Origin of the sequence: Massilia horti, assembly GCF_004614195.1 — a bacterium.
In the GTDB taxonomy this organism is placed as follows: domain Bacteria; phylum Pseudomonadota; class Gammaproteobacteria; order Burkholderiales; family Burkholderiaceae_D; genus Telluria; species Telluria horti.
In genome coordinates this window covers 56,796-112,505 of sequence record NZ_SPUM01000123.1, presented here as the reverse complement: position 1 = coordinate 112,505, position 55,710 = coordinate 56,796, and the positions used below count along the sequence as shown (strand labels likewise).

At 62.7% G+C, this 55,710-nt stretch carries 55 protein-coding genes (1 of these 55 cut by a window edge); 17 read left to right on the top strand and 38 right to left on the bottom strand.

What is annotated here, in order from left to right; translation table 11 throughout:
* Positions 1-44 carry the 3' portion of a hypothetical protein gene (locus E4O92_RS18835; protein WP_135191184.1) on the top strand. The gene continues 1,069 nt to the left of window position 1, outside the view, so 44 of the gene's 1,113 nt are visible here — the last part of the coding sequence; its start codon lies beyond the left edge, outside the window; its stop codon occupies positions 42-44.
* A 69-nt stretch (positions 45-113) separates the two neighbouring features.
* Here E4O92_RS18835 and E4O92_RS18830 read toward each other — a convergent pair whose 3' ends face one another.
* Positions 114-2,171 carry a M13 family metallopeptidase gene (locus tag E4O92_RS18830; RefSeq protein WP_135191183.1) on the bottom strand — a complete coding sequence of 686 codons (2,058 nt, stop codon included), beginning with the start codon at positions 2,169-2,171 and terminating at the stop codon, positions 114-116.
* A gap of 73 nt (positions 2,172-2,244) precedes the next feature.
* Positions 2,245-4,869: a M1 family metallopeptidase gene (locus E4O92_RS18825; protein WP_135191182.1), complete on the bottom strand. Its 2,625-nt coding sequence runs from the start codon at positions 4,867-4,869 to the stop codon at positions 2,245-2,247.
* Between the two features lie 308 nt (positions 4,870-5,177).
* On the opposite strand from E4O92_RS18825, the gene E4O92_RS18820 reads away from it, so the two are divergent.
* Positions 5,178-5,459: a flagellar protein FliT gene (locus E4O92_RS18820; protein WP_135191181.1), complete on the top strand. Its 282-nt coding sequence runs from the start codon at positions 5,178-5,180 to the stop codon at positions 5,457-5,459.
* Positions 5,460-5,814: 355 nt separating this feature from the next.
* Here E4O92_RS18820 and E4O92_RS18815 read toward each other — a convergent pair whose 3' ends face one another.
* On the bottom strand, positions 5,815-6,732 hold the full coding sequence (locus E4O92_RS18815; RefSeq protein ID WP_135191180.1) for a type IV pilus assembly protein FimV: 918 nt from the start codon (positions 6,730-6,732) through the stop codon (positions 5,815-5,817).
* Positions 6,733-6,821: 89 nt separating this feature from the next.
* Here E4O92_RS18815 and fumC point away from each other — a divergent pair, with 89 nt between their 5' ends.
* From fumC to E4O92_RS18795, 3 genes are all read left to right on the top strand, one after another.
* Positions 6,822-8,216, top strand: coding sequence for a class II fumarate hydratase (gene fumC, locus E4O92_RS18810; protein WP_135191179.1), 1,395 nt, complete (start codon positions 6,822-6,824; stop codon positions 8,214-8,216).
* 54 nt (positions 8,217-8,270) lie between these two features.
* Complete coding sequence (locus tag E4O92_RS18800) at positions 8,271-8,483, top strand: RNA-binding S4 domain-containing protein (RefSeq protein ID WP_135191178.1); 213 nt, start codon at positions 8,271-8,273, stop codon at positions 8,481-8,483.
* A gap of 101 nt (positions 8,484-8,584) precedes the next feature.
* A complete protein-coding gene (locus E4O92_RS18795) occupies positions 8,585-8,878 on the top strand; it encodes a DUF883 domain-containing protein (RefSeq protein ID WP_135191177.1) in 294 nt (97 codons plus the stop codon).
* Here E4O92_RS18795 and bufB read toward each other — a convergent pair.
* From bufB to E4O92_RS18745, 10 genes are all read right to left on the bottom strand, one after another.
* The gene (gene bufB, locus E4O92_RS18790; RefSeq protein WP_135191176.1) at positions 8,872-10,560 is read right to left on the bottom strand and encodes an MNIO family bufferin maturase; all 1,689 of its coding nucleotides are present in this window, start codon (positions 10,558-10,560) and stop codon (positions 8,872-8,874) included. The genes E4O92_RS18795 and bufB overlap by 7 nt on opposite strands.
* Complete coding sequence (locus E4O92_RS18785; RefSeq protein WP_135191175.1) at positions 10,557-10,823, bottom strand: BufA1 family periplasmic bufferin-type metallophore; 267 nt, start codon at positions 10,821-10,823, stop codon at positions 10,557-10,559. Before E4O92_RS18785 ends, bufB begins: the two co-directional genes overlap by 4 nt.
* A 76-nt stretch (positions 10,824-10,899) precedes the next feature.
* A complete protein-coding gene (locus E4O92_RS18780; protein ID WP_135191174.1) occupies positions 10,900-11,100 on the bottom strand; it encodes a YjfB family protein in 201 nt (66 codons plus the stop codon).
* Positions 11,101-11,119: 19 nt separating this feature from the next.
* Entirely contained in the window at positions 11,120-11,692 is a 573-nt protein-coding gene (mobB, locus tag E4O92_RS18775) for a molybdopterin-guanine dinucleotide biosynthesis protein B (protein WP_229483514.1), read from the bottom strand.
* Positions 11,679-12,416, bottom strand: coding sequence for a general secretion pathway protein GspB (locus E4O92_RS18770; RefSeq protein WP_135191173.1), 738 nt, complete (start codon positions 12,414-12,416; stop codon positions 11,679-11,681). The genes mobB and E4O92_RS18770 overlap by 14 nt, the downstream gene beginning before the upstream one ends.
* A gap of 1 nt (position 12,417) precedes the next feature.
* The gene (locus tag E4O92_RS18765) at positions 12,418-14,022 is read right to left on the bottom strand and encodes an AAA family ATPase (protein WP_135191172.1); all 1,605 of its coding nucleotides are present in this window, start codon (positions 14,020-14,022) and stop codon (positions 12,418-12,420) included.
* A gap of 6 nt (positions 14,023-14,028) precedes the next feature.
* Complete coding sequence (locus E4O92_RS18760) at positions 14,029-14,505, bottom strand: hypothetical protein (protein WP_206076905.1); 477 nt, start codon at positions 14,503-14,505, stop codon at positions 14,029-14,031.
* A gap of 16 nt (positions 14,506-14,521) precedes the next feature.
* Positions 14,522-14,707 carry a hypothetical protein gene (locus E4O92_RS18755; RefSeq protein ID WP_135191171.1) on the bottom strand — a complete coding sequence of 62 codons (186 nt, stop codon included), beginning with the start codon at positions 14,705-14,707 and terminating at the stop codon, positions 14,522-14,524.
* A gap of 280 nt (positions 14,708-14,987) precedes the next feature.
* A complete protein-coding gene (gudD, locus tag E4O92_RS18750) occupies positions 14,988-16,337 on the bottom strand; it encodes a glucarate dehydratase (RefSeq protein ID WP_135191170.1) in 1,350 nt (449 codons plus the stop codon).
* A 103-nt stretch (positions 16,338-16,440) separates the two neighbouring features.
* Entirely contained in the window at positions 16,441-17,499 is a 1,059-nt protein-coding gene (locus E4O92_RS18745; RefSeq protein ID WP_135191208.1) for a LacI family DNA-binding transcriptional regulator, read from the bottom strand.
* Positions 17,500-17,665: 166 nt separating this feature from the next.
* On the opposite strand from E4O92_RS18745, the gene E4O92_RS18740 reads away from it, so the two are divergent.
* The 7 genes from E4O92_RS18740 to E4O92_RS18710 all read left to right on the top strand — a co-directional run bounded on the left by E4O92_RS18740 (position 17,666) and on the right by E4O92_RS18710 (position 26,279).
* Positions 17,666-19,021 (top strand): GIN domain-containing protein, encoded by a 1,356-nt coding sequence (locus tag E4O92_RS18740; protein WP_135191169.1) that lies wholly within the window; start codon positions 17,666-17,668, stop codon positions 19,019-19,021.
* A 366-nt stretch (positions 19,022-19,387) separates the two neighbouring features.
* Complete coding sequence (locus E4O92_RS18735) at positions 19,388-20,266, top strand: glucosamine kinase nucleotide-binding domain-containing protein (RefSeq protein WP_135191168.1); 879 nt, start codon at positions 19,388-19,390, stop codon at positions 20,264-20,266.
* Positions 20,263-21,363 (top strand): N-acetylglucosamine-6-phosphate deacetylase, encoded by a 1,101-nt coding sequence (gene nagA / locus E4O92_RS18730; protein ID WP_135191167.1) that lies wholly within the window; start codon positions 20,263-20,265, stop codon positions 21,361-21,363. Before E4O92_RS18735 ends, nagA begins: the two co-directional genes overlap by 4 nt.
* Positions 21,356-22,366, top strand: coding sequence for an SIS domain-containing protein (locus E4O92_RS18725; RefSeq protein WP_206076906.1), 1,011 nt, complete (start codon positions 21,356-21,358; stop codon positions 22,364-22,366). The genes nagA and E4O92_RS18725 overlap by 8 nt, the downstream gene beginning before the upstream one ends.
* A gap of 4 nt (positions 22,367-22,370) precedes the next feature.
* On the top strand, positions 22,371-23,861 hold the full coding sequence (locus tag E4O92_RS18720) for a glycoside hydrolase family 3 protein (RefSeq protein WP_135191166.1): 1,491 nt from the start codon (positions 22,371-22,373) through the stop codon (positions 23,859-23,861).
* Between the two features lie 161 nt (positions 23,862-24,022).
* Positions 24,023-25,327: a tetratricopeptide repeat protein gene (locus E4O92_RS18715; RefSeq protein ID WP_135191165.1), complete on the top strand. Its 1,305-nt coding sequence runs from the start codon at positions 24,023-24,025 to the stop codon at positions 25,325-25,327.
* 211 nt (positions 25,328-25,538) lie between these two features.
* Complete coding sequence (locus E4O92_RS18710) at positions 25,539-26,279, top strand: GntR family transcriptional regulator (RefSeq protein ID WP_135191164.1); 741 nt, start codon at positions 25,539-25,541, stop codon at positions 26,277-26,279.
* A gap of 138 nt (positions 26,280-26,417) precedes the next feature.
* Here E4O92_RS18710 and E4O92_RS18705 read toward each other — a convergent pair whose 3' ends face one another.
* The 10 genes from E4O92_RS18705 to rpsP form a co-directional block, all read right to left on the bottom strand.
* Positions 26,418-27,203: an SDR family oxidoreductase gene (locus E4O92_RS18705; protein ID WP_135191163.1), complete on the bottom strand. Its 786-nt coding sequence runs from the start codon at positions 27,201-27,203 to the stop codon at positions 26,418-26,420.
* Positions 27,204-27,315: 112 nt separating this feature from the next.
* Positions 27,316-30,045, bottom strand: a complete 2,730-nt coding sequence (locus tag E4O92_RS18700) for a M16 family metallopeptidase (RefSeq protein ID WP_135191162.1) — start codon at positions 30,043-30,045, stop codon at positions 27,316-27,318.
* A gap of 229 nt (positions 30,046-30,274) precedes the next feature.
* On the bottom strand, positions 30,275-30,724 hold the full coding sequence (locus tag E4O92_RS18695) for a CBS domain-containing protein (protein ID WP_135191161.1): 450 nt from the start codon (positions 30,722-30,724) through the stop codon (positions 30,275-30,277).
* Positions 30,725-30,837: 113 nt separating this feature from the next.
* Entirely contained in the window at positions 30,838-31,182 is a 345-nt protein-coding gene (locus E4O92_RS18690; RefSeq protein WP_135191160.1) for a DUF3579 domain-containing protein, read from the bottom strand.
* Positions 31,183-31,278: 96 nt separating this feature from the next.
* Positions 31,279-32,235, bottom strand: a complete 957-nt coding sequence (locus E4O92_RS18685) for a CobD/CbiB family protein (protein WP_135191159.1) — start codon at positions 32,233-32,235, stop codon at positions 31,279-31,281.
* Positions 32,236-32,496: 261 nt separating this feature from the next.
* On the bottom strand, positions 32,497-33,165 hold the full coding sequence (locus tag E4O92_RS18680; protein ID WP_135191158.1) for a CoA pyrophosphatase: 669 nt from the start codon (positions 33,163-33,165) through the stop codon (positions 32,497-32,499).
* A gap of 64 nt (positions 33,166-33,229) precedes the next feature.
* On the bottom strand, positions 33,230-33,616 hold the full coding sequence (gene rplS, locus E4O92_RS18675) for a 50S ribosomal protein L19 (RefSeq protein WP_135191157.1): 387 nt from the start codon (positions 33,614-33,616) through the stop codon (positions 33,230-33,232).
* A gap of 122 nt (positions 33,617-33,738) precedes the next feature.
* A complete protein-coding gene (gene trmD / locus E4O92_RS18670) occupies positions 33,739-34,497 on the bottom strand; it encodes a tRNA (guanosine(37)-N1)-methyltransferase TrmD (protein ID WP_135191156.1) in 759 nt (252 codons plus the stop codon).
* Positions 34,498-34,523: 26 nt separating this feature from the next.
* Complete coding sequence (gene rimM, locus E4O92_RS18665; protein WP_206076904.1) at positions 34,524-35,051, bottom strand: ribosome maturation factor RimM; 528 nt, start codon at positions 35,049-35,051, stop codon at positions 34,524-34,526.
* A gap of 42 nt (positions 35,052-35,093) precedes the next feature.
* On the bottom strand, positions 35,094-35,342 hold the full coding sequence (gene rpsP, locus E4O92_RS18660) for a 30S ribosomal protein S16 (RefSeq protein WP_135191206.1): 249 nt from the start codon (positions 35,340-35,342) through the stop codon (positions 35,094-35,096).
* A 260-nt stretch (positions 35,343-35,602) separates the two neighbouring features.
* On the opposite strand from rpsP, the gene E4O92_RS18655 reads away from it, so the two are divergent.
* Entirely contained in the window at positions 35,603-36,019 is a 417-nt protein-coding gene (locus tag E4O92_RS18655; RefSeq protein WP_135191154.1) for a TM2 domain-containing protein, read from the top strand.
* A gap of 28 nt (positions 36,020-36,047) precedes the next feature.
* Here E4O92_RS18655 and E4O92_RS18650 read toward each other — a convergent pair whose 3' ends face one another.
* Entirely contained in the window at positions 36,048-36,848 is an 801-nt protein-coding gene (locus tag E4O92_RS18650) for a hypothetical protein (protein WP_135191153.1), read from the bottom strand.
* A gap of 194 nt (positions 36,849-37,042) precedes the next feature.
* Positions 37,043-37,465 (bottom strand): hypothetical protein, encoded by a 423-nt coding sequence (locus tag E4O92_RS25245; RefSeq protein ID WP_229483511.1) that lies wholly within the window; start codon positions 37,463-37,465, stop codon positions 37,043-37,045.
* Positions 37,466-37,798: 333 nt separating this feature from the next.
* Here E4O92_RS25245 and E4O92_RS18640 point away from each other — a divergent pair, with 333 nt between their 5' ends.
* The gene (locus E4O92_RS18640; protein ID WP_167759827.1) at positions 37,799-38,455 is read left to right on the top strand and encodes a sterol desaturase family protein; all 657 of its coding nucleotides are present in this window, start codon (positions 37,799-37,801) and stop codon (positions 38,453-38,455) included.
* Between the two features lie 166 nt (positions 38,456-38,621).
* On the opposite strand, the gene E4O92_RS18635 is transcribed toward E4O92_RS18640, so the two are convergent.
* From E4O92_RS18635 to E4O92_RS18605, 7 genes are all read right to left on the bottom strand, one after another.
* On the bottom strand, positions 38,622-40,412 hold the full coding sequence (locus tag E4O92_RS18635) for an acyl-CoA dehydrogenase (protein WP_135191151.1): 1,791 nt from the start codon (positions 40,410-40,412) through the stop codon (positions 38,622-38,624).
* A 115-nt stretch (positions 40,413-40,527) separates the two neighbouring features.
* A complete protein-coding gene (locus tag E4O92_RS18630) occupies positions 40,528-41,457 on the bottom strand; it encodes an electron transfer flavoprotein subunit alpha/FixB family protein (RefSeq protein WP_135191150.1) in 930 nt (309 codons plus the stop codon).
* 37 nt (positions 41,458-41,494) lie between these two features.
* A complete protein-coding gene (locus E4O92_RS18625; protein ID WP_135191149.1) occupies positions 41,495-42,244 on the bottom strand; it encodes an electron transfer flavoprotein subunit beta/FixA family protein in 750 nt (249 codons plus the stop codon).
* A gap of 188 nt (positions 42,245-42,432) precedes the next feature.
* Entirely contained in the window at positions 42,433-42,660 is a 228-nt protein-coding gene (locus tag E4O92_RS18620; RefSeq protein WP_135191204.1) for a sulfurtransferase TusA family protein, read from the bottom strand.
* Positions 42,661-42,974: 314 nt separating this feature from the next.
* Positions 42,975-45,584 (bottom strand): alanine--tRNA ligase, encoded by a 2,610-nt coding sequence (alaS, locus tag E4O92_RS18615; RefSeq protein ID WP_135191148.1) that lies wholly within the window; start codon positions 45,582-45,584, stop codon positions 42,975-42,977.
* 120 nt (positions 45,585-45,704) lie between these two features.
* Positions 45,705-46,457, bottom strand: coding sequence for a glycerophosphodiester phosphodiesterase (gene ugpQ, locus E4O92_RS18610; protein ID WP_135191147.1), 753 nt, complete (start codon positions 46,455-46,457; stop codon positions 45,705-45,707).
* A gap of 35 nt (positions 46,458-46,492) precedes the next feature.
* Positions 46,493-46,837, bottom strand: a complete 345-nt coding sequence (locus E4O92_RS18605; RefSeq protein ID WP_135191146.1) for a DUF1294 domain-containing protein — start codon at positions 46,835-46,837, stop codon at positions 46,493-46,495.
* A 139-nt stretch (positions 46,838-46,976) separates the two neighbouring features.
* Here E4O92_RS18605 and E4O92_RS18600 point away from each other — a divergent pair, with 139 nt between their 5' ends.
* Both E4O92_RS18600 and E4O92_RS18595 read left to right on the top strand, forming a co-directional pair.
* Complete coding sequence (locus tag E4O92_RS18600; RefSeq protein ID WP_167759826.1) at positions 46,977-47,498, top strand: hypothetical protein; 522 nt, start codon at positions 46,977-46,979, stop codon at positions 47,496-47,498.
* Positions 47,499-47,519: 21 nt separating this feature from the next.
* Positions 47,520-47,954, top strand: coding sequence for a DUF3597 domain-containing protein (locus tag E4O92_RS18595; protein WP_135191145.1), 435 nt, complete (start codon positions 47,520-47,522; stop codon positions 47,952-47,954).
* Between the two features lies 1 nt (position 47,955).
* On the opposite strand, the gene E4O92_RS18590 is transcribed toward E4O92_RS18595, so the two are convergent.
* Complete coding sequence (locus E4O92_RS18590) at positions 47,956-48,855, bottom strand: LysR family transcriptional regulator (protein ID WP_135191144.1); 900 nt, start codon at positions 48,853-48,855, stop codon at positions 47,956-47,958.
* A gap of 134 nt (positions 48,856-48,989) precedes the next feature.
* A complete protein-coding gene (locus tag E4O92_RS18585) occupies positions 48,990-49,277 on the bottom strand; it encodes a hypothetical protein (RefSeq protein WP_135191143.1) in 288 nt (95 codons plus the stop codon).
* A 337-nt stretch (positions 49,278-49,614) separates the two neighbouring features.
* Between E4O92_RS18585 and E4O92_RS18580 the strand changes: the two genes are divergently transcribed.
* The gene (locus E4O92_RS18580; RefSeq protein ID WP_135191142.1) at positions 49,615-50,751 is read left to right on the top strand and encodes an MFS transporter; all 1,137 of its coding nucleotides are present in this window, start codon (positions 49,615-49,617) and stop codon (positions 50,749-50,751) included.
* 9 nt (positions 50,752-50,760) lie between these two features.
* Here E4O92_RS18580 and E4O92_RS18575 read toward each other — a convergent pair whose 3' ends face one another.
* From E4O92_RS18575 to E4O92_RS18560, 4 genes are all read right to left on the bottom strand, one after another.
* Complete coding sequence (locus tag E4O92_RS18575; protein WP_135191141.1) at positions 50,761-51,051, bottom strand: hypothetical protein; 291 nt, start codon at positions 51,049-51,051, stop codon at positions 50,761-50,763.
* 38 nt (positions 51,052-51,089) lie between these two features.
* Complete coding sequence (locus E4O92_RS18570) at positions 51,090-52,139, bottom strand: serine endopeptidase (protein ID WP_135191140.1); 1,050 nt, start codon at positions 52,137-52,139, stop codon at positions 51,090-51,092.
* Between the two features lie 120 nt (positions 52,140-52,259).
* Positions 52,260-53,285 (bottom strand): tryptophan--tRNA ligase, encoded by a 1,026-nt coding sequence (gene trpS, locus E4O92_RS18565; RefSeq protein ID WP_135191139.1) that lies wholly within the window; start codon positions 53,283-53,285, stop codon positions 52,260-52,262.
* Between the two features lie 137 nt (positions 53,286-53,422).
* Positions 53,423-55,390 carry an NACHT domain-containing protein gene (locus tag E4O92_RS18560; RefSeq protein ID WP_135191138.1) on the bottom strand — a complete coding sequence of 656 codons (1,968 nt, stop codon included), beginning with the start codon at positions 55,388-55,390 and terminating at the stop codon, positions 53,423-53,425.
* Positions 55,391-55,710 lie beyond the last annotated feature (320 nt).

Sequence of the window (55,710 nt, the reverse complement as noted above, 5' to 3'; positions counted from 1 at the left end):
GCGAGATGATCTACCCGATATCCCTGAACTTCACCCTCCGGTGACCAGCGTGCAGGGGCTGGACCGGGGTGCGCACGGAGCGTAACAACGCACGCACCTCGCTCAAGTTCGGCTTACCAGACCCGCACCCGGTCCTGCGGCGCCAGGTACAGCTTCTGCCCCGGCTGCACGTCGAACGCCTTGTACCATGCGTCCATATTGCGCACGGTGGCAGTGCGATAGGCCGGCGGCGCGTGGCCGTCGGTCAGGATGCCGCGGCGCTCGGCCGCTTCGCGCGCCTTGGTGCGCCAGCTTTGTGCAAAGCCGGTGAAGAACTGGCGGTCGCCTTCCACGCCCGCGCTTTTGCCTTGCGGCGTGGCGTGGAAAGCGTCGTAGGCCGCCTCCACGCCGGCCAGGTCAGCCAGGTTCTCCGACAGCGTCAGCTGCCCGTTGACGGCAAGGTCAGGGAAAGGCTTGTAGGCCGAGTACTGGGCCACCAGCTTGGCGGACGCCTCCTTGAAGTGCTCGGCGTCGGCCTTGGTCCACCAGTCGCGCAAGCGGCCCTGGGCGTCGAACTGCGAACCCTGGTCGTCGAAGCTGTGGCTGATCTCGTGGCCGATGATCGCGCCGATCGCGCCGTAGTTCGAGGCGTCCGATGCCTTGGGGTCGAAGAACGGCGGCTGCAGGATCGCTGCCGGGAAGTTCAGCGCGTTTTGCAGCGGCAGGTTGACCGCGTTGACCAGCTGCGGCGGCATCGCCCACTCGGTGCGGTCAGGCTTTTGCTTGAGCTTGGCGATCTCCTGGCCGTAATGGAACTCCTCGGCCTTGGCAGCGTTGGTGAACGCGTCGGAAGGTAGGACCGTCAAACCAGCGTACGACTTCCACTTGTCCGGATAGCCAATACCGACGTACAGGGTCTTGAGCTTTTGCTTGGCCTGCGCGCGAGTGGCCGGCGCCATCCAGTCCAGCTTGTCGATGCGCTTGCTGAATGCGTCGACGATGTTGCTGACCATCTGCTGCAACTTGGCCTTGCTCTCGGCCGGGAAATAGTGCGCAACGTAGATCTTGCCCACCGCCTCATCCAGTGCACCATTGGTCGCGGACAGCGCGCGCTTCCAGCGTGGCGACTGTTGCGGCGTGCCGGAGAGGGCCTTGCCGTAGAACTCGAAACCCTGCTCGACGAACGCCTTCGGCAGCACCCCCGAAAAGTGATTCAGGCGGTGAAAGGCCAGGTAGTCCTTCCAGGTCGCAAGGTCGGTATCGGCCACCAGTTTCGCTTCGCCGGTCACCGCGCTCGGATGCCAGACGATGAATTTGTCCTGGCCGGACAGGCGCGCAGCCTTGAAGAAGGCCGGCCAGTCGATCCCTGGCGCCTTGGCGCTGAAGTCCTTCACGGTCCAGGTGTTGTCCGCCTTGAGCACGTCGGCCGAATCCTCGCGCGTGGCGTGGGTCTTGGCGATCGCCGTCTCGAGCGCAAAGACTTTGGCGGCACGTGCCTGCGGATCGCTATAGCCAGCCAGCTTGAGCATGTCCGCGATGTGCTGCTGGTACTTGGTACGCAGGTCCGCCATCCTTGGGTTGTCGTCAAGGTAGTAGGCGCGGTCGGGCATGCCCAGGCCACCTTGCAGCAGATAGGGCGTGTTGTGCGCAGGGTCGTGCAGGCCGGGAGCGATCCAGACGCCGAACACGTTCTCGGTAAAGAAGTTGGTGTTGTTGAGCGGGTCGACGTCGGCCCGCAACGATTCGCCGAGCATGCGCACGAGGCCGGCCTTGTCCTTGATGGCGCCGATCCGTTCCAGCACCGGCTTGATCGGCGCCGTCCCCTTCTCTTCGATCGCGGCCTCGTTCATGTAGGCGCTGTAGTAGTCGGCGACTTTCCGCGCTTCGCCGGTGGCGGCCTTGTCTGCGACCAGTGCTTCGATCAGCTTGACGATGCGCTGGTTGGTTTCCTCGGCCAGCGCACCCATTGCGCCCCAGCGGGACTTGTCGGCCGGGATTTCGGTTTTGGCCATCCAGGCGCCATTCGCCCAGGTGTAGAAGTCGTCGCCAGGCAGCACGGCCATGTTGGCCTGCTTTTCGGCGGCCGGTGCGGCCGCCTGCCGAGCGCCGGCCACGCCGGGCGCCAATGCGAGCGATGCGCCGCACAAGGCCAGGGCGATCGCGGTTTTCATCGGAGTCAAAATTGTCTTCATCGTTTCCCTTATCTAGTTATCCGGGTCCTCGTCCTATGCAAAAGTTAGCACAGTGCCGGGCCCCGCTGCCAAATCATTTCAGCGCCGCGCGCACCTGCGGCAGCAGGCGCGCCTTCTGCTGGGCGCGGATGCGAATGCCATTGCCCACGCGCTGGGCCTCGACCAGGGCATCCGGGCCGAAGTTTTCGCGCACAAAATCCTCCATCACTTGCGCGTCCTGTGGATTGGCCGAGGCGCTGACGATGCTGGCAAACGCCCGATTGCGGTTGGTCGAATCGGTCGACTTGATCAGTTCGTCGCGGTGCTCGACCGCGAATTGCCAGGCCTGGCGCACGTGTTCGCGCCCCACGCTGGGCAGGATCGAAGTCACCTGGTTCGGCGGCATTCCCGGCGCCAGCGCGGACTTGAGCGTGCGCGCCGCCAGCGCCGGGTCCTGCACGGCCGACAGCGCGCGGCCGAAGCGGTTGCGCTCTTCGGTGCTGGTAGTGGCCATCGCCCGCGCGGCCAGCGCGTCATAAATGGCCGCGTCGGCATAACGGCCGGCGGTATTGATGACGAAGTCGATCATTACCGGGCTGACCGACGAGGGATCGTCAAGGTAGCGCGCAAAGCGGGTGCGCGCCTGCGCAATGGCAGACTCGTCGCCGGCGCGCGCCAATGCCGTGGCGAGCAGCGCGCGCAGTTCACGATCCTCTGTGGATTCTCCCGCCTTTTCCTCCCAGCCAAGCTGTGCGAACTTCGGCTTGATGAAGTTGCGAACGAAGCCGCGGATCAGCGGCTGCTCCGGTTCGCCGCGCGCCAGCGTGTCGAGCGTGGCGAGGTTGGCGAGGATCGACTGCCACACCGCCAGCCGCGGCTCGTCGCCGTACTTCGACACCAGCATCAAGTAGTCCTCGAGGTGCATGCGGCCGGCGGCGACCATGCCCCAGGTATCGCCCAGCAACTTCAGGCGCGTGGTGTCCGGCAGCTTGGCTGCCTGCCCCGCCAGCGCCGCGAAGCTGGCCGGATCGTAGTGGATGCGGAAGAACCCGACGCTGTACGGATCGACGACCAGGGCGGCGTCGCAGCCGGCCTGCGTGAGGGTCGTGCTCGGGCCGGACAGCAGCGTGTACCATGCCTTGCCGCCCACCGTGCCAACCTGCAGCGGCACGTTCCACAGCCGCTTATCAAGCGCCGGCTCGTCCAGCCGGAACTGCTCCTGCGACAGCGTGACCTTGCGCTTTCCGTTCTCGCAGCTTTGCGACACGCTGATCAAGGGGTGGCCCGGTTGCGTGGTCCAGTCCGAGGCCAGCTTTTCGACCGGCTTGCCGGACGCCTTTTCAAGCGCGCTCCACAGGTCGGCCGAGGTGGTGTTCGAATACTGGTGCCTGGCCATGTAGGCGCGGATCCCTTTGCGGAACGCGTCCTCGCCGAGGTAGGCTTCGAGCATGCGCAGGAATGCCTGGCCCTTCTCGTAGGTGATTGCGTCGAACGCGTTGCCAGCCTGCGCCTCGTTCTCGACAGGGCTCTGGATCGGGTGGGTGGTCTTGCGCGCGTCGAGGTTGAGCACGCCCTCGCGCTCGGCGATGCCGTCCAGGTAGGGCCGCCACTCGGGGTGGAAGTGCTCGGTCGCCTTGGCCGCCATCCAAGAGGCAAAGCCTTCATTGAGCCACAGGTTGTCCCACCACGCCATCGTCACGAGGTTGCCGAACCACTGGTGGGCGATTTCGTGCGCGTTGATCGAGAACGTGGTCTTTTTCACCACTTCCGGACTCGTTTCCGGGTCATACAGCAGGGCCGAATCCGCATAGACGATGCCGCCCCAGTTCTCCATCGCGCCGTTGATGTTGTTCGGGATTGCGATCAGGTCCAGTTTGGCCAGCGGGTACGGCGTACCGAAATAGTTGTTGTAGTAGCGCAGCAGACCCTTGGCCGAGGCCAACGGAAAAGCTGTCGAGCGCTCTTTGCCCTCGGTCGTCACCACGCCAATGTCCACGCCGTCCTGCCTGGCTGTCGCCCGGTCCAGTTCTCCGGCCACCAGCACCACCAGATAGCTCGGCATTTTTGGCGTGACCGCGAACGAAACGCGCTGCTTGCCGTCCCCAAGCTTTTGCTGCTTTTCGACGGGCGTATTCGAAAATGCCTTGAAGTTCTCCGGCAGGTCGACCGTGAGCTTGAACGAAGCGCGGAAAGCCGGCTCGTCCCACGTGGGCAGCAGGCGCCGCGCATCGGTCGGTTCCATCGTGGTCGCGATCATTTTCTTGTCGCGCTCACTCGCCTTGTAGTTTATGTAGAACAGTCCGCGCCCTTCGCGGTTGATCTGGCCGCTGAACTCCAGCGCCAGCTTGTATTTACCCGGAGCCAACGGCTTGTCGAGGTTAAAGGCCAGCGTCTGTTGTTCGCGGTCGAGCACGGGACTGAGCTTGAGCTGGTCGACACCCTTGCCGGACAGGGTGGCGCTGGCGATCTCGAGCCTGTCGGCGTTGAGCATGATCTTCGAAGTGGGTTTGAGCACTTCGATTTCAACCATTTCGCTGCCCTTGAAGGTGTGGGCGCCAATGTCCGGCACCAGGTGCGCAGCATACTGAAGCGGCACCACGTCCTTGGGCAACTTGCCGGGCGTCGCGGCAAACGAAAACGGCGCCTCGGCGTGAGCCCCGCCGATGGCCAGCGCCAGGGCCGCGGCTGCGGCGGCCTGCGTTGCATGGATTTGTCTCATCTGCTTCCTCTCTTATTGTTGTCGGGTCCGGCATGCGCGCAGAAACCCAGCATGCAATGTATGCAAGAGAACCTGCACATGGGCCAATAATGCGATGGACTGCAAAAAACACGGCTAAAGCGTCGGATGCTGGGAATGGCAGGTTCGCTTGCCGGCGAGCGGCACGGATTGACCGTGCATAAATAACAACATCAGCCGGTCAAAATATTTTCAATTTTTTTTATCCCCACCCTAAAGTTTCGGAAGGCGGCGCCGTTAAGGACAGAGAAGCGGGAATCTGACCACTAATTTATTGCCCTGATGCCAATATGACCTCCAACGAAGTGCTTTCGATGTATGAACATATCGCCGGCCTGACGAGCAGGATGGTGGTCGCGGCCAAGGCAAGCGACTGGAACCAGTTGGACACGCTGGAGAATCAGTGCGCGGCAGCGGCCAGCGCTACGATGGGCGGCGTGCCGGCGCTGGACGGCGCCAAGCGCGTGCGCAAGCTTGACCTGCTCAAGCAGATCCTGGCCAACGACCGCGCGATCCGCGAGACGACCGAATCGTGGATGGGCCAGCTCGACCGCGCGATGCAGGCGCACTGAGCTTTGGTTTGAACCGATGAATAAAGCGCCTGCGGGCGCTTTTTTTGTTGGCAACACGGAAAAAAGAAAAGCGCCCGAAGGCGCCAGGAAAGACGGCACGACCTGCGTCGGCCACCAGAATGGGAGAGCGAACACCAGGTATCTCCTGGCGTCGCCTCTTGCCGGTTGCATCCGGCGTCCGCAGCACACTGTTGGCATGCAAGACCGCTTCCGAACACAGGCGTTTCCTCAACGATCATCTGCTTTCCGCGCCACGCTATCGATGGTGACTGCGCCAGATCCTGTGCCGTTTGTGAAAAATAGTATAACCGATAAGTAAAAATTGTAAAGAGGGAAAGGTGCGGGTGGCCTTCCGCTACGGTCCCGGCATCAGGCGGCTCTTGATTCCACCTCGCAGGGCCGTTTCCTTTGCCTTGATCGCTTTGTTTCTTCGGTACACGAACAGCCCGCCTCCCGCCAGCGCGGCGAGCACGGCGCCCACGATCCCCGCCACCACCCAGCGCCAGCCCCCCTTATCGGCCTCGGCCTGTTTTTTGGGCGCGGGCTTCGGTTTGATCGCACCTGGAGGTGGCGCCTGCGGCGCACGCGCCAACGTCCCCAAGACCGTCACCTTGTGCTCCAGTTGGCCAATCTTTTCTCGCAGCGCGGCATTCTTCGCACCCAGCGCGATGCATGCTTTTTCCTCGTTCAACGGCGCAACCGGCGCGCAGGCGGCAGGCGCAGGCGGCTTGCTTGCCGGCTCAGTGACCGGCACCGGCGCGGGCATCCTGATTGGCCGTGGCGGCGCCGCCGGCGGCACGACTTGCGCGCGGGGCGCCACAGGCTTAAATGCGGGCAGCGCCGGCGCGGCCGGTTCCGGCGGTGGCCGCGACACGGGGGCCGGGTTAGGCGTGAGCCACAATGTGGACAGGCGCACCACCTTGTGGCCGCCGTCGTCCAGTTCAAGGTACAGGTGCAGGTGGTCCGCATCGACCGGCATGAGCGAGGTCACATGCAGGAACTGGCGCCCGTCGCGCTGCATCACGGACAAGCTCACGTTCGACAGCACCTCGGGAATCAGGAGGTTCGCCCCGCGGTACACGTCCGGGTGCGCCAGCCTGACCGCCACTTTTTCAGCCGGATTGTCGATCCCGACCAGTTCAATGTCGGCCACCAACTGCTGGCCGATATGCGAGCTGACCCGCGCCTCGGCCAGTTCCGCCGCGCGTACGTGGGTCAGCGCCAGGACGGCGAGAAGCGAACCTGTCAGGAATTGGGAAAGGCGATGCGCCATATGGGGCAGTTCGGATTTGATGCCTAAACATCGTTAACGGGTATTGCGATAAACTCTTTAGCCTCAGCCTTGCAAAATAGGATTTGTCTATGGAAAACAGGATCGAGAAGGACAGTTTCGGCCCGATCGAGGTGCCGGCGGACCGCCTGTGGGGCGCGCAGACCCAGCGCTCGCTGCATCACTTCCATATTTCAAGCGAGCGCATGCCGCCGGAGCTGGTCAAGGCACTGGCCCAGGTCAAGCGCGCCGCCGCGGCGGTCAATCGCTCGCTGAGCAAGCTGCCGGCCGACAAGGCCGACGCCATCATCAAGGCTGCGGATGAAGTGCTGGAGGACAAGCATCCGGACGAGTTCCCGTTGTCCGTGTGGCAGACCGGCTCCGGCACCCAGAGCAACATGAACATGAACGAGGTGCTGGCCAACCGCGCCTCCGAGATCCTGGGAGGCCAGCGCGGCGAAGGCCGGCTGCTGCACCCGAACGACCATGTCAACATGGGCCAGTCGTCCAATGACATATTCCCGACCGCAATGCACGTGGCGGCGGCACTGGCGGTGTCGCAGCAGGTGCTGCCGTCACTCGCGCGGCTGCGCGGCACGCTGGAAGTGAAGGCGCGCGATTTCGCCTCCATCGTCAAGATCGGCCGCACCCACCTGCAGGACGCTACCCCGCTCACGCTGGGCCAGGAATTTTCCGGCTACGTGGCCCAGCTCGAGTTCTCCGAACACACGATCCGCGGCGCCCTGCCCGGCCTGCTCGCCCTGGCCGCGGGCGGCACCGCCGTGGGCACGGGCCTGAACGCCCACCCGGAATTCGCCCCGCGCATCGCGGCCGAACTTTTCTCCCGCACGGGACTGCAATTTAAGAGCGCACCAAACAAGTTCGCCGCGCTGGCCGGCCATGATGCGCTAGTGGCGGCCCATGGCGCCCTCAAGACCCTGGCGACCGCCTTGACCAAGATCGCCAACGACATCCGGTGGATGGCTTCCGGTCCGCGGTCGGGCCTGGGCGAGATCACGATTCCGGAAAACGAGCCGGGCAGCTCGATCATGCCGGGCAAGGTCAACCCGACCCAGGCCGAGGCCCTGACCATGCTGTGCTGCCAGGTGTTCGGCAACGATGTCGCGATCACGGTCGGCGGCGCGGCCGGCAACTTCGAGCTGAATGTGTTCAAGCCGATGATCATCCATAACTTCCTGCAAAGCGCGCGCCTGCTGGCCGACGGCATGCGCTCGTTCGAGGAATTCTGCGCACGCGGTATCGAGCCGAACCGGGCCCGGATCGGTCAGCTGATGGAACAGTCGCTGATGCTGGTGACGGCGCTGGCGCCGCACATCGGGTATGATCGCGCCGCGCAAATTGCCAAGACGGCGCAGCACGAAGGACTGACGCTGCGCCAGGCGGCACTGCAGTCGGGCTTTGTCGACGAGCAGCAGTTCGACAAATGGATCGTGCCGCTAGACATGACGCGTCCCGAACCGGCTTAGCCGCCCGACCGAGCGTACGTCACCGAACAGTAATCACTACCCCCAGGAAATAGAATGCAAAAAACGACTTTCGAACTGACATCCGAATTCGTCGAGCTCAACCAGTTGCTCAAGCTGGTCGGGCTGGTCGACAGCGGCGGCGCCGGCAAGAACATGGTGGCCAGCGGCGTGGTGGCGGTCGATGGCAAACAGGAACTGCGCAAGACCGCCAAGATTCGCGCCGGCCAGACCGTGACTGTGGGCGACGTGCGGATCAGCGTGCAATAGGCTAACCCGGCATGTACCGCTAACATTTGCGTTCAGACAAACTCATCCGGAAGCCATTGTTCTATTTTTAAGCCGTAATCGATCGGCTAAAGGTGAAGGCGATGGATACTCCGGAAGAAAGCTCCAGGACGCAGGAGCGACTTATCAGTGATTTGCGTCTGGTCATTGAAAACGCGGAAGAATTGTTGAGGAACACTGACCAATACACCAGCGTTCTGTACCAGAACGCGCGTGAAAAGCTGGCGTTGGCATTAAGCGCCGCCAACGAGGAACTGGCGCGTTTCGAAGACGCCCAGCTCAATCGCATGATCGACGCGACCCGTGCAGCCAACGAGCTGTACGCCGACAAGACCGGCGAAGAACGCATTTTGCGCGCGTTTCAACATTTTCACTGACCCACGAGCGGCGCCTTTCTGGCGCCGCTCTTTTCTCCCGCCACCTTTTCTTTCAACGCGATCTCAATGAAGACGCCGAGCACGAGCCACCGGTTCAAGTGTTCGCCAATGTCGAAGTCCTCCTCAAGAGCCAAGGCAGCGTCCAGCGCCGCGCCGAACGCCTGCCCTGCGGCGAGCTTTGATAGCATCGCGTGCGCCGCGCGCGTGAGCGGTACGACCGACGCTTGCCAGCCGGTGCGCAGCACCAGCGCATGGCTCTCAGCCTGCATCTGATCCGGAAACGCCGGACCATCCGGCTGGTGCGCGAGCCACAGTTGAACGACCGCCCACCTTGACGCGTGAATGCGGCACCCGGGGCGCAGTTTCAGGCGCGCGCCCTCCAGCATTGCCGGCGAAACGTGCGCGAACGCGCTCCTGTCCAGGCCCGAAGCATCGGTCGCGTAGTGGGCAAGGTGCAGCGACCATTCGAGCTGCGCCATGTCGGGCAGGTAGGGAAAAGCAGCCACGTGTTCGAATCCCGCGAGGAACTGCGCGAACCTGTCGCCGAACCGGTTCAGGTCCGGGTCCTGTGCGGGGTTGGCCTTGCCGTAGGCCCGCGCGAGCCCGGCGAAAAATTCGTCTCCGACAAGTTGATGGATCACCGGGTAGGCCTCGCCCAGCGCCCGTTCCCAGTTGGCGCTCAGGTTGCCGCGATAGATCGCAAGCCGCGCACTGCCCTGCCCCGCCGTCAAACGGTCGAGCACCCCCGCGTTGCGGCGGCTGTCGAACAGCGCGTCGCCGAATGCTTGCTGTACCGCCGCCAGATCATCGATAGCCGGTGCGCAGGTCGAATCGGGCGCAATGGTGACGTCGCACACGTTGGGCGGCGCATATTTGCTGGCGATTGCTTCGGCCTTGCGGGCCTCGGCCAGCAGCACGTCCAGCGACGGCAGATCGGCATCCCACTCGATCAGCGTCGGCACCTGGCCAAAGCGCGCCAGTGCCGCTTCGTACAAATCCCAGACGGGCAAAGCCACCGCAGCGCCATGATGGTCGATCGCGGCATGCGGTGTCACCAAGTGGCCGCCGAGGTGGATTTCGCCGACCGTGCCTGGGGCCAGTGCCGCGATCGCGGCTAGCGCATCCTCGCCGTGATTGCACTGGTTGACGTAGAGATTGTTCACGTCAAGCAGCACGCCACAACCCGTACGCCGCGCAAGTTCTGCCAGGAATTCGGCCTCGCTCATTGAATCGGCGCGAAAGCGCACATAAGTCGAGACATTCTCGATCAGGATCCTGCGCTGCAACGCGTCCTGCACCCGCGCGACACGAGCGCACAACAGGTCGAGTGCGGCGGTCGATAACGGCAGGGGCAACAAGTCGTTCAGCTGGCGATCGTGCAGCGCACCCCAACTCAAATGTTCGGAAACGAGCGCAGGTTCGACACGCCGGACCAGCGCGCGCACGCGCTCGAGATGAATGTCAGAAAAGCCGCGGGCCGAACCCAGGCCCAGGCCGACGCCATGCAGGCTGAACGGATAGTCGCGCCGCAACTGCTGCAGCACGTGCCAGTCCCAGCCGGACTGGGTGATGAAGTTTTCGGTGTGAACCTCAAGCCAGCCGACTTGCGGCCGCTGCTCGAGAAACTGGTGGTAATGCGGTACGCGCAGCCCGACGCCGACGCCGCGCGCCTCCCGCGTCATTCGGCTTGCTTGTCGGCGCCCAACTTGCCGCCGGCCCGTTCACAGGTGCCCTTGGCGACGAATTTCCACTCGGCCGGGTCATTGTCGGTCTTGGCCGCGCCGGCACAGCCATGCGTTGCCGTGCCGCAGTCGTTCTGACCGGCCTTGGCGACGCCGTAACACTTTTCCTGGTCGGGCTTGGCTTCGTGGCCGGCAGCGGAAACGACGCTGGCGGCGCAGACGCTCGCCAGCGCGGTGGCGAGCATGGCTTGACGCTTATTCATGGGCGGGCTCCTGTAGTTTGATCTGGCGCAATGTGTACGCGCCGGCAATTCTACTATGCCCGCCAGTTTGGCGGCCTCAGGCGGTGGTATTGATCCGGGTGCCGAGGTTGGGGGGAAGGTTCTGGACGCTTGGTGCGTCCTTGACCGCGTCGATCAGCTGCGTTGCGGTCGCGCTGTCGATTTCCTGGGCGCGCTTGAGAACTGCAAGACCGACGTCCTGCTTGAGGCCAGTCTCGGCGATGCTGGTCGACAGCTTGGCGATACCTGCGACATCCATTTCATCCTCCTGATAAGGGCTATCCTCCATTTACGGCCCCATCTGGAGAAACTTTAGGCTCCCCCGACAAATAATCCATGAGCCAGACCAACACAGCCTCGGGCGAATTGAGGTAGAGCCATGCAAGGTGCGCGGCAAGCCCCTCCGGCCGTGGCGCATCGGACGCGACGGCGACGATGTTGGGGTCATCGTGGTACAGCGCGCGCTGGCCCAGCGCCGGCCGGTACACCTCCAGCTTGGGATACGGCTCCCACTTGTAACCTTCGACCAGGGTCAGGTCAGCGGGAGTAAGCCGCGCCAGATGTTCGGCCAGCGACGGCTCGCACGTGTCGCGCAGCTCACGCACGACCGCCACGCGCTGCCTTGAGGCGATCATCACCTCCGCTGCGCCAGCCATGCGAAGGCGTGCGCTGTCCTTGTGCGGCGGTTCGAGATCGAAGTCGTGGTGGCTGTGCTTGATCACGTTCACGCGCAGGCCGTGTTCGGCCAGGCGTGCGACCAGCGTTTCGAGCAAGGTGGTTTTGCCGCTGCCGGACCAGCCTACCACGCCCAACACGTTGGGCGGGAGCGCCAGCGCCTCAGTACGGGACACGGTAACGATATCCCCGGAAGTTCATGACCGCCGCTTTCGGCAGCAGCTTTTCCAGTACCAGCCCGGGCGCCACTTCCTCGCCTTCGTGGCGCAGCGCCTTGTCGATCAGGACCAGACGGTCGGCCGGGTTCGGCGAATACATGTAGCCTCCGAACGCGATCCTCGGCACTTCACGCTGGATCGCTTCGGGCAGCTCCTGCAGGGTGCGCAGATTCTGCTCCTCCGCTTGCGCATTTGGCGCGGCGGCGGCCGGTGGCGGCGCCTGCATCTCGACTGGCGCGGCGGCCTTGGGCGCCGCTTGGTGCTGCACAGACGCCGCACGAGCTACCGGCTGCGGTTTGGCAGGCGGATGTTCAGGCGCACTGGCGTCGGCATGAGGAGGAGACGCCACCGGTGCCGGCGCAGCATGGGTCTTGGCCGGGGCCGCAGTGGGCAGCACCGGCTCGTTCGGGATGACTGCCTCGGGCGGCGGCGCGACGGGCACGTGCTGAACCGGCGCCGGCGCGACGGCCGCAACCTGCACCGGCGCCTGCTGGCGCCAGGTGAGCACGGCCGCGGCCGATGCGACCAGCACCCCGGCCACGAGCCCGATCAGCAGGGGCTTGCGGCTGCCGCCCTTAAGTACGGGCGCGACATGTACCGGCTGCGGCGCATGGATCGTTGGCGCGTTGCCCAACTGGCGTTCGGCCTGCGCCTTCTTGAGTGCTTCGAGGATGTAGGACATATTATTTTCCCGTCCCGGCCGCAGCGAGCAGGCGCGGCTCGTCGACGCCGGACAGCTGGTTAAGCCGCATGTAGGTACGCGGCCCGGCCACGCCGTCCGCCTTCAGGTTCTGCTTCGACTGGAACGTGAGCAGCCATGCCTGCGTGCGCTTGTCGAATGGCTGGTCGATGGCCGGCGCCGGCGCGCTGTTCAACTGCGCCAGGCGGGCTGCGATCCAGTCCACGTCCGGCCCCTGGTCGCCGGCCGTCACCTCGTCGCGAAAGCCGCGCGGCACCTTCCACAGCGTAGTGAATTCGCCGCCGAAACGCGGCACGAACGCGGCCAGCTCAAACTTCTGGCGCTGGTCGCCGACGCCCAAGGTCACGCTGCGCTCGTCCATGGCGACAAGGACCGCATAGCTGGTGCGCTGCCCGTCACGCAGGACGACGACGGCCGGACGGTCGAGCAGGCGCAGCTCGTACAGCCCGCCCCTGCCCTGCAGGCAGCGCAGGTTCAGCTTGGGCGCCGCCTCGCACGACTGGACCGGCGGCACCGCCTGGCCCCAGAGCAGCGCCAGCTCGCGCAGGGCCTCCGATTCGCGCGCGTGACCGCTTGGCACCGCCCGGGTAACGGACTGCTGCGCAGCCGGAACCACTCGTGGCGCCGGCGTCGCGGCAGGTGGCTTGGCCGTCACGGCATGCGGCTCCTCGCGCGGGAATGCCTGCCACGCAGCGGCTGCGCTGAGCGCCGCAACAGCCAGCACGCCGCCCACCACCAGCGGCCAGCGCAGGCCCGCAGCCCTGGCCGCTGCGCCCTCACCGGCGAACACTTCGCCGGCCGCCCGGCGCAGGATGGCGCGCGTGACTTCGCGGCTGTTTTCGACGTAGGCGCCAAGCAGGGCACGGTCGCACAACAGGTTGATCCGGCGCGGCACGCCGTGCGTGAGCTTGTGGATCAGCGGCGTGAGTGCGGCCGGGATCGGTCCTGCGCCGGTGACTCCCGCGACGGCCAGGCGGTGCGCCACGTAGGCCCCGACCTCCTCCTCCGACAGCGGCCCCAGGTGGTAGCGCGCGATCACGCGCTGCGCCAGCTGCTCCAGTTCCGGGCGCGCCAGCATCACGCGCAGTTCGGGCTGGCCGATCAGGATGATCTGCAAAAGCTTGCGCTCGCTGGTCTCCAGGTTGGTGAGCAGGCGCAGCTGCTCCAGCACCGCCGGCGACAGGTTCTGCGCCTCGTCGATCACCAGTACGTTGTTGCTGCCCTGTGCGTGGGACTCCAGCAGATAGCGGTTGATGGCGTCGATGTAGCCCTTGACGCTGCCCGTGCCAGACGGCGCGGCCACATGGAACTCGTCGCAGATCGTCTGCAGCAGCTCTTCAACGGTCAGGCGCGGGTTGAAGATGTAGGCGAGCCTGCAGTTCTCGGGAACCTGCTCGATGAAGCAGCGGCAGACGGTGGTCTTGCCGGCGCCGATCTCGCCTGTCAACAAAACGAATCCGCCGCCGCTGCCGATCCCGTACAGCAGGTGCGCGAGCGCCTCGCGATGGCGTTCACTCATGAACAGGTAGCGCGGATCGGGCGCGATCGAAAACGGCTGTTGCTTCAGGCTGAAATAATTGGTGTACATGACGATCTAGCGGACCGGCGGCAGCGGCTTGTATCTGGCGCAGTATATTTTGGATTTCGTATCGAAGTAGGCAATCGTACTGCCGGGATTCGAAACCCGCAGTGGAAACCGCGAGGCGTCGGCCGCCAAATGGCGCACCCCGGCCACGCTGCGGATCGCCTGCTCCAGCTTGTCCGGCGTGCTCTCGGCGACCGCGCCGACGAACACCAGCGGGCTGGTATCGTCGCTCACCATCACCTCCGACACCGGCGTGCCCCACAGCGAACCATCCGGTGACCTGAACCAGTAGGCGCCGCCCTCGTGCTTGTAGGCCGGGCCGAAAGCTAAGGTCAGGTACGAGTAGAACCAGGCGTTATCGAGATGGCTGCGGCACAGCAGCGCGCTGCCGATCACGGGGCCGAAGGTGGATGGCAGGGCCTGCGCCTGCATCACGGGCAGGCACAGGGAAACAGCGAGGACGGTATGCGGCAGCCGGGTGGACACGGTGTCGATGGGCGTCTTACAGCTTGGACAACCATGCGCGGTTGGCGGCAATCCTGGCCTTGGCCGTGGCCGGCAGCGCCTCGAAGCAGCCGGGGTGCTGCTTGAGCGCGTGTTCGCGGATTTCCTTCTCCATGCCGTTGACGATAAATACATACACGGTGGCACCCTCCGCATTTTTGCGCATGCCTATATAACGGATCACCGATGGTCTCCTTCATCCAGGCACACATTATGACACCGTGACGCTCGCGCCCGCCAGCGGAGTGGCGGGCTGGCTGATTTGGATTGTGGTGATGCCGGCCGGGTGATAGGCGTCGCTGTTGTCTTTGAGCTACGCCCCGCCGCGGTGATGCGCGTCGTCGTAGGGGGCGCGGGGCCGCCGAGGACCAGTGCGCACGCGGTACGGTTGAATATCGTTGGCTCGGGTACGCACATGTACCGCGTGCGCACAGGGTGCGCACCCTACGGGTAAGCGTAGCGACCTACCGCACCATGCAGGGTTTCTTGTTATCGAACTTCCACCCGGGGATCAGGTACTGCATCGCGACCGCGTCGTCGCGCGCGCCCAGCCCCTTTTCCAGGTACAGGCGGTGGGCGGCTTCGATGCGCTCCATGTCCAGTTCCACGCCCAGGCCCGGCCGCTTCGGCACCTCGACCATGCCGCCCACAATCGTGAAAGGCTCGCGCGTCAGGCGCTGGCCGTCCTGCCAGATCCAGTGGGTGTCAATGGCGGTGATCTTGCCCGGCGCCGCAGCGGCCGCGTGGGTGAACATCGCCAGCGAGACGTCGAAGTGGTTGTTCGAGTGCGAGCCCCACGTCAGTCCCCAGTCGCGGCACATCTGGGCCACGCGCACGGAACCCTGCATGGTCCAGAAGTGCGGATCGGCGAGCGGAATGTCGACCGACTGCAGCGCGATCGCGTGGCCCATCTGGCGCCAGTCGGTGGCGATCATGTTGGTCGCGGTCGGCAAACCGGTCGCGCGGCGGAACTCGGCCATCACTTCGCGGCCCGAATATCCGTCCTCGGCGCCGCACGGGTCTTCGGCATAGGCCAGCACCCCGCGCTGATCGCGGCACAGGCGGATCGCGTCCTTGAGCAGCCAGCCGCCGTTCGGGTCGAGCGTGACGCGCGCCTGGGGAAAGCGCTCGTGCAGCGCCCTGATCGCCTCGATCTCCGCCTCGCCGCGCAGCACCCCGCCCTTGAGTTTGAAGTCGTTAAAGCCGTAGCGCTGGTAGGCCGCCTCGGCCAGGCGCACGATCGCCTCCGGCGTGAGCGCCGCCTCATGGCGCAGGCGCAGCCAGTCGTCCGCTGCGTCAGGTTCGCTGTGGTAATCGAGGTCGGTCAGGTTGCGATCGCCAATGTAGAACAGGTAGCCCAGCATCTCCACCGCGCTGCGCTGCTGCCCTTCGCCCAGGAGCGCGCAGACCGGCAGGTCCAGGTGCTTGCCGAGCAGGTCCAGCAGCGCGGCCTCCAGCGCGGTCACGGCGTGGATGGTGGTGCGCAGGTCGAAGGTCTGCTGGCCGCGGCCGCCGGCGTCGCGGTCGGCGAACGCCACGCGCACCGACTGCAGGATGTTCAGGTAGGCGCCCACCGGTTTGCCGACCACCAGGTCCGCTGAGTCCTGCAGGGTCTGGCGAATGCGCTCGCCGCCCGGCACCTCGCCGACCCCGGTATTGCCGGCATTGTCGGTGAGGATCACCAGGTTGCGGGTGAAATAGGGACCGTGCGCGCCGGAGAGGTTGAGCAGCATGCTGTCGCGGCCAGCCACCGGGATGACGCGCAGCCCGGTGACAACCGGCGTGTCCGTGCCGGCCGTTTGAATCGAAGACATTGGCTTTCCTTTTATGAATGCAAATTGACGCTTGGTAGCGCTACCATGCTATTGCGATACGGTAGCGCCAGCCGGGCACACTTGTCAACCATTTCTTGGTGGGCTAGACGCTGGCGCGCTCGACGATTGAAAAGCCGATGTCGCACACCTTTGTTGCGATCGGGCGCCCTTCGGTGCGATCGATGATGAAGCGCGCCGCGGTGCGGCCGATGGTGGTGCCGTCAAGGCGCACCGTGGTGAGCGCCGGATTGGCGTCCTTGGCGAACTCCATGTCGCCCAGGCCGATCACGGCGAGGTCCTGCCCAACCTTGATGCCGCGCGCCTGCGCCTCGATCAGCACGCCCAGCGCGAGCATGTCGGAACTGCAGAAGATCGCGTCCACCTCGGGCGCCTTGGCCAGCAGTTCGGCCAGTCCCGCGCGGCCGCTGCCGATGGTGGTGGGCGGCGGCGCCATCACCGTCGGCACCTGCCCCATTGGTGCCATGCCCAGCGCACGCGCCGCGTCCGAAAAGGCGCGGTTGCGGCGCTCGGCCCGTTCGTCCGTGCCGCTGATCGAAGCTACCTTGCGCCGTCCGTGCGCGTGCAGGTATTCGGCCACCGCCTGGCCGATCTTCTCGTGCGAAAAGCCGACCAGCATGTCGATCGGCGTGGCGGTCAGGTCCCAGGTCTCGACGACCGGGATATTGCTGGCGATGAGGCGGCGCCTGCCCTCGGCCGAATGCATGATCCCGGTGAGGACGATGCCGTCCGGCCGGCGGCCGATGATCGCATCGAGCAGCGCGTCCTCGCGCGAGTTGTGATAACCGGTCTGGCCCAGCATCAGCTGGTAGCCGGATGCGGCCAGGGTCTCGGTGAGCGCCTGCACCGTTTCCATGAACACCGGCCCGGCGATGGTCGGCACCACGGCCGCCACCAGCCGGCTCTTTCTGGAAGCCAGCCCGCCTGCCAGCAGGTTCGGCACGTAGCCGGTGCGCGCGACCGCTTCCTTCACCCGCTCCAGCACCGCGGGCGACACGGCATCGGGCGTGTTGAGCGCGCGCGATGCCGTGATCGGCGCCACGCCGGCCAGTTTGGCCACGTCGGCCAAGGTAATGCCGCCACTTTTCCGGCGCCGTGCGCGCTCTGGGGCGGGCGAATTTTTGGGATGGGAAGAGTCGTTCATCATTCCATTCTACACCGCGCAGATAGCAAAATTGAAAACGTCTCGCGCCATCCAGTACCGCCTTTGTTCGTTTGACTCCACGATTTGTTCCGTCTGTCGCCCCGACGCAGCGTAAGGCATTTTGTTCGCGTATCGTTCAGCATTGGACAAGTCAAAGAACAATAAAATGAAAACCCCGCTCAAACATGCCGCCTACGCGCTCGCCATCGCGGCCGCGATCATCGCCACCCAGGCCAGCCATGCCGATGCTGCGCTTGGAGAAATCGTCACCGAACAGCGCCAGGTAAGCGCGTTCTCCGCGATCGAACTGGCGGGCCCCTACCGGGTGGTGGTGCGCGCGCAGGGCCGCAACGGCGCAGTCGAACTCGCAGGCGAGCGCAAGCAGCTGGACGGGATCGAAACGGTGGTGCGCGGCGATACGCTGATCGTGCGGCCGGCCGCGCGGAGCAGCTTCTACTTCGGCATTGGCAAACGGCGCGACACGGTCAACGTAACGATCACCGCCCCGATGCTAAAGAGCCTGAAGAACGCCGGCACCGGCGCGGTCGAACTCGAACGGCTGGGAGCGGACCGCTTTACCCTTGCCAACGATGGACCGGGCGACCTGCGCGCGGCGGGTGCGGTGCGCGAACTGTCAATCAAGAGCAGCGGCAGCGGCGCCCTTGATCTGCGCCGGGTGAACAGCGCGAACGTGGATGTTGCCATGAGCGGCCCGGGCGGCGTGTGGCTGGCCCGCGTGGGCAATGAACTGGTCGCGACGGTGAGCGGCTCGGGCGACCTGAGGGCGGACGAGCTGCACGTGGCGCGCGTGAGCGCCCAGATGAGCGGCCCGGGCAACGTCAAGCTCTCCGGCAGCGGACGTGCGCTGAGCGCGGAGATCAGCGGCTCGGGCAGCCTGAATGCCTGCGCCCTGGCCGTCGAAACCGTACGTACGGTGCAGCGCGGGCCGGGCAATGCATGCGTGGGTGGGACCATCCGCGCATTCGACGCCGAAGTGTATGGCTCGGGCGAACTGCTCGCCAACGGCCTGCAGGCGCAATCAGCTGTTCTGCACATGGCCGGTCCGGGCAACGTCAAGCTGGCCGGCAGCGCGGCGGACCTGCGCGCGGATATGAGCGGATCGGGCGATCTGAATGCGAGTGAACTGAAAGTGCGCAAGGCCACGGTGAAGGGGTTCGGGCCTGGCGGTGCCCAACTGGGCATGGTCTCCGACACACTCGATGCCGAACTGCGCGGCACGGGCGACCTGACCGCAGCCATGGCCGGCAGGCGGTTGATGCTGCAGATGGGAGGTCCGGCCGATGCATCGATTTCGGGCACCGTGGAGCAGTTGACCGCGCAGTTGACCGGATCGGGCAGCCTGTCGGCGCGCAAGCTGGTGGCCGGACGCGCGAACGTCGACGTGCGTGGACCGGGCAGCGCAGCGGTGACCGTGGCGCCGGAGCGTGGCAAACGCGCGGGGCGCGATCAGCCGCGCATCCTGGTGGTCGATCGTCATCGCAGCAGGCAGATGATCGAGTAAGCAGCTCGAAGGGGCGCACGGATAGCACGTCGTTCCCGCCATAGACCGCGTGCGACGCCGACTCAGTCTGGCCCCCCGCCTTCGCGGGGGCGACGGCGTCGATGATAGGCCTGGCTCGCAGCTGCCGTTTCGTTACGCGCGTTCGCGAACCGCGCGCACACTCCGTGCACGCCGTACAACGCCGCGCCCATCAATACCACTCGCAATACCACTACTTTCCCAATAATATCAATCACTTACATCGATAACTCCTGGCTATCACCCCATATCCGCACCCAATCGATGCATACCAGTTAAATACCTGTTGACAACGCCTGACCGCATCCCTATAGTGCCCTGACCTCCCCCGGCAGCTTCTTTTCTTACATGATCGAATATCTCATCGGCGTCGACGGCGGCGGCACCGGCACCCGGGTACGCCTGACGTGCGCCGCCGGCACCGAACTGGCGCAGGGCGCGAGCGGCCCGTCCGGTCTTGCGCACGGCATCGCCAACGCGTGGGCTTCCATTAACGACGCGGTCAACCAGGCGTTCGCCGCGATCGGCGTGTCCATGCCGGCGATCGGCAATGTCGCGATCGGTCTGGGCTTGGCGGGCGTCCACAACAAACAATGGGCGGCAGATTTCATCGCCGCCGATCCCGGTTTCGGCGCCCTCGTGCTCGATACCGACGGTTTCACCACACTCATGGGCGCGCACGGCGGCGAACCGGGCACGATCGTTGCGATCGGCACCGGCAGCGTGGGCGAGGCGCTGCTGCCCAGCGGCGACAAGCGCGAGGTCGGCGGCTGGGGCTTCCCCGCCGGCGACGAGGCCAGCGGCGCATGGATGGGCCTGAAGGCGATCGGCTACAGCCAGCAGGTGCTCGACGGCCGCAAGCCGGACGGCGCCTTCGCGCGTGCCGTGATCGATGCCTGCGGCGGCAACCGCGATGCGATCCAGCTCTGGCTGGGCAAGGCCACACAGACCAGCTATGCCAGTCTCGCGCGATTCGTGCTTGCGCACGGCGACACCGATCCGGTGGCCCGCGCAATCCTGCTCGAGGCCGGCCAGGAAGTGGCGAACATCGCCGCCGCGCTCGACCCGAGCGGCCTGCTGCCGCTCGCGCTGTGCGGCGGCCTGGGCGAGCGGCTCAGCCACTACCTGCCCGCGGCCCTGCTGGCGCGCACTGTCCCGCCCAAGGGCGACTCGGCGGCCGGCGCGCTGCGCATGATCCAACTGCACCTGAAGAAAGCACACCAATGAAAGGCAACATCCTGACCCCGGGCGGCTGGATCAATGGCGAGATCAGTTTCGGCAAGCGCATCGACACCATCAGCGGCAATGCGGTCGACCCGATCGCCAATGGCGACGATTACGTCCTGCCCGGCTTCATCGACCTGCATGTGCACGGCGGGGGCGGACGCGACATGATGGAAGGCGGCGATGCGCCGCACGTGATCGCCAAACTGCACGCAAGGCATGGCACCACCAGCCTGCTGGCGACCACGATGACCGCGCCGCTTGAGGACATCACGCGCGCGCTTGCCACGATTGGCGCCGCGGCCAATTCGCGCAATCCCGGTGAAGCGCGAATCCTCGGCGTGCACCTGGAAGGCCCGTACATCAACTCCGGCAAACTGGGCGCGCAGCCGCCGTTCGCGCGCGAGGCGACGGTTGACGAAGTGCGGCGCTTCGGCGAGCTGGCCCCGATGCGCCTGGTCACCGTGGCTCCCGAAATCGAGGGTCACATGGAGCTGGTGCGGCTGCTTGCCGACGCCGGCATTCGCGTGCAGATCGGCCACACCACCGGATCATATGAAGTCGGAGTCAAGGCGCTGGAGAACGGCGCGGCCGGTTTCACCCACCTGTTCAACGCCATGCCCGGACTGCACCACCGCGATCCAGGCATGGTCGGCGCGGCGCTCGCGCATGCGCAGTACGCCGAGATCATCCCCGACCTGCTGCACGTGCACCCAGGCGCGATCAAGGTCGCGCTGCGTTCGATCCCCAACCTGTTCTGCGTGACCGATTCCACCGCCGCCGCCGGTATGCCGGATGGCGAATACATGCTCGGCCGCCAGGTGGTCCACAAGTGCATGGGCGGCGTGCGCCTGGCCGACGGCACGCTGGCCGGCAGCACCCTGACCATGGACCAGGCGCTGCGCAACCTGGTCTCGATCGGCCTGTCGATCGAGGAAGCTTCCAGGCGCGTGTCGACCAACGCCGCCGACTACCTGGGCGAGACCCAGCGCGGACGCCTGTCGCCCGGCTGTTTCGCCGACATCGTGGTCCTGGACCGCGATTTGAATATCAAAGCCGTTTATATCGAAGGAGAAGTGTGTGACCTCGCTGATGCTTAAAGAAGCCGTGTCCGCGGCCGACTGCGTCGCCCTGCAACTGCTTGAGGACGTCGAACGCTATTCGGAACTGGGACGCAGGCTGAGGTCGACCAACTTCAACAGCGCCGTGACCGTGGCGCGCGGCAGCTCGGATCACGCGTCGAGCTACCTGGCCTACCTGATCATGTCGCGCATGGGACGCTTGGTGACCTCGCTGCCGATGTCCCTGATCACGCTGTACAAGTCGCCGCTGGTCACGCAGGGCACGCTCGCAATCGCGATTTCGCAGTCCGGCCAGAGCCCGGACGTGGTCGAGCCGATCCGCTACTTCCGCGATGGCGGGGCGACCACCGTGGCGCTGGTGAACGACGCGGCCTCGCCGCTGGCGCAGGCGGCCGAATGGACGATGCCGCTGCACGCCGGCAAGGAGCAGAGCGTGGCCGCCACCAAGAGCTTTATCACCAGCCTGGTCGCGGGCGCGCGCCTGGTGTCCGAGTGGCAGAACGACGCCGAACTGAAGGAAGGCATCGCCGCCCTGCCCGACGCGCTGCGCACGGCCGCGCAGACCGACTGGTCCAGGGCGATCGACGTGCTGGCGCCGGCGCGCAATATCATGGTGGTCGGCCGCGGCATCAGCTTCCCGGTCGCGCTCGAGTCGGCGCTCAAGTTCAAGGAAACCTCGGCGCTGCAGGCGGAAGCCTTCAGCGGCGCCGAGATCAAACACGGCCCGATGGCGCTGATCGAGGAAGGATATCCGCTGGTGATTTTCGCCACCCGCGGCCCGACCCAGGCCGGCCTGGTGGCCCTGGCCGACGAGATGCGCGGCCGTGGCGCGCACGTGCTGCTCGCGGCGCCCGAGGACGTCGCGAGCCGCGACCTGACGCTGCCGGTGGCGGCCACGCCCGACCTCGATCCGATCGTGGCGATCCAGGCGTTCTACGTGATGGCAGCCCACCTGTCGAAGGCACGCGGCCTCGATCCGGACCGCCCGCGCCATCTCTCCAAAGTCACCAAAACCAACTGAGACCATGATGGACGCGAGAACGCTGGCGGGACAGCTGATCATGGTGCGCCTGCTCGGCACCGAACTGGATATTGACACCGCCGAATTCCTGCGCGCCAACCGCGTGCGCGCCGCGTGCCTGTTCCGCCAGAACATGCTTGATGCGACCCAGCTCACCCGGTTCACTAGCGATCTGCGCGACGTGTTCGGGGTTGAAGCACTGATCGCGCTCGACCAGGAAGGCGGCGCCGTGGTGCGCCCGACCTGGGTTCCCGCGCCGCCGGCGGCGATGGCGCTGGGCGCGGCCGGCGATCCGATACTTGCGCGCGCGGTGGGCGCCGCGGTCGCGCGCGCGGTGCGCTCGCTGGGCTTTAACTGGAACTTCGCGCCGGTGCTGGACCTGAACAACAATCCGCACAATCCGGTGATCGCCGAGCGCTCGTTCGGCGCCGATCCGCAACGCGCAGCCGAGATCGCGATGGCCTGGATGGAGGGCAGCGAATCGGAAGGCGTGGCCTGCTGCGTCAAGCACTTCCCCGGCCACGGCGACACCCACGTCGACTCGCACCGCGACCTGCCGACGGTCGACAAGCCGCTCGCGGAGCTGGAACAGTTCGAATTCGCGCCGTTTCGCGCCGCCGCGCCGCACGCACCGGCAGTCATGACCGCGCACATCGTCTACCCGGCGCTCGATCCCGACTACCCGGCCACGATGTCGCGCCCGATCCTGACGGGCATCCTGCGCGAACAGTTCGGCTACCAGGGCGTGATCGTCACCGACGGCATGGACATGCATGCGATCGCCCACCGCTACGGAGCCGGCCAGGCGGCGGTCAAGGCGCTGCAGGCGGGCGCGGACATGGTGATGGCGATCGGCAGCCGCGAGACGCAGGAAGAGACGATCGCCGCGATCGCGGCCGCGATCGAAAACGGCGAGCTGCCAATCGAGGATGTCAGGGCCAAGCTGGCACGTTTGTCGAGCCTGGCCAGCGCGCACCCGAGTGGCCGCCACGACTACGCGGAAGAATCCGCCGACCACGAACTGATGGCCCAGGCCTGGCGGCGCGGCTTGACCGCACTGCGCGATCCGCAGCGCCCTGGGCCGGGCAGCGCGGTGCGCCTGGTCGCGCGCGCGGACGTGGTCAGCGACGGCGTGTCCGAAGCGGGCGTATCGGCGGCGAAAATCGCCGAATCGCTGGGCCAGCTGTACGACGTCGACCTGGTCACCTATGTTGATGCCGAAAGCTTCGACTGGAGCGCGCTGCCGCAGGACGGCCGCTTCACGATCCTGGCCTCGACCAGCCGCCGGCGCTACGGTGAGCATGCTCGCACGACCTGGCGGCCGGACTTGCATATAGCCTTGTGGAATCCGTACCAGGCCCTCGACTTCGCCGCCCCGGCCCTGATGACCTATGGCTTCGCGCCGCCGGCGCTGGCGGCGGTGAAGGCCTGGCTGGCCGGTGAAATCGAAGCCGCCGGCACCTGCCCCGTCCCCGGTTTTGATAGCCGACCGTAACGCAATGTAACCGCAACGGCGCCAGGGGCGCCGTTGCTGCACAATTCGCTTTAGCCGGCCCCGGCAGTTTGTGGGACAATGCACGTTTTGCCCAAATGGCAAATTCGCCATTGTCCGGTGAATTCGCACATCGTCATCTTTTTTTGAATTAAGGATTTTCCATGTCCCAATTCCGTCTTGCCCGCCTTGCCGTGTTGTTGGCTGCCGTCGGCCTGGCACCGGCGCTGACCAACACCGCCCTTGCACAGAAAAAAGGCGACAAGCCTGCCCCAGCGGCCGAGCAAAAAGGGCCGACCGTGCGCCCGGAACTGTACAAATTGGTTGATCCGGCCCAGATCAAGCCGCTGGTAGATGCGAAGAACTTCACCGAGGTGGAGAACCGCACCACCCAAGCCGCCGCATTGCCGAATCTGACTCCGTACGAGACCTACGTGATCCACCGCACGAAGCTGCAGCTGGCTGTGTCGTCCAACAACGACGCACTCACGATTTCGTCGCTCGAAGCGATCATCAACTCGGAATTCGCGCCGGCAGCGGAGAAGGACAACCTCATGCTGGCGCTGGCCAACTTGTATGACACCGCCAAGAACTACCCGAAGGAAGCCGAGTGGCTCAAGCGTTACATGAAAGAAAGCGCGACGCCTGAGAAAGCGCGCTCCAACCTGATCCGAGCCCTGTACCTGAGCGGCGACTACGCCAGCACCAAGACCGAAGTGCTGCCTGTCATTGCCGAATCCGAAAAGAGCGGCGTCGCCCCCACGGACCAGGACCTGCGCCTGTTGGCCAGCTCGGCCTCCAAGCTCAAGGACGACGCGACCTACCTGGCAGCGATGGAAAAGCTGGTGGCGTTCTACCCGACCGACGACTACTGGACCGACGTGATCAACCGTGGCATCCAGCGCCGTCCGGGCTTTGACGGCAACGCGCACCTGATCGAGGTGTATCGCTTCGAGTTTGCGGCGGTCAAGAAGATGGCGCCGGAAGACTACATGAACCTGGCCGAACTGGCGCTGCAGGTCGGCTCGCCGACCGAGGCGAAGCAGGCCCTGGACGCTGGCTTTGCCGCAGGCGTGCTGTCCGACGCAAAGGCACGCCAGCTGCGCGACAAGGCCAACAAGAGCGCGGCCGACGACGCCAAGAACATCGCCAGCGGCGAAGCCTCGGCAGCCAAGTCGAAGAATGGCGCCGGCCTGGTCAACATTGGTTGGGCGTACGTGACGATGGGCCAGTACGACAAGGGCATCAATTTCATCGAGCAGGGTATCGCCAAGGGCAGCCTGAAGCAGCCGGACGAAGCCAAGCTGCGCCTGGGTATGGCCTTGGCCAAGGCCGGCCGCAAGGACGACGCTATCAAGACTTTCCAGACCGTGAAGGCCGGCGGCGGCCTGTCGGACCTGGCCAAGTACTGGATCGTGCTGTTGAACCACCCGACCGGGGCGCCAGGCCTGCAGGTGGCAGCGCAGTAAGCAGCCGGTTCACGGCACCGCACAAGGCGGGTTCGGGCGCAAGCCCGGCCCGCTTTTTTTGCGGCTGGTGAAACCTGGTCGGATGGTAACGTTCAGCGTACCGCACCCATTGCATTCATCATCAAAAAAGAGTCGAGGGCCACTGGCGGAGGCGCGGTCTTTTTTTGGTATTATCGACACTCTCGACCATCCAAACGAAAGCATCTCGCCGATGTCCCAGCTTTCCCAGCTCATGCAGAACCTTGCTGTGACCAGCAACCTGCCGCTGTACCAGCAATTGCAGCGCGCGCTGCGCGAAGCAATCGACCAGGGCGTGCTCGGCCCGGCCGAGGCCCTGCCGGCCGAACGCCAACTGGCCACCGAACTGGGGATTTCGCGCATTACGGTGCGCAAGGCGATCGACGGCCTGGTCGAAGAAGGGCTGCTGGTGCGGCGCGCGGGCTCGGGCAACTTCATCAACCGGCGCTTCGAGAAGAACTTCGCCAAACTGACCTCGTTTTCCGAGGACATGCGCTCACGCGGGCGAACGCCGCGCAGCGTCTGGCTCAAGCGTTCGGAGGGACTGGTGACGCCGGACGAGGCGCTGCGGCTGCGGCTGTCGCCCGGCGCCGCGGTGTACCGCTTCAACCGCATCCGCTTCGCGGACGACATACCGATGTGCGTCGAATACGCGACGATTGCGGCCAGCGCCCTGCCCTCGCTCGAGGCGGTGGACGCGTCCATGTACGAAGCGCTGGAGGCGGCCGGCAACCGCCCCGTGCGCGCACTGCAGCGGCTATCGGCGCTGCTGCTCAATGCCGAGCAGGCAAGGCTGTTGCAGACGAAGGAAGGCGACGCCGGCCTGTGCGTGGAACGGCTGGGCTTTTTGCGCGACGGGTGCGCCGTCGAGTTCTGCCGGTCGTTCTTCCGTGGCGACATGTACGACTTTGTGGCGGAGCTGAACGCGGCGTAGCGGAGGGTACGTAGGGTGGGCACCTGTGCCCACGCGGTTCGCGAACGCGGCGTAGTGAAGCGGCTGCCGCAAGTCAGTCATGCGGTGACCGCGTGCGCACAGGTGCGCACCCTACGCCTCCGATCTCGAGTTCGCAGATCAAATAGCCGTCAGACCGCCGTCCACCGCCAGCTGGTGCCCGGTCACGAACGAGGACTGGTCCGAGCACAGCCACATCGCCGCGTTCGCGATTTCGCCCGGCTCGGCAAAGCGCCCCATCGGATGCATGGCCTTGGCCCTTTTTTCCGCGCCGCTCTCGTTCTCGAATACCCGTGCCAGCATCGGCGTCTTGACGCTGCCTGAGCAGATGCTGTTGACGCGGATGCCCGACTTGGCATACTCGGCAGCCGCGCTCTTGGTCAGCCCGACCACCGCATGCTTGCTGGCGCCGTAGATCGCGTGCCCCGGCGCACCGACCAGTCCCGCGACCGAAGCGATGTTGACGATCACGCCACCGCCGCCCTGCCTGGTCATCTGGAGCAGTTGGTACTTCATGCACAGCCATACGCCCTTGAGATTGACGCCCATGATGCGGTCAAACTGCGCTTCGTCGCCTTCGGCCAGCGGGTTGCTCTCGTCGTCGATGCCGGCGTTGTTGATCGCACAGTCGAGCCGGCCGTAGTACGACACGGTCTTGTCGACCAGCGCCTCCACGTCGCCGGCGCGGGCGACGTTGCACTGCACATACAGCGCCTTGCCGCCCGATTCCACGATCATGGCCGCGGTTGCGTGACCGCCGTCGACCGAGGTGTCGGCCACCACCACGTGCGCGCCTGCACGCCCGAACGCGAGCGCGGTGGCACGCCCGATCCCGCTCGCAGCGCCGGTGACCAGCACAACCTTGCCGCCAAATCCCTCCGGCTGCTGCTTGCTTATGCCCTTCATTGTTAATGAACTCCTTACAATTCCATTTGGCAACTAATACTGCCCAAAAGCAACATCATAGCGCCGCGACGAGCTGGGATCAAACGTTCATCGCTCAAAAATCGGGATTTTTTTAGTTTGCGGCACCCGCCTTGCGCTGGTCGCCGGCCATGACGACCGACAGCTTGGCCGGATCGATGGCCTTGCGGAACGCGGCATTCAATTCTGGCAACGTAACCGCCATCAGCTTGTTCTCGAACTGGCGCGACCATTCGAATGTCCGGCCGCGGTACAGGTACGCGGTCCAGCCGGACGCCACGGTGCCATCATCGGAGCGATTCTGGATCCGTTGTTGCATCAGACCCGACTTGGCACCGGCCAGTTCGGCCTTTGTAAAGCCGTCCTTGAGCGCACGCGCCAGTTCCTCCTGCACAGCCTGGTCAACCCGGCGCAGGTTCTGCGGCGCGGCGATCGCGCTGATCACGAACTCGCCCGCATGGTCAAGGTCTCCCCCGGCCAGGTGCGATCCGACGCCATACGACAATCCTTCCTTCTGGCGGATGCGCTCCATCAGGCGCGACTTGAGTCCACCCTCGCCGAAGATGAAGTTGGCCAGGGTGAGCGCCGGATAGTCCGGGTCCTCGACGTTCAGCTTCAGGTTCATGCGCGCCAGGTAGACGCCGTTTTCCTTGTCCGGCGTGTCGATCGTTTTTTTCACCGGCGCCACGTCCGCATGGCGGCTCAGGATCGGCGCCACGGCTTGCGTGGCCTGCCAGTGGCCGAACAGCTGCTCCACCAGCGGCTTGATCGTACCCGGATCGAAGTCGCCGACGATCGCGACCTGGGCCGGCACGGTGCCGTAGTAGTCGCGGTGGAAGGCCTTCAGGTCGTCCAGCGTGGCGCGCTTGACGTCGGCGATATCCTCCTCCAGCGTGGTCGCGGCGCGCACGTCACCGCGCGGGTAGATGTTGAAGTGCTGGCCGAGCGCACGCGCGGCCACCGACTGCGGCTCGGAGCGGCTGGCCTCCAGGCCCACCAGGGTCTGCTGGCGCAGCTGCTCGAACTCGGCCGCCGGGAAGCTCGGCTCCTTGAGCACGTGCGCGACCAGCTTGAGCGCTTCCGGCAGGTTCTCGCGGGTGGTCTCGAAGTGGGTCAGGCCGCCGGAAATCTTCAGCCGTTCGAATTCGTCGGCCAACTGGACGCGATTGAACTTGCTGGTCCCGCGCATGAGCATGGCGGCGGTCAGCCCGGGCACCTCGCCCTTGTCGAACAGGTTCTTCTCGTCGCCGATGTGCTGGCGCAGGTTGACCGAGACGGTCTGGCCGCGGTTCTTCTTGGGCAGCAGCGCCAGCTGCATGCCGCCGGCCGTGGTCACGGTCGTGCGTTTCATGATGTTTTCCTGCGTCGGCTCGAAGGTTTCGGCCGTCAGGTTCGATGCGCTCGGCTTGAAATCCTTCAGCACGGCCTCGAGCTTGGGCGCGGCCGGAATCGCGGCACGCTCGGCGTCGTCGGTCGGGATGAAGCTGCCGGTCACGCGGTTATCGCGCTTGAAGTAGCGACCGGATGCCGCCGCGACCTGCTCGGCGGTGACGGACTTGACGCGGTCGCGCCCGACGAAGAACAGGCGCCAGTCGCCCAGCGAGATCACGTCCGACAGCGCGACGCCGACGCGCTGCGGGTCGTTCAGGCTGCGGTCGTATTCGTTCAGGTAGCTGCGCCGCACGCGCTCCATCTCCTCTTTCGTGGGCGGGTGCTGGGCGAACCCCTCGACCGCCCTGGTCAGCGCTTCGCGCACCGGTTCGAGCGGCGCGCCTTTCTTGACCACGGCACCGAAGTACTGCAGGCCCGGCGCATAGCCGGTCTGGCCGTAGCTGAACACCTGGCTGGCCATGCCGGAATCGACCAGCAGCTTGTGCAGGCGGCCGGTCGGCGAATCACCCAGGATGCTCGACGCAAAACTCAGCACGTCGCTGTCGTCATGCAGGGCGGACGGCACCTTGTAGGCGACCGCGACGATCTGCACGTCGCCCTGGCGCCGCACGGCGAAGGTGCGCTCGCCGTCCTGGGTCGGTTCCTCGGTCCAGAACTGGGGCAGCGTACGCTTGGGCTTGGGGATGGTGCCGAACAGGCGGCTGATCGTGCCGAGCGTGGCATCGGGATCGAACTTGCCCGCCACCAGCAGAACCGCGTTGTCCGGCTGGTAGTAGGTGCGGTAGAAGGCTTGCAGGTTTGAGATCTTGACGTTCTCGATATCGCTCTTGTTGCCGATCGTCGGGCGACCGTAGGCGTGCCAGTCGAAGGAAGTGGCCTGCATCCGCTTCATCAGCACATTGGTGGGCGAGTTCTCGCCCTTCTCGTACTCGTTGCGCACGACGGTCATTTCGGAATCGAGGTCCTTCTTCGAAATGAACGAGTGGGTCATGCGGTCGGCTTCCATCTGCAGCGCCCACTGGAGGTTACCGTTCCCGGCCGGGAAAACCTCGTAGTAGTTGGTGCGGTCGAGCGAGGTGGTGCCGTTAAAATCCATGCCGCGTTCGGAAAACTGGCGCGTGATGTCCGAGTTCTTCGGGGTGCCCTTGAACATGAGGTGTTCGAGCAGGTGCGCCATCCCGGTCTCGCCGTAGTTCTCGTGGCGCGAGCCGACCAGGTAGGTCATGTTCACGGTGATGGTGGGACGCGACGCGTCCGGGAACAGCAGCACCTTCAGGCCGTTGGGCAGGCGGTATTCGGTGATGCCCTCGACCGAGGGGCCTTGCACCACGCCCTTGGGTGGCGCAAACGACCATGCGGGGGTGGCAGCGACGAAGGCCAGGCCGGCCACGATTGGCGCGACCAGGGCGCGCTTGAAGCTTATCAGACTCATGTGATCTTTCAGGTAGGGTGCGCATTGATGCGGCACGCGGCTACGGACAGATGCCGATGGTGCACAAATGGTACGCGTTCCGGTGCGCTCACGCGCCATGCGCACAAGCCGTCGCGGCTGGGCGCACCTTTACGAAAAACGCGATGGTAACAGAAGCTTGATTAAGCCACGCTTAGCAGTCGCATGGCTGCGTTGCGGCTTGCTGCCCTGCTCATGTTGGAACGACAGCTCAGTGCCGCGCGCGCTTTTCGTGCGCCTGCTGATGTGAACTGATGCGTGCGAGCTCGCCCATCTCTTCGGACAGGAACTCGAGCAGGTCGTCGGCGCTGACGATCCCCATCAATGCGCCGTTTGCGTTCACCACCGGCACCCGGCGGATACCGCGGAAACGCATCTTTTCGATTGTCGCGTACACGTCGTCCGCTTCATTCACGGTAAGCAGGTCATCGCTCATGATGTCGCCGACCTGCAGGCTTGACGGGTCCAGTCCCAGCGCGATGACGGACACGACGATATCGCGGTCGGTGACGATGCCAACCGGAATACGCTGATCGGCGATTTCGTCGGCAACCACGAGGTCGCCAACATGATGTTGCCGCATGAGCAAGGCCGCCGCTTGCACCGATTCGTCGCGTCTGCAGTAAATCGTCTCTGCGGTAGCAATTTCGCCGATTTGCATGTCGTTCCCCTCTGCGCGAGCTTGATGCGCGCGTGACGGGCCTACGCTAGCGCGCGGCCCAAGGGCGGGTTTGATTTTGCTCAAACCGGCAGCGGCGCGAGGAAGCAGCGGGATCAGGACCTGGATTCGGCTGGCGGCGGGACGAAGCAGGCGTCGACCACCTGCAAGTCGTTGTCCTTGGCGAAGTCGACAAGGAAGTGGTACGCGAGGGGTTCGATTTTTTTCAACTCGTTGTCGACGACGACAGCCTTGACCCCGTTCACGATGGTCGGGTGCACGTACGGGGAGAACTTCAGGTGCGCGTCGGGGACGCTACTACCGTGCGGGCGGAAGCAGGACATCACACCGCACAGGCGCTCCGCCCAATCGCTGGGGCGAAACTGCCTGCCTTTGCTGGTGACGCCTAAAATGAAAAACTCGTCGGCGAGTTCTTTCCTGGTTTGCGGTAACTCGGCCATAGTGCTGCTTGAAACAGGAATACTGCGTGGATGAGAACGACAGCAGGTATTATATCTTATAGAAGACCTGCGGACGAGGCCTATGTCGCCACGTTATCATCCTAGCCATACTGCACCAGACAGCAGCAGCAACAATGCCATCCATAGTAACAGGGCACGCCAGACAAGTCCCACGGTGCTTTGCAGGGCGCGCACGTTCGGCTCCTCGCCTGGCAACACATCGGCATCGCTTTCCGAGAAGTCGACGGTGGCGGCATCGGCCGGCAGCAGTTGCGGGGCGTTTTCGACCGGCGTGCCCAGACGCACGCCCATCGCGCCGCCGCCCGCAGCCAGGATGATGCCCTTCGATTCGTCGGCCCAGCGGCTGGCGAAGTTGCGCCACGCATAGACCGAATCCTCGAAATTGCCGACCACGGCAAATGCGATCGCGGTCAGGCGCACCGGTATCCAGTCGAGCCAGTAAAAGGCCCTGGCGGCGAACCGGCCGAAGGCTTCGTTGCGCATATGGTCGGGCTCGTTCCACGCACGCGCCAGGTATTCGGACACGCGGTACATCACCGCGCAAGCCGGTCCCAGCGGCATCAGGAACCAGAAGAATACGCCGAACACATTGCGGTGGGTGGTCACGAGCGATTTTTCGACCGCGATGCGGGCGATCTCGGTGCTGTCCATGCCGACTGTGTCAAGCTTGGTCCATTCGGCCAGCAGCCTGCGCGCGCCGGCTTCATCGCCGGAATTGAGGGCGAACTGGATCGAGGTGAAATAGTGGCTGTAGTGACGGAAACCGAGGGTCAGGTAGACGATCAGCACGTTCCAGCCGAACGCCAGGAAGATGTTGTAATGCTTCAGGATGCCGTAGATGATGGCGGTGGGCAGCATCAGTATGGCCATCATCAGGAACCAGCCAAGGCGACCGTTAGCGGTCTCGCCTGCATTGAACCAGCTTTCGATCTGGGTGGCGAGACGCTTGATGCCGCCGTAGATCTGGTTATCTGCGCGCAGCGGCTTGAGTTGCTCGATCAGCAGCGCGCACAGAATGGAGAAAAAAGTCATCAAACGTCCTTTTTTTTGTTATAGCAACACTACACGCCCGCTACGATAGCGCAGAGACAGGCGGGAATCAAATCCCGGTGGTAAGCAAATGTTTTGTGGCGATATTCGCCCGCTCCGCGGCGCCTCACGGAGGGCGTAGGGGGCGCGGGGCCGCCGAGGACCTGTGCGCACGCGGTTCGCGAACGGAGCGTTGCCGAAACGGCAGCCGCAAGTCAGCATGCCGTGACCGCGTGCGCACTGGTGCGCACCCTACGCCTCCAATCAGGCCCGCAGGAAATGGAACAAGTTGCGCAGCATCCCCGCGGTTGCTCCCCAGATAAAAAACCGTTGATATGGTATCGCGTAGAAGCTGCGCCGTCCCACTCCTTCCGGCAGCTCGATCGACATGCGCTGGTGATTGGCGCCATCCATCAGGAACGACAGCGGGACTTCGAAGATCTCGGCCACTTCGTTCGGGTCGGCAGCCAGTTCGAACGGTGGCGTGAGCAGCCCAACCACCGGGGTGACGCGGTAACCGGTGGCGGTGACGTATTCCGGCAGCACGCCGACGATCTCGACATGACGGCGGTTCAGGCCAATCTCTTCCTCGGTCTCGCGCAGCGCCGTTTCGATCGGGGACGAATCCCGCTCCTCGGCACTCCCTCCGGGAAAGCTGACCTGCCCGGCATGGGTGGACAGGTTGTCGGTCCGCTGGGTCAGCAACATCGTCAGGCCATCCGGGCGTTGCACGATCGGCATCAGCACGGCGGCTTGCTTGAACTTGGGAAAGCGCCGCAGGTTGCTTTCGTCCAGCCGCTCGGGTTGCCACTGGCACGATTCGGCAAAGCGCTGGCGCAGCCAGGCGGCGCTAAGCCGGGAAAAAGGCAGCGCCGCCTCGCCCGCGATGGATTCGACCGGTAACTGTTCGGGATCGAATGGAATTTTTGCCAAGCATTTCTCCGGGTGAAAAAAAAGGCACCCAAACGGATGCCTTTTTCCAAGATTGCAGACGCTATTATTCAGCGGCAGCAACAGTTGCGGCCTTGCGGCTCGGCAGCTTTTCCTTGATACGAGCCGATTTGCCCGAACGCTCACGCAGGTAGTACAGCTTCGCACGGCGCACGTCACCACGGCGCTTCACTTCGATCGAAGCGATCAGCGGCGAGTACAGCTGGAAGGTACGCTCGACGCCTTCGCCCGACGAGATCTTACGAACGATGAAGTTCGAGTTCAGGCCGCGGTTACGACGCGAGATCACCACGCCTTCGTAAGCCTGGGCGCGCTTGCGGTTGCCTTCGACCACGTTGACGTTGACGACAACGGTGTCGCCAGGTGCGAATTCAGGGATATTGCGGCCGAGGCGCGCAATCTCTTCTTGCTCGAGTTGCTGGATCAGATCCATTTGTTGACTCCTTAAACCATCATGCTGGCGCGTTCGTATGCCCAGTAGAGGATGGGGTTAAACAGACGGAACAATATTGTTCCGCTTCCGCACCGCATGGGTATTCTCCATGGGTGCCTTTGCTACACAGGTTTTACCAAACCTGCCAAAAACTTTTCGTCAGCCGCGGTGAGCTGGCCGGCGCTGCGCGCCTTGTCCAGCAAATCGGGCCGCTTCCTTGCCGTGGCCTCCAGCATACGCTGGCGGCGCCACTTCATGATCTCGGCATGGTTACCGCCCAACAAAACAGGCGGCACCGGCACGTCCTCGTACACTTCCGGCCGGGTATAGTGCGGCGAATCGAGCAGGCCGTTGACGAAACTGTCCTCGACCGCCGATGCGTCGTCGCCCAGCACACCGGGCAATTGCCGCACCACCGCGTCCATCAGCGCCATCGCGGGCAACTCGCCACCGGACAACACGAAATCGCCGAGCGAGATTTCCTCGTCGACCACGCGGTCCAGCAGACGCTGGTCGACCGCCTCATAGCGGCCGCACAGCAGCACCAGTCCTGGCTCATCCTTGAGCGCCATCACGCGCTCGTGGGTCAGCTGTTTGCCTTGCGGCGACATGAACACCACGCGCGGCGCGGGCAGGCCCATGTCCACCTGGCGCTGCCTGGCCGCATTGATCGTTGCCTCGAGCGGCTTGGCCAGCATCACCATCCCCGGGCCCCCGCCGTACGGGCGGTCGTCCACAGTGCGATGGCGATCGAGGGTGAAATCGCGCGGATTCCACACCGTCAGGCCCCAACGCTGCTGCTCGAAGGCGCGCCGGGTCACACCCGACTGCGTCAACGCGGCAAACATCTCGGGAAACAAGCTCACGACGTCAAACTGCATCGGGACCTCGTCTCAAAGTGGACTGGTCAATAATCCAGGCCCCAGTCCACGGTAATCTTTTTTGCTGCCGGATCGACCGTCTTGACGAACTGGTCAACAAACGGGACCAGGCGCTCGGACGGCTGCCCGGGCGCCGCATCCGGCATGGGAGTGATGCGCAAAATCGACTGCGCGCCGTTGTGCATCATGTCGGTGACCTTGCCGAGCTGTTCGCCCTGCTCGTTCACCACATCCATGCCGATCAGGTCGGTCCAGTAATACTCGTCGGCCGGCAGTTCCGGGAACTCGCCGCGCGACACCTGCACCGTGGCGCCCTTGAGCGCCTCGGCTTCGTCGCGTTCGACCAGGCCGACCAGGGTGGCGACCACATCGCCACTGTGCATCTTTGCGGTCCGCACGGCGACGGGCCGCAGGGACGGCTTGTCGATCCACCAGGTTTTCACGTTCAGCAGCGCGTCTGCATCCACCGAATGCGGCGTGATGCGGATGCCGCCACGGATGCCGTAGGCGCCGGAGATGTAACCGACCTGAATCAGGTCGTCAGGAATCTCCATCCCGGATGCTGCTGAATCGGTCAAACCTGAAAAACCTTAAACTTAGGCAGCTGCCTTTTGCGACGAGACCAGGCGAGCAACGGTCGGCGACAGTTGTGCGCCAACGCCTTGCCAGTGAGCCAGACGGTCTGCAGCGATACGCAGGCCAACTTCGTTACCAGAGGCCATCGGGTTGTAGAAGCCGATGCGCTCGATGAAGCGACCGTCGCGACGGTTGCGCGAGTCGGTAGCGACGATGTTGAAGAACGGGCGCTTCTTGGCGCCACCACGAGCTAAACGAATAACGACCATAATAATTCCAAAAAATTGTGCTGGGCGGAGAAAGCCGACGATTATAGCGCGCAATGCCGCACAGCAGCAAGCGTTAATGACAACAGGGCGCGCAGTCCCGGCGGAATTGCGCATTATGGCTGATTTTCTGCTTTACCGCCACCTGTCCCGTCCACCCTGGCTTACGTTGTGCCGGGCAGAGCATTGCCATGCGAGCAAATCTGATGCTTTTGCCACAGTTTTGAAGGATACTGCTGGCTTTCCTGAACAAACTGCTTCTTATGTCCGCGCCGCACAAGAACAAAACCCTCGCCACCTTCCTCGCCCTCGTACTGGGCGGACTGGGCGTGCATCGCTTCTACCTCAAAAGCGGTTACGACCGCCTCGGTGTGCTGCACCTGTGCAACGTTCCGATTGCCGGCCTGGTGTACGGGGTCGGGCAGGCGCCGAACCCGTTCTGGGTGCTCCTGCCACTCCTGATCTCGTACATCATCGCCTGTATCGAAGCGCTGGTGATCGGCCTGACACCAGACGACAAATGGGACGCCGCCTACAACGCGGGATCAGGCCGCAGCTCGCACTCGCACTGGATCGTGGTGGTGCTTGTAGTGATCACGGCGCTGCTGGGCGGCACCCTGCTGATCGCCACCCTCGCCCGCCTGTTCGACCTGCTCTATACAGGCGGCGCGTACGGCTGACCGCGCCTGCGGCGGCGCAAGGCAGGGATCACATTCCGGCGGGCCAGCGGTGCCGCACCAATGCGTCCGGCGGCGTGCCGACGACAATCGCGATTTCGCGGCGTGAGGCGAATTCGATGTCGGCCGGGTTGCCGGTATATGGGGTCACGGTTTCGTTGTCGATCAGATAGAAACGAATTATCCCCGTCAGGCCGGCAACTTCGCTGGTGCCGAGCGCCTGCCCCCAAACCGAGAAGAACTGCCCGAGCGTAAATTTTTTCGCCGCCTCGGTTTCCATGTGCACGAAACCGCTTTCATCGTGCGTATGGATTTCGTAGGTACAGCCCTTCAGCCCTATCTCGGCCGGCAATGCCAGGCGTGTTCCGTTAAGGTAGATCGAGACGATCGAGTGGATATGGTAAGCCTCGCTGTTCACGCACTGTATGCCATCGATCGGCTGGCCGGTGCCGCTGCCGCTCCCCCAATGCTCCTGGCCGAGGGTCATGCCTTCGCCGATGTCGGTGTAGGTGGAAGCAAGTCCGAGCGTTGGCGACGGCGCTGGTGGATCCGGGTTGGGCGGGGCGCTTCCCCCGCCACCGCCACCGCAAGCTGCCAGCAGCAGCAACGAACAAAACGCGAGAATCCTGGGCAGCCGAATGCTGCGAACAATCGAAAACATGCGTAGCTCCTGAATATTCTTCAAATGGAAAAAACGCGTTCGTCCGGGCGTTCTTATGGCAGCGGCGGGCGCATCGCAAAGGCGCAGCGACCCATAGGCGCGAGCAATGCCGGGCCCTGAAAACGGCTGCGATCGTTTGGCGAAGGAGTGCGCGACCACCGGTTCCGGCATCGTCCGGAGATCGCATCAAAAACGTGGATGAGCGCGAGTGGCGACGATTTTACGGGGCGGGCCCCGGCGCTCCGTTTAAGCTACCTCAAGCTAAAGTGAAGGTGCTGGAAGAAAAAAAGCAGCCCGGCGGGCTGCCCTTGGAGGAGTATAAGTGGCGCCTGAGCTGACTCACCGAAAGCCCGGCGCCTCTCGCTTTAGTGGCAGCGTTTTTCAACCTTGCGGCTGGCTTCCACCAGGTCAGCCTGCAGCCGCTCCAGCGCGCGCACTTCAACGCTGATGTGGTCGAGGATGGTGTTCACGAAAGCGAACTCGGCCCGCGTGGTCCACCCAGGTTGGCGGATGATGCGCTGCAGTTCCTGCAGGTGGTGGCCGCGCCCGAAGTGGGCCAGCTGATCGGACAGTGCCCTGATCGTCTTCTCCAGCTCTTCGACGTGATGCGACTTTTCGTCCCGATCGTGGCACTTATCATGCTCATGGCACCTGTCCTCGCAATCGTCGTGGTGCTTGCACTTCTCATGGCACTTCTCGCGGCACTTTTCGTGACACTCTTCAAGACACTTTTCGCGGCAGCGCTTCTCGCGGTCATGATCATCTTTGCAACGCTTATCGGTTCCCATGATGCTCTCCTCGTCGAGCCGTTGAGATTTGGGCCGAGCGGCTCATGCACGGCTTACGAACAAGGTAGCCGAGACGGATGAGGCCGCTTTGAGGAATAATAAAACCCCCAATACATATATTTGTAGAAAATTTTACTCACCATCAAGGATGAAAGCGGGAATATTTTTTCGCCACAGCAGCTTTGAGGCCGGAAACACGGTGCAAGGACCCAGCCTTGCCATCCCGAACAATTGGACGATGGTCCAATAACGTCCGCGTCAATCCCAAATAACATGACGGGATATTGTTCGTGCTCGTCGCTGTACGTCACCCTCCTGCATTTGCAAAATCCCATGTCTGCGCCCGTCAGCCTCGAGATCGTTCTGGGCTTTGCAATGTTCGCGTTGGTATTTGTGACGCTTGAACGTTTTTTTCCATTCCGTCAGCAGCGCGTGCTGCGGCCAGGCTGGATGACCGATGTCCTCTATTACCTGGTTGGGTGTTTCGTCGGCCATTTTTCAGATGCCATCACCGCTGGGACAATATTGCTCTTCGGGTGGGCACTGGGATTCCAGTCAGGTGGATTTGCGGGGCAACAACCGGAATGGCTCCAGTTCATCGAGCTTGTGCTGATAGCAGACTTCCTGGCTTATTGCTACCACCGGGCCTGCCATAAGACTCCGTGGCTTTGGAGACTGCACAAGGTCCACCATATGTCGACACGAATGGATTGGCTTGCCAATGTGCGCCTGCATCCGCTCGACAAGATACTTGGCGACTGCTTCCAGTTCATTCCGATCTTCAGTCTCGGATTCGCCCATACCCCGCTGCTTGCGTACACGATAATGCTAGGCTTCCAAGGCTTTCTTAACCATTCGAACATCAAGGTGGAGTACGGGCCGCTGCGCTGGATCATAGCCAGCCCCACATTCCATCACTGGCACCACTGCTGCGATCGAGAAGCGTACGACAAGAATTTCGCACCGCACCTGGTTATTTTCGACTTCTAGTTCGGAACAGCACATCTCCCGCGCGGCAAACTGCCACCGGACGAATATGGCATTGACGAACAGTTGCCGGGAGATTTTTGGGGGCAAATGATTGCCCCTTTTCGGAAACGAAGGCCAGACGGGGAGCGAAACGGCGAATAAGCCGTCCGGTCCCCGCCCTGCCCGGTCAGAACTGATCCACCGGCAGGCCAAGCACGCCGGCACTGCCCTCCACGATCGAGTGACGCAGGCCCTGAGCCTGCGAGAGGATGTGGTCGGCAAAGAAGCGCGCGGTGACGATCTTGGCGCGGTAGAAGTCGGCGTCGCCCTCGCCCGCATCCAGCTTGTTCTGGGCGATGAGTGCCGCGCGCGCCATCTGCCAGCCGCCGAGCACGATGCCGGCCAGCTTCAGGTAAGGCACGCTGCCTGCATACACCGCCTTGATGTCGGACTTGGCATTGGCGACCATGAACTCGACCACCTGCTCCAGCGCGTCACTGCCGGCCGCGAGCTGGCGCCGGATCGCCTGCAGGTGGTCGTTGCCGGAGTTAGCCAACGACTCCCCGGTCGCGCGCACCTGGGCCAGGATCGACTTGGCCACCGCGCCACCGTCGCGCACGGTCTTGCGGCCGACCAGGTCGTTGGCCTGGATCGCCGTCGTGCCTTCGTAGATGGTCAGGATCTTGGCATCGCGGTAGTGCTGGGCCGCGCCGGTCTCTTCGATGAAGCCCATGCCACCGTGGACCTGCACGCCGTCGCGCGCGACGTTTTCCGACATTTCGGTCGACCAGCCCTTGATCACCGGGACCAGGTATTCGTACACAGCCAGGTTGGCCTTGCGGGTGGCTTCATCCGGATGATGGTTTGCGATGTCGCTGATGCCCGCTCCCACGTACGCGAGCGCGCGCGCGGCCTCGGTCTGGGCGCGCATCGACATGAGCATGCGCCGCACGTCCGGGTGGTTGATGATGGCCACCGGGCCGTTTGATCCGGCCAGGTCGCGCGACTGGATGCGCTCCTTGGCGAACGCCGCCGCCTGCTGGTAGGCGCGCTCGGCCAGGCCAATACCCTGCATGCCCACGCCGAAGCGGGCCGCGTTCATCATGATGAACATGTACTCCAGGCCCCGGTTCTCCTCGCCCACCAGGGTGCCGATCGCGCCGCCGTGGTCCCCGAACTGCAGCACCGCGGTCGGGCTGGCCTTGATGCCCAGCTTGTGTTCGATCGAGACGCAGTGCACGTCGTTGCGCGCGCCGAGCGAACCGTCATCGTTGACCAGGAACTTGGGCACGATGAACAGCGAGATGCCCTTCACGCCCGGCGGCGCGTCCGGCGTACGTGCGAGCACCAGGTGGATGATGTTCTCCGCCATGTCGTGCTCGCCGTAGGTGATGAAGATCTTGGTGCCGAACAGCTTGAAGGTGCCGTCGCCCTGCGGCACCGCGCGCGTGCGCACGGCCGCGAGATCCGAGCCGGCCTGCGGTTCGGTCAGGTTCATGGTGCCGGTCCACTTGCCGGAAATGAGCGGCTCGATGAAGCGCGTCTTCTGCTCGTCCGTGCCCGCGGTCAGCAGCGCCTCGATCGCGCCGTCGGTCAGCAGCGCGACCAGCGCAAACGACAGGTTCGAACCGTGCAGCATCTCGACGCAAGGCGTGGCGACCAGTTTCGGCAGGCCCTGGCCGCCGAATTCGGCCGGGTGCTGCACGCCCTGCCAGCCTGCTTCGGTGAAGGCGCGGAACGCCTCCTTGAAGCCCTTGGAGGTCGTCACCTCGCCGCCCTGCCAGAAGCTGGGCTCCTTGTCGGCCGGGTGGTTCAGCGGGGCGATCACTTCGCCGCAGAAGCGCGCGTTTTCTTCGAGGACCGCTTCGACCGTGTCGGCGGTTGCGTCCTCGCAGCCGGGCAGCTGGTTAATCCCGGCCAGGTCGGCCAGTTCGTTCAGGACGAACCGCATGTCTTTCAGAGGGGCCTGGTAGCTCACCTTTGTCTCCTAATTCTGCTCTTCACGCGTAAAAAAACGCCGTTCCCCTTATGAGGGAACGACGTGCTTGAAGGTCGAGGGATAACTCATTGCACCCTCAACGCTCGCTATGCTTTTAGCCCAGTTCCTTGACCAGTGCCGGGACGACTTCGAACAGGTCGCCCACGATGCCGTAGTCGGCCACCGAGAAGATCGGCGCTTCCGGGTCCTTGTTGATCGCGACGATGGTCTTGGAGTCCTTCATGCCGGCCAGGTGCTGGATCGCGCCCGAGATGCCGACCGCGATGTACAGCTGCGGCGCGACGATCTTGCCGGTCTGGCCAACCTGCCAGTCGTTCGGCACGAAACCGGCGTCGACAGCGGCGCGCGAAGCGCCCATGGCGGCGCCCAGCTTGTCGGCCAGCGGCTCGAGGATCTTGAAGTTGTCGCCCGAGCCCATACCGCGGCCACCGGACACGATCACCTTGGCGGCGGTCAGTTCCGGACGGTCGGACTTGGCCAGCTCGCGGCCGACGAACGCCGACTTGCCCGAGTCCGCGACCGCGGCGACCTGTTCGATCGCGGCCGAACCGCCAGTGGCGGCGGCATCGAAGCCGGTGGTACGCACGGTGATGACCTTGACCTTGTCGCTCGACTGCACGATAGCGATGGCGTTACCGGCGTAGATCGGGCGCTCGAAGGTGTCCGGCGCGTCGACCCGGGTGATGTCGGAGATCTGGGCCACGTCCAGGCGGGCGGCCACGCGCGGCAGCACGTTCTTGCCGAAGGCGGTGGCCGGGGCCAGGATGTGCGAGTACGGCGCGGCGATGGCGAGCACCTGCTCGGCGACATTCTCGGCCAGGCCGTCGGCTAGGTGCGGCGCGTCGGCGACGAGCACCTTGGAGACGCCGGCGATTCTCGCAGCCTGCTCGGCAACCGCGCCGGCGTTCGAGCCGGCGACCAGCACGTGCACTTCGCTTGCGGCTTGCAGCGCGGCGGTGACGGTGTTGAGGGTGGCGCCCTTGAGGGAGGCGTTGTCGTGTTCAGCGATAACTAATGCGACCATGATGATTCCTGTGGAGATGTGATGGGGCCGGCCGCGGTCAGATGACTTTGGCTTCGGTGCGCAGCTTCTGCACAAGGGTCGCCACGTCGGGCACCTTGATGCCGGCGGAGCGCTTGGCCGGCTCGACAACCTTGAGCGTCTTCAGGCGCGGGGTGACGTCCACGCCCAGGTCTTCCGGCTTGACGGTCTCGATCGGCTTCTTCTTCGCCTTCATGATGTTCGGCAGGGTCACGTAGCGCGGCTCGTTCAGGCGCAGGTCGGTGGTGACGATCGCCGGCAGCGTCAATGCCACGGTCTCCAGGCCGCCATCCACTTCGCGCGTGACGGTCACCTTGCCGTCCTCCAGCACAACCTTGGAGGCGAAGGTCGCCTGCGGCCAGCCCAGGAGCGCAGCGAGCATCTGGCCGGTCTGGTTCGAATCGTCGTCAATCGCCTGCTTGCCCAGGATGATCAGCTGCGGCTGCTCCTTGTCGGCCAGGGCCTTGAGCACCTTGGCCACGGCCAGCGGTTCGGTCTCGACACTGGTCTCGACCAGGATGCCGCGGTCGGCGCCGATCGCCAGGCCCGTGCGCAGGGTTTCCTGGGCCTGGGTCACGCCGACCGACACCGCCACCACCTCGGTGACCTTGCCGGCTTCCTTCAGGCGCGTCGCTTCCTCGAGCGCGATCTCGTCGAACGGGTTCATCGACATTTTGACGTTGGCGATATCAACGCCGCTGGCGTCGGACTTGACGCGGACCTTGACGTTGTAGTCGACCACGCGTTTGACGGGTACCAGGACTTTCATGGGGTGCCTTTGAAAAATGGATGGGTGACAGACTGAAATGCCCAGATTATATGAGAAAAACTGCTTGCGAGCTAAATTAAAAGCACGAGCGTGCGATTTTTTGATCGAGGTCGTCCTCTAATCCGGGTCAGCGCGAGGGGGAAAAGGTCGGACGGGGCGCGCGATGCCGCGCTCCGCCAGCGGGCCGCTTACTTGCGGCGCATGAAGAAGGTGTATTCGCCGTTTTGCTGCGAGTGCGCGAGCAGCGCATTGCCGGTTTGCTTGGCGAATGCCTGGAAGTCGCGCACGGAGCCGGAATCGGTGGCCACAATGCGCAGCACTTCGCCGGTTTCCATCTCGGCAAGCGCCTTCTTGGCTTTGAGGATCGGCAGCGGACAATTGAGCCCGCGCGCGTCCAGGTCTCTCTGAAATTCCATGGTGTCGTTGTCGAGGGTGGTTGCGCTCATCTCAGGGCCTGCTGTAGGGGTACTCACGGTTTGCATACTACTCCAATTGGCGGATTATGACGCACCGCAGCAGAAATATCACCAATTGTTGCATGGTCACAACGACAATATCTGGCTTGCAATTTCCTATCCAATGTGCAATGCATCTCGTCTGGCCCGAAGGAAAAAACGCCGTTCCCGCCTGCGCGGGAACGACGTTGATGGGGCCGCATTGTCGCCCAAGTTAGCGGTACTGCCAGCTATCGGCCGGCACCAACGCTAACCATCGCACGGACCGGCGCTGCTCAAGCGCGCTCGCCAACCCAGCCGGCCACGCCAGCCAGTGCCTGCGGCAGTGCAGCAGGATCGGTCCCGCCCGCCTGCGCCATGTCCGGGCGGCCGCCGCCCTTGCCGCCTACCTGCTTGGCGACAAAGTTGACCAGGTCGCCGGCCTTGACCTTGCCGGTGCTGTCGGCGGTCACGCCGGCGATCAGGCTCACCTTGCCTTCGCTGACGCTCGCCAGCACGATCGCGGCGGTCTTGAGCTTGTCCTTGAGCTTGTCCATGGTCTCGCGCAGGCTGGCCACGTCGGCGCCGTCCATCGTCGCGGCCAGCACCTTGATGCCGTTCACGTCGATGGCTTTGCCAGCCAGTTCATCGCCCTGGCCCGACGCCAGTTTCGACTTCAGCGACGACACTTCCTTCTCCAGCGTCTTGACCTGGTCCTGCACCTGCGCGATACGCGCCGGCAGCTCGTCGGCGCCGGTTTTGAGCGCGGCGGCCGCGTCCTGCAGCTTGCGGTTGGTCGCCTGGACCCATGCCAGCGCGCCTTCGCCGGTCACGGCCTCGACACGACGGATGCCGGCGGCGACGCCGCCTTCCGACACGATCTTAAAGAGGCCAATGTCGCCGGTGCGGCTCACGTGCACGCCGCCGCACAGCTCTTTCGACGAGCCGATGTCGAGCACGCGCACGGTGTCACCGTACTTTTCGCCGAACAGCGCCATCGCGCCATGCTTGACGGCGTCGTCAAAGCTCATGTGATGTGCCTGGGTCGGGTGGTTTTCGAGGATCTCGGCATTGACGATCTGCTCGACCCTGGCGATTTCCTCAGCCGTCAACGGCGCGTTGTGGCTGAAGTCGAAGCGGGTCTTGTCCGGATCGACCAGCGAACCTTTCTGCTGCACGTGGCCGCCCAGCACTTCGCGCAGTGCCTTGTGCATCAGGTGCGTCGCCGAGTGGTTGCGGATGGTGCGCGCACGCTTGACCTTGTCCACCTGCGCGTCGACCGCGTCGCCGACCTTGAGCACGCCCGACTGCAGCACGCCATGGTGGCCGAACACTTCGGCCTGGATCTTCAGGGTGTCTTCGACCTGGAATACGCCGGTTGACGCCTTGAGCAGGCCCTGGTCGCCAACCTGGCCGCCGGATTCGGCATAGAACGGCGTGGTGTCGAGCACCACGATGCCAGCCTCGCCAGCTTTCAGTTCCTGCACCGCGCTGCCTTGCGCGTACAGCGCGACCACGCGGCTGTTCTGCTCCAGCACCTCGTAGCCCACGAACGTGGTCTTCTCGCCCGAGTACTCGACGTTGGCAGCCATCTTGAACTTGCCGGCCGCGCGCGCGGTCTGCTTCTGCTGCTCCATGGCGGCGTTAAAGCCTTCCTCGTCCAGCGTCACGCCGCGCTCGCGGCAGATGTCGGCGGTCAGGTCGAGCGGGAAGCCGTAGGTGTCGTACAGCGTGAAGGCGGTGGCGCCGTCGAGCACCTTGTCGCTCTTGGCCAGCTGCGCTTCCAGGATCTTCATGCCGTTTTCCAGCGTCTCGCCAAAGCGCTCTTCCTCGGCCTTGAGCACCTGCTTGACGCGCTCCTTGGCGTCGACCAGTTCCGGATAGGCCTTGCCCATCTCGATGTCCAGGTCGTCCACCAGCTTGTAGAAGAACGGGCGGGTCTGGCCCAGCTTGTAGCCGTGGCGCAGCGCGCGGCGGATGATGCGGCGCAGGACGTAGCCGTGGCCTTCGCTGCTCGGGATGATGCCGTCGACGATCATGAAGCTCGCCGCGCGGATGTGGTCGGCGATGACCTTGAGCGAGTTGTTCTCGAGGTCGATCGCGCCGGTCTCGCGGGCGGCAGCCTTGATCAGGTTCTGGAACAGGTCGATCTCGTAGTTGCTGTGCACGCCCTGCAGCACCGCGGCCAGGCGCTCCAGGCCCATGCCGGTGTCGATCGACGGCTTGGGCAGCGGCGTGAGCACGCCGGCTTCGTCCCGGTTGAACTGCATGAACACCAGGTTCCAGATCTCGATGAAGCGGTCGCCGTCTTCTTCCGGCGAGCCCGGCGGGCCGCCCCAGATTTCCGCACCGTGGTCATAGAAGATCTCGGTGCACGGGCCGCAGGGGCCGGTATCGGCCATCTGCCAGAAGTTATCCGATGCGTAGCGCGCGCCCTTGTTATCGCCGATGCGGATGATGCGTTCAGCCGGGACCTTGATCTCGTTAGCCCAGATGTCGTACGCCTCGTCGTCCTCGAAGTAGACGGTGATGGTCAGCTTTTCGGCCGGTAGCTGGTAGACCTTGGTCAGCAGCTCCCACGCGAAATGGATCGCGTCGCGCTTGAAGTAGTCGCCAAAGCTGAAGTTACCCAGCATTTCGAAGAAGGTGTGGTGGCGCGCGGTGTAGCCCACGTTTTCCAGGTCGTTGTGCTTGCCGCCGGCGCGCACGCAGCGCTGCACGGTGGTGGCGCGCTTGTACGGGCGCGTGTCCAGGCCCAGGAACACGTCCTTGAACTGCACCATCCCGCTGTTGGTCAACAACATGGTCGGGTCGTTGCCCGGAACGAGCGGGCTGGACCGGACAATGGTATGGCCTTTGGACTCAAAAAATTTGAGGAACTTTTCGCGAATTTCGGATGATTTCATGTTGTACGGGCGGAAGTAGGCAGCACGCTATATTCAAAAAAACGATTATAGCGTAGCTGTAAAGCAGCAACAGCAGGACGATCTGACCGGTTTCGCTCAAAAACGCGATTGCAAAACCACTCAGGCGAAGCTTGGGCCGATCAGGTCGATGCGGTCGGTGCAAAAGGCGTCCACGCCCCAGACGAGCAGTTCGCGCGCCCGTTGCGGATCATTGACAGTGTAGCAAAACAGGCCGTACCCCGCCTCCTTCACCCGCCGCGCCTGCCCGCTCGTCAGGTGCCGGTGCCTGAGATGGATCGCGACCGCCTCCAGCGACTCTGCGCGGTGCTGCCAGTCGGGCGGCAGGTCACTCATAAGGCAAGCGCGCGGCAACTGCGGCGCCGCTTCACGCGCCGCCTCCAGCGCAGCGTGGCTGAACGAGGACAGCAAGGGCACGCGGGACAGCTCGCCTGCGGCAAGCTCGGTGGCGAACAGCTGCGCGGCCATGCGTGCCACGGTAGCACCGGTCTGCAGGTCATAACCCGGAGCCGGCTTGATCTCGATGTTCATCCATACACCGTTGGCCTGGCAAAAACGCGCAAAGTCGGCGAACAGCGGCACGGGTTCGCCGGCATGCCCGGTGCCGAACCAGCTGCCGGCATCCATGCGCGCCAGTTCCCGCGCGTCGTAATCGAAGACGTTGCCGGAGCCGGGCACGGTGCGGCCAAGGAAGGGATCGTGCATCACGACGGGCACGCCGTCGCGCGCCAGCATGACGTCGAACTCGACCGCGCGAAAGCCGTGCGCCATGCCGCAACGCAGGCCCGCCATCGTGTTTTCCGGGGCGAGCGTGCCACCGCCGCGGTGCGCCAGGATCCTTGGGTATCGCCACATGTCCGACTCCTCGTTGGCAGCAACAGTGGGAAATCTTACCTGAGCCGATCGAGCAAGAAGGCGATCCAGATAAACATTCCTACGTTTAGCAAAACGGTCAGCCAGAATTTCGCGCGAAACCCACGTTTGATCGATTTGTGGCGTAGCCATTGCTGGGCCAGCACGGCGCCGGGCCAGCCGCCGGCAAGGCCCAGCAGGAACAGCGTGCTTTCCGGGGTACGGCGGCGGCGCGACTGGGCGGCGGATTTGTCAACCGCATAGGCAATGAAGCAGGCGATGCTGGCGCCAAGGTAGACCGCGGCCGCAACGGGCGGTACAGCCCAGATTAGTTCGACGGCAAGGTAGACGCCGGCAAAGGCAAGGATCGGCAGGTAGGTCATGTAGGAACGAAGAAATTGAATCGCGAGCTTACCGGCTAGCTGGCGGTCATGTCCACCCAGGCTCGGTTCGCTATCGAACCGACTGCGTACGCTGATAGTCCTACCATCGTTCGCTGAATGTTTTCCCAAGGAGGTTACGATGAATCTTGGAAACCTGTTGCAGCAGTATCTGGGCAATGCCGCACCGGCCAATCCCGGGCAGGCTGCGCAAGACTTCGAACAGGTCGCCCAGAACGCACCGCCCGAGACGCTGGCACATGGCGTGACCCAGGCACTGCGCTCGGACCAGACGCCGCCATTCGCGCAAATGGTCAGCCACTTGTTCAGCCAGGGCAGCCCCGAGCAGCGCGCCGGCATGCTCAATCATTTGCTGTCGGGCGCCGGCCCTGGGCTGCTCTCTTCACTTGCCGGCGGCGGGCTGGCGCACTTGATTGGCGCCGGCCAGGCACCGGCGCAGGTAACGCCGGAGCAGGCAGCGCAAGTGTCGCCGGAACAGGTGCAGCAGATTGCGGCGAAGGCGGAACAGCAGAATCCGGGCGTTGTCGAGCACATGGGCGGCTTCTATTCCCAGCATCCGGAACTGATGAAGTTCCTCGGTGGCGCGGCGCTGGCGATCGCGCTGGGCCACATTGCGCAAGGCATGCAGCAGCGACGTCACTAACCAATTTTCTTGAGGGCAAGTATGAGTATTCTCAGCGATATCTTCCACAAGATTTTCCCGGCAGGTCATCCCGCAGCAACCCAGGCGGCGCCGGCGGCAGCCCCCGGCGGACAGCAGAATGTTCAGCCCCCTGCGCAGCCAGCGCAGCAACCGCAGGCGCAGCAGCCGCAGGCACAACAGCCGCAAACGCCGGTGCAACAGGTGAACGTCGAAGAAATCCTGGACAACAAGCAGAAGCAGTCAGGGCAGCAATTGAACTGGCGGACCTCGATCGTCGACCTGCTTAAACTGCTCGGGCTCGACAGCAGCCTGCAAGCACGCAAGCAACTGGCGGCCGAGCTGCACTACACGGGGGACACCAACGACTCGGCTGCGATGAACATCTGGCTGCACAAGCAGGTGATGCACAAGGTGGCCGAGAACGGCGGCAAGGTGCCCGCGGATTTGAAGGCTTGAACTAGTACCCCGTCAGGTCGGACAAGTGATTGCTTAGTTGTTCCGCAAACTTCTCGGCCGCGATTGAAAGAGTCCTTCCTCTGAGCTGTCCAAGGACTACCTTGATGGGATCGATGTCCAGCGTGCTGACAGGCCTGGCGCAAAGGCGCTCGTCCGCACGCGGTACTGCACTCGTCGCCAGGAAGGTGACAGCGGATTCTCGAAGAACAAAGTTGCGAAGAAACTCGAGTGAACCGGATTCCACTGCTACCTCAGGCTGAAGCTGGTGCCGATAGATCGCTTCGTCCAGCAGCGTACGCAGGGCAAGCGATTGGCCGGGCATGGCAATGGGGTACTTAAAGGCGTCACGAAGGCGGACCGACTCCATGTGCGCCAATGGATGGGATCTGCTCACCACTGCGCAGAGGGGCTGTTTTTTGACAAGCAGCTCCCTCATGTCTGCGGAAGGTGGCGGGTCAATCAGTAACGCAAGGTCCGCCTCGTAGTTCGCCAATGCGCTAATGCCCAGGAGGTTGTCACGGACTTCCACTGAGAACGACACATGCGGAAACTGCGCCCGATATGCTGCAATTTCGTCTGGCAAAACGCTATCAATAAAGGCTTGGGCACAGGCCAACTTGATATGGCCTCGGCGGATGCCTGCGAGGTCCGAAAGTTGAGTGCGCAGCCGCTCGAAATCCGCGCTCTGATCCTGGATGTGGCGTAGGAGAAGTTCTCCAGCCGCATTCAAGCGCATGCCATGGGGTAGTCGCTCAAAAACCGGTGTCCCCAGTTCCTCTTCAAAGTCTTGAATTTTTCGAGTCAATGCCGATGGTGTGATGTGAAGACGATCGGCAGTCTTGCGAAGAGAACCATGGCGCGCGACTTCTGCGATGAAGCGATAAATCTGCAGATGTCTCATCACTGCTCCTGCCCTCCCCGGGTTCGACTCTGTTGCGGTTAGAGCATGATGCTAGCAGAAAGCGAGCGCTGGAATGCGGCTCCTGGTGAGGGCTCAGGAGGCGCCGGGGCTTTGGTTGTTAGGGGAGCGCGAAGTTATGGCTTGACATGTGAGACTATGAAGTACGTAGCCGCCACAAGCGCTGTGCCGAAGCTGCAGACAAAGGTGACAAGCTTCCAAGTCTGAGTGTTGATCTCCTTGTAAAGCCCCTCGATCGACTTGTGAAGATTCTCGATCGACCTGTTAAGACCCTCGATCGACCTGTGAATACCCTCGTTCGACCTGTGAAGATCCTCTTTGGTTACGTAGTTCGAACGTATGACTGCCACGTCGGACTTCACGGCCGACAGATCGTCCTCAAGTTTTTCGACACGGTCTTCCATAGGGTCATGATATGGCGGTTCGCCATCGTCCGCAACCTGATTGCCGCTTCCAGTGACGCAAATCCTGGCGGTTAGCGTTGCGCAGCACGCAACGCATCGATGAAAATCGAGCACTAGACTGCATCAGAGCCAGCTCCTATATTCAGCCTCCTTTTAGTAGGAAATGTGCACTAGGAACGTGATCGCAAGCATTTGATTTGGCTAGCGACGATCACTTTCGCGCATGAGTTAGCTGGAGAGAACCCTGAACAAGATTTCAAACGTGGTTACCGCTTCCGGCGACCAGGCAAGCCCACCTGTACCAGCCACATCGATAAGCTTTGGATTGACCTTAATAATGGCGATCGCATGCGGCATGACGGTCGCGAACATTTATTACAACCAGCCCATGCTTGGCATTATCGGCAGTTCCTTTCCCGACCAGCGGTCTGTGACGGGATTTGTGCCAACCGCGACCCAGCTCGGCTATGCCTTGGGGCTGCTGCTTCTTGTTCCGCTTGGCGATCGCATTGAACGACGGCGCCTGATCGTCATTCAGTTCGCTGCGCTTGCCTTGTCGCTGGCCGCTGTTGCCCTCGCGCCCAGCGCGTGGTTACTCGTAATTGCATCCGCGCTTGTCGGCGTGTCCACGAGTGTAGTGCAGCAGATCCTGCCGTTTGCGGCGGAGTTGTCAGCGCCTAATCGACGCGGAGCCACCATCGGCATTGTGATGAGCGGCCTTCTTTGCGGCATCCTGTTTGGCCGCGCGCTTGCCGGGGTCGTTGCCGTCCACTACGGCTGGCGCGCCATGTTCTGGCTAGGATTGATACTGGCTATCCTGGTCGGTCTGGTGCTCGCTGTCGCCCTTCCGACAAGCCCACCGAAAACGAAGGCGAGGTATGGCGAACTCCTCGGGTCTCTGGCTGCTCTTTGGCGCGAGGAGCCGAAACTGCGAATTGCGACCATGACTCAGGCGTGCGTGTTCGGCTCGTTCAGCGCCCTCTGGACCACGCTGGCACTGCATTTGGACACCCACTACCATCTCGGCGCGGACATTGCCGGCCTGTTCGGCATCATCGGCGCGGTCGGGGTGCTGTTCGCGCCCTTTGCCGGCAAAATCGCCGACCGCAGGGGGCCTCATTTTGTGATTGGGCTTGCGAGTGCCGCGATGCTCGTGTCCTGGTTGATCTTTGGTGTTTGGGGCTCGGTCGCTGGACTGATAGTCGGCGTCGTGCTGCTCGATTTTGGCGCGCAGGGCTCACAGGTTTCGAACCAGCACGTCATCCAGGCGCTTCGCCCGGAAGCGCGTAACCGCTTGAACGCCATCATGATGTGCGGTATGTTTTTAGGCAGTGCGCTTGGTTCGGCTGGCGCGAGCGTTGCATGGGAATTCGCTGGCTGGACTGCACTTTGTGCCCTTGGAGCCATTTTCTCGGCTTTAGCCTTGGGCGTTCACCTTAGCGGCCGTGGATCAAACCGGGGAGCGCCGCATTGAGCAACAGCGTTATGGCTTGACTTGTGATGCTATGAAGTAGGTAGCCGCGACAAGCGCTGTGCCGAAGCCGCAGACAAACGTGACCAGCTTCCACGTCTGATTGTTGATCTCCTTGCGAACGTCCCCGATCTCCTTACGAACATCGTTGCGAACACCCTCGATCTCCCTGTGAACACCATCGATCTCCTTGTGAAGATCCTCTTTCGTCACGTAGTTCGATCGCATGACCGCCAAGTCGGCCTTCATGGCTGCCAGATCGTCCTCAAGTTTTTCGATACGCGATTCCATCTGTTCGCTCATCTGTTCGCGGTACGGCGAGAGGTTTTGTTAAGCGTACTTTAGTCCATGAGAGTGGCGTTGGCCGGTGCCCCGCACGAAAAACAAAAGCGCGCGAACGCATTCTTGCGTGTAGAGCATCGGTTGCAGCGGTCGAACAGGCCGATGCCGCAGTGCGGGCAAAAGTCCAGATGTTCGTTCGACAGGTTAGCCTTGCGCTCGCAACCGGGGCAAACCTGGTGTTCCAGCCGCGCCATCGCCTCATCATAGCGCAGCTTGCCGCGCCGCTGCGGCTCGGGCAGCGCTTCGGCGGCACGCTGCCGTTCCAGGTAAGCCTGGAGCCATTGGATCGCATAGCGCCCGACGACAACGGTCACGAGCACCCCCACGCCGTAGCGGACATAACCGCCGAAGTCCGGCAAGTAAGGGACGAGCTCGACAAAAAACGCGACCAGCGCAAACAAGATGAAGCCCCACACGAAGGGCCAGTAGCTGCTGTTGCGCTTGCGGGCGAACAGCCACCCGGCAATCACCAGCAAGGGCAATGTGAGTGCGAGCCGGTAACCGAACACCCGCAGCGCCTTGGCCTTCGCCGCCTTGTTCGCCGCCTCGTACGCCGGCGTTTCGACCTGATCCAACTGCCCCCTGGCATGATCGAAGGCGTGGCGCGCGTCCAGTTCCTTCGCCCGTTCCGCTTGCACCGTTGCCAATGCCGCACGCTCGGCTGCCTTGAGCGCGTCCAGCTTGCGGGTGCGCTCGATCAGTTCCGCGTCCTGGTCGGGCCGCGCGGTTACCCTGCGGGTGGCCACCCAGTTGTCGAAGGTTTCGCGGGCGGCGGCCGTGTCGGACTCGGCTTCCTGATGCTTTTGCGTGGCCTTGGCCAGCCGTTCCCTGGCCTCTTCCCTGGTCTTCTCGGCGTCGGCAAGGGCTTGGCGCAGCGGTTCGGCCTTCGCAGTGTCGATAAACTGTTCCATCGACGGCTCAGCTTCCACGGCCCACAGGTTATCGACGATTTTGCCGCCCAGTCCAATCAGGAAGGCGGCAAAAGCGAACGCAACCAGCCAAAGAAAGAATCGCATCCACTGTTCGGTGCGGCGCAGACCGTTGGCCATCGGAAGCTCCTTTCAGTTTGTCGACCACCGAAGGCTGCCACCAATCAATAAATTGCGCAATTGAAAATATCAAACGCATTCATTGACGCCACCCGCCGCTGACACGCAAAGGTCAATCCGTCAGAAGTACGACAACCCCAGCCCCCGGCGCAGCTCATCGGCGGTGCGCGCCGCCACTTCGCGCGCCTTGGCCGTGCCTTCCTTGAGGACCTGCATCACGTAGCCTTTGTCCTTGGCAAATTCCTCGCGCCGCGCGCGGATCGGCGCCAACAGTTCCTGCAAGATGCCCTCCAACCGCTTCTTGACCACGCTGTCGCCCAGGCCGCCGCGCACGTAATGCGCCTTCATCTCGGCCAGGCCCTCCTTGTCGGTGTCGAACGCATCGAGGTAGATGAAGGCGACATTGCCCTCCAGGTGCCCAGGGTCGGACACGCGCAGGTGCAGCGGATCGGTGTACACCATCTTCACCGCGGCGCGGATCTCGTCCGCCGACGCTCCCAGGTTGATCGTATTGCCGAGCGACTTGCTCATCTTGGCCTTGCCGTCGATCCCAGGCAGGCGCCCCACTTCCGGCACCAGCGCCCGGCACTCGACCAGGATGTCCTGCCCCGCCACGCGGTTGAAACGCCGCACGATCTCGTTGGTCTGCTCGAGCATCGGGATCTGGTCTTCGCCCACCGGCACGATGCTCGCCTTGAACGCGGTGATGTCCGCCGCCTGGCTGACCGGGTAGGTCAAAAAGCCCGCGGGAATATCACGCTCGAAGCCGCGCAGGCGGATTTCTTCCTTCACCGTCGGGTTGCGCTCCAGGCGCGCGACGGTGACCAGGTTCAGGTAGTAAAAGGTCAGCTCGGCCAGTTCGGGAAGCTGGGACTGGATCAGGATCGTCGATTTGGCCGGGTCGATGCCAGCGGCCAAGTAATCGAGCGCCACCTCCACCACGTTCCGGTGTACCTTACCGAGGTCATCCATGTTATCGGTCAGGGCCTGCGCGTCGGCAAGCATGACGAACTGCCGGTAGTGATGCTGGTAGGCCACGCGGTTGCGCAGGCTGCCGACGAAATGGCCCAGGTGCAGCGGGCCGGTGGGGCGATCCCCGGTCAGGATGACCGGAGCGGGAACAGCAGAAATGTCTTGCGAGCTCATCGAGTTTCCTTATCTATGCCTCGATCCTGCTGCGCGCGAAAAGACAAAACGCCACCCGAATCGAGGCGGCGTTCGCTGAATGTCACATCCTGCCATAAGCAAAGAAACCCCGGCAATCCCCTAAGAAACATCAATATTTAAACCAGATCAAGTAAGTCATCAACTCCGTTGCTTTCGTCAGAATTAATTTTCCCCAGCTCTGCGATGACTTCCTCTCCAATCAAGAATGAATGTTGGAACTGTCCAATAATTTTATTTACCGTTAAAAAGTTTTTCGATGAGTTAAGTACGGACTTGGGATCGTCGTTGATTATATAGAAGTGATTGGTTTCGAGGCCTGATAATTTTCCCTCAGCAAAATCTCCGGCGGAATATTTAAATCTTTCAAATAGCGCAGGCAATTTCTTTTCCATTATTCGCAACACATATCCTGACTCATTTTCTCCGCGCGATAAATAAAGCAAGTGTTTTTTTTGCACGCCAACCAAGCCTTCATTATATGTCCAACGCTTTCCAGGATTCTTCCCCAAAACCTGCTTGCGATATTTTTCATTGCCAAAAAAATCGTCAAATATAGTTTTTCCGTCCAATCCGTCTACATTTAGAATCTGAAATCCGAGCTTTAACCCGAACATCATTCTCACACGCTCAGCAACCGAAGCCTTATGTATCCTTTTGTTGGTTATTGCAGTATAAGCACTGCTGCTATAATCAATGAAATCTTCCAGGATTCTTTTTACAATAGTTGCTCGAAAAGTCGAAAAATCAATATCAGAGCATAGTTCAAACACATTCTCAAGATCATGAACATTCTCGCCCTTAAAAAGACTAATCAATGCTGATTTTTGCTTTTCCTTAGTATCGGAACAAATAAACATTGCCGCGAAATATTCCATCAACGATTTATGAGACCATCGAATCGTTGGTCCTTCTTGAACAAAAAGTGGAACCGTCGATGTCAAATCTTTCACAAAATTTGGTGCACTTGCCTTAATTCCAGAAATCTTGCCAAGTAGCTCTGCCATGACAATCGCGAGCTTATCCTTTTCGAACTCAAGCCGGCCGTTATTCTTCAGGCACCAAAACGCCAAGCGACGTAATACAGTGTGAAATTCAGCGGAGTCAAGTCCTGAATACTTCGGCCGAACGTAACCAACCTCTTTGCTCAGATCATGTGACTCAAAAAGAGCATCATAAACTTGAGAGTAAAACAGATCTTTCCTTCGTGGTATAACGGTTTTATGTCGATAAGCACAAAAAAGTAGGGAAACGTAAAGCGGCGTAGCTAAAAAGTCGTGCAAATCACGACTTTCATTGTCCTCCAAGCTTGAAATAAGCTTGTCGGCAACCTCATCAGCAGGATCATAATTCTTTAGAAGATTATACGCCTCTTCTTTATCCAATCGTTTAATTGAATATTTGGAAAAACTATAAAACTCAGAAAGATAGGTTTCTTGCCTTGAAGTAATGAGTATCCTTGAGGCAATTGCGAACTCAACGAATATCTTTAGATGCTTTATCACTTCTTTCTTTTTGTTGCCTGGCACCTCATCCAAGCCATCAAACACATAAAGTAAAGGCAACTCGTTTAGGACATCATCCGATACTTCAGTTGGCAATCCAAAGTACTCTTTAATCTGATGAGCTATAGATTTATCCTCAATTTGGCGCAGTTCTATGAATACAGGAATATAAGACCCTTCCGCAATCACATTTAGCATGATTCTCTTTGCTAAAGTGGATTTTCCCATCCCGGCGGTATCATTAACTAGAACGTGATTAAAGTCCTTAAAGATATCAGCAGATCCATCAATTTTAATTTCTTGCGATCGACCATCAGATTTTAATGTTAGAGGCACATAGAGATCCTCAAGCTTCTTCGGTGCATTTTGAAACGCAATAGTATTCATCGTTGAGCACTTCCCGGCAATTTGCGCTAAGTACTGAACCGAAGTTGTCTCAAACTTTCGAATTGCTGCTTTGTCTTTCAAAAACGAAGCAATCTTCTTCTCGATTATCGGTTGGATCTTAGATGAGAAGATTTTTTTTGCCAAAGGTGTTGCCATCTCAACAGCCTTGGTAAAACCCAAAGTTTCAAGGATCATGTTAATCTCCCGACAAGTGATATCGAGAATTATTATAAACTAAGCAAATTCTTGAACTGCAATAAATTGGATGGGCGTAGGGCCTGTGCGGCAGAAGGGTGATCTGGTGGGGAGCTACTGGCGGCGGGGTGCTGATCAGCGTCGAAATCATCAGGCAGGCCAGCAATTGTGGCGATCCACCCTACGTGCCGAAGTGGAGCATTGTGCCGCGCGACGAGCTGCACGGCCTTGCTTGGTAGACCGGGCAATAAAGCAACAGGTAGACAGGCGGCCAAGTTGTCGAATTTGACATTCTGCTCGCGTGCTCGCTCATTAGTTTA

What these genes read in the sequence shown, in the direction of transcription:
- E4O92_RS18785 (WP_135191175.1), bottom strand. Translation starts at nt 10,823, where the DNA reads ATGAATAAGCGTCAAGCCATGCTCGCCACCGCGCTGGCGAGCGTCTGC.
- E4O92_RS18685 (WP_135191159.1), bottom strand. Translation starts at nt 32,235, where the DNA reads ATGACTTTTTTCTCCATTCTGTGCGCGCTGCTGATCGAGCAACTCAAG.
- E4O92_RS18695 (WP_135191161.1), bottom strand. Translation starts at nt 30,724, where the DNA reads ATGCAAATCGGCGAAATTGCTACCGCAGAGACGATTTACTGCAGACGC.
- rimM (WP_206076904.1), bottom strand. Translation starts at nt 35,051, where the DNA reads ATGGAGATTCCTGACGACCTGATTCAGGTCGGTTACATCTCCGGCGCC.
- E4O92_RS18795 (WP_135191177.1), top strand. Translation starts at nt 8,585, where the DNA reads ATGGATACTCCGGAAGAAAGCTCCAGGACGCAGGAGCGACTTATCAGT.
- E4O92_RS18765 (WP_135191172.1), bottom strand. Translation starts at nt 14,022, where the DNA reads ATGTACACCAATTATTTCAGCCTGAAGCAACAGCCGTTTTCGATCGCG.
- E4O92_RS18640 (WP_167759827.1), top strand. Translation starts at nt 37,799, where the DNA reads ATGTCTGCGCCCGTCAGCCTCGAGATCGTTCTGGGCTTTGCAATGTTC.
- E4O92_RS18570 (WP_135191140.1), bottom strand. Translation starts at nt 52,139, where the DNA reads ATGGCCAACGGTCTGCGCCGCACCGAACAGTGGATGCGATTCTTTCTT.
- E4O92_RS18715 (WP_135191165.1), top strand. Translation starts at nt 24,023, where the DNA reads ATGTCCCAATTCCGTCTTGCCCGCCTTGCCGTGTTGTTGGCTGCCGTC.
- E4O92_RS18830 (WP_135191183.1), bottom strand. Translation starts at nt 2,171, where the DNA reads ATGAAGACAATTTTGACTCCGATGAAAACCGCGATCGCCCTGGCCTTG.
- E4O92_RS18770 (WP_135191173.1), bottom strand. Translation starts at nt 12,416, where the DNA reads ATGTCCTACATCCTCGAAGCACTCAAGAAGGCGCAGGCCGAACGCCAG.
- E4O92_RS18655 (WP_135191154.1), top strand. Translation starts at nt 35,603, where the DNA reads ATGTCCGCGCCGCACAAGAACAAAACCCTCGCCACCTTCCTCGCCCTC.
- gudD (WP_135191170.1), bottom strand. Translation starts at nt 16,337, where the DNA reads ATGTCTTCGATTCAAACGGCCGGCACGGACACGCCGGTTGTCACCGGG.
- E4O92_RS18630 (WP_135191150.1), bottom strand. Translation starts at nt 41,457, where the DNA reads ATGGTCGCATTAGTTATCGCTGAACACGACAACGCCTCCCTCAAGGGC.
- E4O92_RS18575 (WP_135191141.1), bottom strand. Translation starts at nt 51,051, where the DNA reads ATGAGCGAACAGATGGAATCGCGTATCGAAAAACTTGAGGACGATCTG.
- fumC (WP_135191179.1), top strand. Translation starts at nt 6,822, where the DNA reads ATGGAAAACAGGATCGAGAAGGACAGTTTCGGCCCGATCGAGGTGCCG.
- bufB (WP_135191176.1), bottom strand. Translation starts at nt 10,560, where the DNA reads ATGACGCGGGAGGCGCGCGGCGTCGGCGTCGGGCTGCGCGTACCGCAT.
- E4O92_RS25245 (WP_229483511.1), bottom strand. Translation starts at nt 37,465, where the DNA reads ATGGGAACCGATAAGCGTTGCAAAGATGATCATGACCGCGAGAAGCGC.
- rplS (WP_135191157.1), bottom strand. Translation starts at nt 33,616, where the DNA reads ATGGATCTGATCCAGCAACTCGAGCAAGAAGAGATTGCGCGCCTCGGC.
- E4O92_RS18580 (WP_135191142.1), top strand. Translation starts at nt 49,615, where the DNA reads ATGGCGATCGCATGCGGCATGACGGTCGCGAACATTTATTACAACCAG.
- E4O92_RS18650 (WP_135191153.1), bottom strand. Translation starts at nt 36,848, where the DNA reads ATGCCGGAACCGGTGGTCGCGCACTCCTTCGCCAAACGATCGCAGCCG.
- trpS (WP_135191139.1), bottom strand. Translation starts at nt 53,285, where the DNA reads ATGAGCTCGCAAGACATTTCTGCTGTTCCCGCTCCGGTCATCCTGACC.
- E4O92_RS18825 (WP_135191182.1), bottom strand. Translation starts at nt 4,869, where the DNA reads ATGAGACAAATCCATGCAACGCAGGCCGCCGCAGCCGCGGCCCTGGCG.
- E4O92_RS18710 (WP_135191164.1), top strand. Translation starts at nt 25,539, where the DNA reads ATGTCCCAGCTTTCCCAGCTCATGCAGAACCTTGCTGTGACCAGCAAC.
- rpsP (WP_135191206.1), bottom strand. Translation starts at nt 35,342, where the DNA reads ATGGTCGTTATTCGTTTAGCTCGTGGTGGCGCCAAGAAGCGCCCGTTC.
- E4O92_RS18745 (WP_135191208.1), bottom strand. Translation starts at nt 17,499, where the DNA reads ATGAACGACTCTTCCCATCCCAAAAATTCGCCCGCCCCAGAGCGCGCA.
- E4O92_RS18735 (WP_135191168.1), top strand. Translation starts at nt 19,388, where the DNA reads ATGATCGAATATCTCATCGGCGTCGACGGCGGCGGCACCGGCACCCGG.
- E4O92_RS18820 (WP_135191181.1), top strand. Translation starts at nt 5,178, where the DNA reads ATGACCTCCAACGAAGTGCTTTCGATGTATGAACATATCGCCGGCCTG.
- nagA (WP_135191167.1), top strand. Translation starts at nt 20,263, where the DNA reads ATGAAAGGCAACATCCTGACCCCGGGCGGCTGGATCAATGGCGAGATC.
- E4O92_RS18800 (WP_135191178.1), top strand. Translation starts at nt 8,271, where the DNA reads ATGCAAAAAACGACTTTCGAACTGACATCCGAATTCGTCGAGCTCAAC.
- E4O92_RS18560 (WP_135191138.1), bottom strand. Translation starts at nt 55,390, where the DNA reads ATGATCCTTGAAACTTTGGGTTTTACCAAGGCTGTTGAGATGGCAACA.
- E4O92_RS18605 (WP_135191146.1), bottom strand. Translation starts at nt 46,837, where the DNA reads ATGACCTACCTGCCGATCCTTGCCTTTGCCGGCGTCTACCTTGCCGTC.
- E4O92_RS18600 (WP_167759826.1), top strand. Translation starts at nt 46,977, where the DNA reads ATGAATCTTGGAAACCTGTTGCAGCAGTATCTGGGCAATGCCGCACCG.
- E4O92_RS18595 (WP_135191145.1), top strand. Translation starts at nt 47,520, where the DNA reads ATGAGTATTCTCAGCGATATCTTCCACAAGATTTTCCCGGCAGGTCAT.
- E4O92_RS18690 (WP_135191160.1), bottom strand. Translation starts at nt 31,182, where the DNA reads ATGGCCGAGTTACCGCAAACCAGGAAAGAACTCGCCGACGAGTTTTTC.
- E4O92_RS18705 (WP_135191163.1), bottom strand. Translation starts at nt 27,203, where the DNA reads ATGAAGGGCATAAGCAAGCAGCAGCCGGAGGGATTTGGCGGCAAGGTT.
- ugpQ (WP_135191147.1), bottom strand. Translation starts at nt 46,457, where the DNA reads ATGTGGCGATACCCAAGGATCCTGGCGCACCGCGGCGGTGGCACGCTC.
- E4O92_RS18780 (WP_135191174.1), bottom strand. Translation starts at nt 11,100, where the DNA reads ATGGATGTCGCAGGTATCGCCAAGCTGTCGACCAGCATCGCCGAGACT.
- E4O92_RS18620 (WP_135191204.1), bottom strand. Translation starts at nt 42,660, where the DNA reads ATGGAATTTCAGAGAGACCTGGACGCGCGCGGGCTCAATTGTCCGCTG.
- trmD (WP_135191156.1), bottom strand. Translation starts at nt 34,497, where the DNA reads ATGCAGTTTGACGTCGTGAGCTTGTTTCCCGAGATGTTTGCCGCGTTG.
- E4O92_RS18590 (WP_135191144.1), bottom strand. Translation starts at nt 48,855, where the DNA reads ATGAGACATCTGCAGATTTATCGCTTCATCGCAGAAGTCGCGCGCCAT.
- E4O92_RS18625 (WP_135191149.1), bottom strand. Translation starts at nt 42,244, where the DNA reads ATGAAAGTCCTGGTACCCGTCAAACGCGTGGTCGACTACAACGTCAAG.
- E4O92_RS18585 (WP_135191143.1), bottom strand. Translation starts at nt 49,277, where the DNA reads ATGGAAGACCGTGTCGAAAAACTTGAGGACGATCTGTCGGCCGTGAAG.
- E4O92_RS18740 (WP_135191169.1), top strand. Translation starts at nt 17,666, where the DNA reads ATGAAAACCCCGCTCAAACATGCCGCCTACGCGCTCGCCATCGCGGCC.
- E4O92_RS18725 (WP_206076906.1), top strand. Translation starts at nt 21,356, where the DNA reads ATGCTTAAAGAAGCCGTGTCCGCGGCCGACTGCGTCGCCCTGCAACTG.
- E4O92_RS18700 (WP_135191162.1), bottom strand. Translation starts at nt 30,045, where the DNA reads ATGAGTCTGATAAGCTTCAAGCGCGCCCTGGTCGCGCCAATCGTGGCC.
- E4O92_RS18720 (WP_135191166.1), top strand. Translation starts at nt 22,371, where the DNA reads ATGATGGACGCGAGAACGCTGGCGGGACAGCTGATCATGGTGCGCCTG.
- alaS (WP_135191148.1), bottom strand. Translation starts at nt 45,584, where the DNA reads ATGAAATCATCCGAAATTCGCGAAAAGTTCCTCAAATTTTTTGAGTCC.
- E4O92_RS18815 (WP_135191180.1), bottom strand. Translation starts at nt 6,732, where the DNA reads ATGGCGCATCGCCTTTCCCAATTCCTGACAGGTTCGCTTCTCGCCGTC.